The organism is Bartonella sp. CE47NXGY, from assembly GCF_042195415.1.
GTDB lineage: Bacteria > Pseudomonadota > Alphaproteobacteria > Rhizobiales > Rhizobiaceae > Bartonella.
On the sequence record NZ_JBHIOI010000002.1, the window covers coordinates 1 to 57,671 of the forward strand.

The 57,671-nt window shown below is 37.4% G+C and carries 51 protein-coding genes and 1 pseudogene (1 of these 52 running past the window's edge); 22 read left to right on the forward strand and 30 right to left on the reverse strand.

Features of this window, described 5'->3' with window-relative positions:
• From ACFIL3_RS01175 to thiD, 4 genes and pseudogenes are all read right to left on the reverse strand, one after another.
• Positions 1-596: pseudogene (locus ACFIL3_RS01175) on the reverse strand (late control protein); the annotation flags it as partial.
• Positions 596-850, reverse strand: coding sequence for a tail protein X (locus ACFIL3_RS01180; protein WP_375681775.1), 255 nt, complete (start codon positions 848-850; stop codon positions 596-598). The gene ACFIL3_RS01180 and the pseudogene ACFIL3_RS01175, both read right to left, overlap by 1 nt.
• Positions 847-1,308 carry a phage tail protein gene (locus ACFIL3_RS01185; protein WP_375681776.1) on the reverse strand — a complete coding sequence of 154 codons (462 nt, stop codon included), beginning with the start codon at positions 1,306-1,308 and terminating at the stop codon, positions 847-849. Before ACFIL3_RS01185 ends, ACFIL3_RS01180 begins: the two co-directional genes overlap by 4 nt.
• A gap of 559 nt (positions 1,309-1,867) precedes the next feature.
• Positions 1,868-2,722, reverse strand: a complete 855-nt coding sequence (gene thiD / locus ACFIL3_RS01190) for a bifunctional hydroxymethylpyrimidine kinase/phosphomethylpyrimidine kinase (protein WP_375612742.1) — start codon at positions 2,720-2,722, stop codon at positions 1,868-1,870.
• Positions 2,723-2,851: 129 nt separating this feature from the next.
• Here thiD and ACFIL3_RS01195 point away from each other — a divergent pair, with 129 nt between their 5' ends.
• From ACFIL3_RS01195 to ACFIL3_RS01205, 3 genes are all read left to right on the forward strand, one after another.
• Entirely contained in the window at positions 2,852-3,658 is an 807-nt protein-coding gene (locus tag ACFIL3_RS01195) for a lysophospholipid acyltransferase family protein (RefSeq protein ID WP_375628565.1), read from the forward strand.
• A gap of 692 nt (positions 3,659-4,350) precedes the next feature.
• Positions 4,351-5,448, forward strand: a complete 1,098-nt coding sequence (locus ACFIL3_RS01200) for a D-alanyl-D-alanine carboxypeptidase family protein (protein ID WP_375611309.1) — start codon at positions 4,351-4,353, stop codon at positions 5,446-5,448.
• 392 nt (positions 5,449-5,840) lie between these two features.
• Positions 5,841-6,902 carry a CobW family GTP-binding protein gene (locus ACFIL3_RS01205; protein WP_375611310.1) on the forward strand — a complete coding sequence of 354 codons (1,062 nt, stop codon included), beginning with the start codon at positions 5,841-5,843 and terminating at the stop codon, positions 6,900-6,902.
• A gap of 890 nt (positions 6,903-7,792) precedes the next feature.
• Here ACFIL3_RS01205 and ACFIL3_RS01210 read toward each other — a convergent pair.
• From ACFIL3_RS01210 to ACFIL3_RS01220, 3 genes are all read right to left on the reverse strand, one after another.
• Positions 7,793-8,542 carry a L,D-transpeptidase family protein gene (locus tag ACFIL3_RS01210; RefSeq protein WP_375628563.1) on the reverse strand — a complete coding sequence of 250 codons (750 nt, stop codon included), beginning with the start codon at positions 8,540-8,542 and terminating at the stop codon, positions 7,793-7,795.
• A 40-nt stretch (positions 8,543-8,582) separates the two neighbouring features.
• Positions 8,583-9,539 (reverse strand): acetyl-CoA carboxylase carboxyltransferase subunit alpha, encoded by a 957-nt coding sequence (locus ACFIL3_RS01215; protein ID WP_375611312.1) that lies wholly within the window; start codon positions 9,537-9,539, stop codon positions 8,583-8,585.
• A gap of 78 nt (positions 9,540-9,617) precedes the next feature.
• Positions 9,618-10,556: a site-specific tyrosine recombinase XerD gene (locus tag ACFIL3_RS01220; RefSeq protein WP_375611313.1), complete on the reverse strand. Its 939-nt coding sequence runs from the start codon at positions 10,554-10,556 to the stop codon at positions 9,618-9,620.
• Positions 10,557-10,816: 260 nt separating this feature from the next.
• Here ACFIL3_RS01220 and ACFIL3_RS01225 point away from each other — a divergent pair, with 260 nt between their 5' ends.
• From ACFIL3_RS01225 to ACFIL3_RS01240, 4 genes are all read left to right on the forward strand, one after another.
• A complete protein-coding gene (locus tag ACFIL3_RS01225) occupies positions 10,817-11,449 on the forward strand; it encodes a shikimate kinase (protein WP_375606223.1) in 633 nt (210 codons plus the stop codon).
• Entirely contained in the window at positions 11,424-12,557 is a 1,134-nt protein-coding gene (aroB, locus tag ACFIL3_RS01230; RefSeq protein WP_375638134.1) for a 3-dehydroquinate synthase, read from the forward strand. Before ACFIL3_RS01225 ends, aroB begins: the two co-directional genes overlap by 26 nt.
• Positions 12,558-12,973: 416 nt before the next feature.
• Complete coding sequence (locus ACFIL3_RS01235; protein ID WP_375617422.1) at positions 12,974-13,369, forward strand: MliC family protein; 396 nt, start codon at positions 12,974-12,976, stop codon at positions 13,367-13,369.
• A gap of 17 nt (positions 13,370-13,386) precedes the next feature.
• Positions 13,387-13,779, forward strand: a complete 393-nt coding sequence (locus tag ACFIL3_RS01240; RefSeq protein ID WP_375681198.1) for an MliC family protein — start codon at positions 13,387-13,389, stop codon at positions 13,777-13,779.
• Between the two features lie 16 nt (positions 13,780-13,795).
• Here ACFIL3_RS01240 and mnhG read toward each other — a convergent pair whose 3' ends face one another.
• The 7 genes from mnhG to ACFIL3_RS01275 all read right to left on the reverse strand — a co-directional run bounded on the left by mnhG (position 13,796) and on the right by ACFIL3_RS01275 (position 20,574).
• Positions 13,796-14,206: a monovalent cation/H(+) antiporter subunit G gene (gene mnhG, locus ACFIL3_RS01245; RefSeq protein ID WP_375681777.1), complete on the reverse strand. Its 411-nt coding sequence runs from the start codon at positions 14,204-14,206 to the stop codon at positions 13,796-13,798.
• Positions 14,203-14,484 (reverse strand): K+/H+ antiporter subunit F, encoded by a 282-nt coding sequence (locus ACFIL3_RS01250; RefSeq protein WP_375606068.1) that lies wholly within the window; start codon positions 14,482-14,484, stop codon positions 14,203-14,205. Before ACFIL3_RS01250 ends, mnhG begins: the two co-directional genes overlap by 4 nt.
• Positions 14,481-14,966, reverse strand: coding sequence for a Na+/H+ antiporter subunit E (locus ACFIL3_RS01255; RefSeq protein ID WP_375612748.1), 486 nt, complete (start codon positions 14,964-14,966; stop codon positions 14,481-14,483). Before ACFIL3_RS01255 ends, ACFIL3_RS01250 begins: the two co-directional genes overlap by 4 nt.
• On the reverse strand, positions 14,963-16,585 hold the full coding sequence (locus ACFIL3_RS01260; protein WP_375611319.1) for a monovalent cation/H+ antiporter subunit D: 1,623 nt from the start codon (positions 16,583-16,585) through the stop codon (positions 14,963-14,965). Before ACFIL3_RS01260 ends, ACFIL3_RS01255 begins: the two co-directional genes overlap by 4 nt.
• Positions 16,585-16,926: a Na+/H+ antiporter subunit C gene (locus ACFIL3_RS01265; protein ID WP_273790150.1), complete on the reverse strand. Its 342-nt coding sequence runs from the start codon at positions 16,924-16,926 to the stop codon at positions 16,585-16,587. The genes ACFIL3_RS01260 and ACFIL3_RS01265 overlap by 1 nt, the downstream gene beginning before the upstream one ends.
• Entirely contained in the window at positions 16,926-19,847 is a 2,922-nt protein-coding gene (locus ACFIL3_RS01270; RefSeq protein WP_375668174.1) for a monovalent cation/H+ antiporter subunit A, read from the reverse strand. The genes ACFIL3_RS01265 and ACFIL3_RS01270 overlap by 1 nt, the downstream gene beginning before the upstream one ends.
• 229 nt (positions 19,848-20,076) lie before the next feature.
• Positions 20,077-20,574 (reverse strand): BA14K family protein, encoded by a 498-nt coding sequence (locus ACFIL3_RS01275; protein WP_375632101.1) that lies wholly within the window; start codon positions 20,572-20,574, stop codon positions 20,077-20,079.
• Between the two features lie 167 nt (positions 20,575-20,741).
• Between ACFIL3_RS01275 and ACFIL3_RS01280 the strand changes: the two genes are divergently transcribed.
• Complete coding sequence (locus ACFIL3_RS01280; protein WP_375612883.1) at positions 20,742-21,839, forward strand: carboxynorspermidine decarboxylase; 1,098 nt, start codon at positions 20,742-20,744, stop codon at positions 21,837-21,839.
• A 55-nt stretch (positions 21,840-21,894) separates the two neighbouring features.
• Positions 21,895-23,133 (forward strand): saccharopine dehydrogenase NADP-binding domain-containing protein, encoded by a 1,239-nt coding sequence (locus ACFIL3_RS01285; RefSeq protein ID WP_375681778.1) that lies wholly within the window; start codon positions 21,895-21,897, stop codon positions 23,131-23,133.
• Between the two features lie 1,127 nt (positions 23,134-24,260).
• Here the strand turns inward: ACFIL3_RS01285 and lpdA are convergent.
• From lpdA to ACFIL3_RS01325, 8 genes are all read right to left on the reverse strand, one after another.
• Positions 24,261-25,667 (reverse strand): dihydrolipoyl dehydrogenase, encoded by a 1,407-nt coding sequence (gene lpdA, locus ACFIL3_RS01290; protein WP_375611323.1) that lies wholly within the window; start codon positions 25,665-25,667, stop codon positions 24,261-24,263.
• Between the two features lie 31 nt (positions 25,668-25,698).
• On the reverse strand, positions 25,699-26,910 hold the full coding sequence (gene odhB, locus ACFIL3_RS01295; protein WP_375628547.1) for a 2-oxoglutarate dehydrogenase complex dihydrolipoyllysine-residue succinyltransferase: 1,212 nt from the start codon (positions 26,908-26,910) through the stop codon (positions 25,699-25,701).
• Between the two features lie 32 nt (positions 26,911-26,942).
• Positions 26,943-29,942, reverse strand: a complete 3,000-nt coding sequence (locus ACFIL3_RS01300; RefSeq protein WP_375678874.1) for a 2-oxoglutarate dehydrogenase E1 component — start codon at positions 29,940-29,942, stop codon at positions 26,943-26,945.
• Positions 29,943-30,105: 163 nt separating this feature from the next.
• On the reverse strand, positions 30,106-31,008 hold the full coding sequence (sucD, locus tag ACFIL3_RS01305) for a succinate--CoA ligase subunit alpha (protein ID WP_375628543.1): 903 nt from the start codon (positions 31,006-31,008) through the stop codon (positions 30,106-30,108).
• A gap of 3 nt (positions 31,009-31,011) precedes the next feature.
• Positions 31,012-32,208 (reverse strand): ADP-forming succinate--CoA ligase subunit beta, encoded by a 1,197-nt coding sequence (gene sucC, locus ACFIL3_RS01310; RefSeq protein WP_375612755.1) that lies wholly within the window; start codon positions 32,206-32,208, stop codon positions 31,012-31,014.
• Positions 32,209-32,296: 88 nt separating this feature from the next.
• Entirely contained in the window at positions 32,297-33,259 is a 963-nt protein-coding gene (gene mdh / locus ACFIL3_RS01315) for a malate dehydrogenase (protein ID WP_375628541.1), read from the reverse strand.
• A gap of 289 nt (positions 33,260-33,548) precedes the next feature.
• The gene (gene zapE, locus ACFIL3_RS01320) at positions 33,549-34,748 is read right to left on the reverse strand and encodes a cell division protein ZapE (protein ID WP_375668172.1); all 1,200 of its coding nucleotides are present in this window, start codon (positions 34,746-34,748) and stop codon (positions 33,549-33,551) included.
• A 98-nt stretch (positions 34,749-34,846) separates the two neighbouring features.
• On the reverse strand, positions 34,847-35,392 hold the full coding sequence (locus tag ACFIL3_RS01325) for an AprI/Inh family metalloprotease inhibitor (protein ID WP_375681779.1): 546 nt from the start codon (positions 35,390-35,392) through the stop codon (positions 34,847-34,849).
• A 225-nt stretch (positions 35,393-35,617) separates the two neighbouring features.
• Here ACFIL3_RS01325 and dapF point away from each other — a divergent pair, with 225 nt between their 5' ends.
• The 7 genes from dapF to ACFIL3_RS01360 all read left to right on the forward strand — a co-directional run bounded on the left by dapF (position 35,618) and on the right by ACFIL3_RS01360 (position 41,692).
• Positions 35,618-36,469 (forward strand): diaminopimelate epimerase, encoded by an 852-nt coding sequence (dapF, locus tag ACFIL3_RS01330; protein WP_375671703.1) that lies wholly within the window; start codon positions 35,618-35,620, stop codon positions 36,467-36,469.
• Positions 36,469-37,752: a tRNA (N(6)-L-threonylcarbamoyladenosine(37)-C(2))-methylthiotransferase MtaB gene (mtaB, locus tag ACFIL3_RS01335; protein WP_375681780.1), complete on the forward strand. Its 1,284-nt coding sequence runs from the start codon at positions 36,469-36,471 to the stop codon at positions 37,750-37,752. Before dapF ends, mtaB begins: the two co-directional genes overlap by 1 nt.
• Positions 37,753-37,766: 14 nt before the next feature.
• A complete protein-coding gene (gene ftsY / locus ACFIL3_RS01340) occupies positions 37,767-39,020 on the forward strand; it encodes a signal recognition particle-docking protein FtsY (RefSeq protein ID WP_375671704.1) in 1,254 nt (417 codons plus the stop codon).
• The gene (locus ACFIL3_RS01345) at positions 39,017-39,703 is read left to right on the forward strand and encodes a septation protein A (protein ID WP_375620900.1); all 687 of its coding nucleotides are present in this window, start codon (positions 39,017-39,019) and stop codon (positions 39,701-39,703) included. The genes ftsY and ACFIL3_RS01345 overlap by 4 nt, the downstream gene beginning before the upstream one ends.
• Before the next feature lie 63 nt (positions 39,704-39,766).
• Positions 39,767-40,528 carry a hydroxyacylglutathione hydrolase gene (gene gloB / locus ACFIL3_RS01350; protein WP_375628534.1) on the forward strand — a complete coding sequence of 254 codons (762 nt, stop codon included), beginning with the start codon at positions 39,767-39,769 and terminating at the stop codon, positions 40,526-40,528.
• A 2-nt stretch (positions 40,529-40,530) separates the two neighbouring features.
• Positions 40,531-41,028 carry a hypothetical protein gene (locus tag ACFIL3_RS01355; RefSeq protein WP_375638140.1) on the forward strand — a complete coding sequence of 166 codons (498 nt, stop codon included), beginning with the start codon at positions 40,531-40,533 and terminating at the stop codon, positions 41,026-41,028.
• 196 nt (positions 41,029-41,224) lie between these two features.
• Complete coding sequence (locus ACFIL3_RS01360; RefSeq protein ID WP_375611337.1) at positions 41,225-41,692, forward strand: hypothetical protein; 468 nt, start codon at positions 41,225-41,227, stop codon at positions 41,690-41,692.
• A gap of 23 nt (positions 41,693-41,715) precedes the next feature.
• On the opposite strand, the gene ACFIL3_RS01365 is transcribed toward ACFIL3_RS01360, so the two are convergent.
• The 6 genes from ACFIL3_RS01365 to rho all read right to left on the reverse strand — a co-directional run bounded on the left by ACFIL3_RS01365 (position 41,716) and on the right by rho (position 48,684).
• On the reverse strand, positions 41,716-42,612 hold the full coding sequence (locus ACFIL3_RS01365; RefSeq protein ID WP_375612765.1) for a ParB/RepB/Spo0J family partition protein: 897 nt from the start codon (positions 42,610-42,612) through the stop codon (positions 41,716-41,718).
• Between the two features lie 41 nt (positions 42,613-42,653).
• Positions 42,654-43,451 (reverse strand): ParA family protein, encoded by a 798-nt coding sequence (locus ACFIL3_RS01370; protein ID WP_273790170.1) that lies wholly within the window; start codon positions 43,449-43,451, stop codon positions 42,654-42,656.
• Positions 43,452-43,457: 6 nt separating this feature from the next.
• The gene (gene rsmG / locus ACFIL3_RS01375) at positions 43,458-44,105 is read right to left on the reverse strand and encodes a 16S rRNA (guanine(527)-N(7))-methyltransferase RsmG (RefSeq protein WP_375611339.1); all 648 of its coding nucleotides are present in this window, start codon (positions 44,103-44,105) and stop codon (positions 43,458-43,460) included.
• A complete protein-coding gene (gene mnmG / locus ACFIL3_RS01380) occupies positions 44,105-45,973 on the reverse strand; it encodes a tRNA uridine-5-carboxymethylaminomethyl(34) synthesis enzyme MnmG (protein ID WP_375639846.1) in 1,869 nt (622 codons plus the stop codon). Before mnmG ends, rsmG begins: the two co-directional genes overlap by 1 nt.
• A gap of 106 nt (positions 45,974-46,079) precedes the next feature.
• Positions 46,080-47,387 (reverse strand): tRNA uridine-5-carboxymethylaminomethyl(34) synthesis GTPase MnmE, encoded by a 1,308-nt coding sequence (gene mnmE, locus ACFIL3_RS01385; RefSeq protein WP_375638143.1) that lies wholly within the window; start codon positions 47,385-47,387, stop codon positions 46,080-46,082.
• A gap of 31 nt (positions 47,388-47,418) precedes the next feature.
• The gene (gene rho, locus ACFIL3_RS01390; protein ID WP_015857121.1) at positions 47,419-48,684 is read right to left on the reverse strand and encodes a transcription termination factor Rho; all 1,266 of its coding nucleotides are present in this window, start codon (positions 48,682-48,684) and stop codon (positions 47,419-47,421) included.
• A 552-nt stretch (positions 48,685-49,236) separates the two neighbouring features.
• On the opposite strand from rho, the gene ACFIL3_RS01395 reads away from it, so the two are divergent.
• From ACFIL3_RS01395 to polA, 6 genes are all read left to right on the forward strand, one after another.
• Positions 49,237-50,076, forward strand: a complete 840-nt coding sequence (locus ACFIL3_RS01395; protein ID WP_375612767.1) for a pyruvate, water dikinase regulatory protein — start codon at positions 49,237-49,239, stop codon at positions 50,074-50,076.
• Positions 50,073-50,669: a Maf family nucleotide pyrophosphatase gene (locus tag ACFIL3_RS01400; protein ID WP_375681781.1), complete on the forward strand. Its 597-nt coding sequence runs from the start codon at positions 50,073-50,075 to the stop codon at positions 50,667-50,669. The genes ACFIL3_RS01395 and ACFIL3_RS01400 overlap by 4 nt, the downstream gene beginning before the upstream one ends.
• Complete coding sequence (locus tag ACFIL3_RS01405) at positions 50,662-51,534, forward strand: shikimate dehydrogenase (RefSeq protein WP_375629126.1); 873 nt, start codon at positions 50,662-50,664, stop codon at positions 51,532-51,534. The genes ACFIL3_RS01400 and ACFIL3_RS01405 overlap by 8 nt, the downstream gene beginning before the upstream one ends.
• Entirely contained in the window at positions 51,531-52,118 is a 588-nt protein-coding gene (gene coaE / locus ACFIL3_RS01410) for a dephospho-CoA kinase (protein WP_375612770.1), read from the forward strand. The genes ACFIL3_RS01405 and coaE overlap by 4 nt, the downstream gene beginning before the upstream one ends.
• 4 nt (positions 52,119-52,122) lie before the next feature.
• Positions 52,123-52,830 (forward strand): DNA polymerase III subunit epsilon, encoded by a 708-nt coding sequence (dnaQ, locus tag ACFIL3_RS01415; RefSeq protein ID WP_375629128.1) that lies wholly within the window; start codon positions 52,123-52,125, stop codon positions 52,828-52,830.
• A gap of 300 nt (positions 52,831-53,130) precedes the next feature.
• Positions 53,131-56,058 carry a DNA polymerase I gene (polA, locus tag ACFIL3_RS01420; protein WP_375638144.1) on the forward strand — a complete coding sequence of 976 codons (2,928 nt, stop codon included), beginning with the start codon at positions 53,131-53,133 and terminating at the stop codon, positions 56,056-56,058.
• A gap of 5 nt (positions 56,059-56,063) precedes the next feature.
• On the opposite strand, the gene ACFIL3_RS01425 is transcribed toward polA, so the two are convergent.
• Together ACFIL3_RS01425 and ACFIL3_RS01430 are read right to left on the reverse strand one after the other, a co-directional pair.
• Entirely contained in the window at positions 56,064-56,927 is an 864-nt protein-coding gene (locus ACFIL3_RS01425; RefSeq protein ID WP_375681782.1) for an endonuclease/exonuclease/phosphatase family protein, read from the reverse strand.
• 112 nt (positions 56,928-57,039) lie between these two features.
• Positions 57,040-57,671: the 3' portion of a Bax inhibitor-1/YccA family protein gene (locus ACFIL3_RS01430; protein ID WP_375611347.1), read on the reverse strand. 142 nt of this gene lie beyond the right edge of the window; 632 of the gene's 774 nt are visible here — the last part of the coding sequence; the start codon falls outside the window, past its right edge — the gene reads right to left on this strand; the stop codon is at positions 57,040-57,042.

Consider the following 57,671-nt stretch of genomic DNA (forward strand, 5'->3'; position numbering starts at 1 on the left):
TCCCAGTTGGAACAGTCATTTTTATAAAGTTCGAGTGCTGGTAAATTGTCCCCGCTTAAAAACAAAAACTTATTGTCTTTGATTAAAAAACGTGCCCGCATGCGATCGGCAAGGCGGGTTAAAAAATCAACCGCCGATTGATCTGTACGAATCACATAAGGCAAAGTTTGTTGAGTGAACTGGGGACTGACCTTTGCTTGATAGCCATGGCGTTTGGCGAGTGTCTCAACAATCTCACCAACAGTTTTGTGATCAAAATGCTCACTCACCTGTTCTTTGAGCTCTTTACGCATCGAGGCACTTTTGCCACAAAGGCGCAAGATCTCTCCATCACTGCCACCACAACTTACAACCGATTCGACAACAAAACACCCCATAAATGCACTGATGCTGTTCTCATAACCAAAGATCACCTGTAGCGCACTGTTGCTTGAGGGAACCTCTAAATCATTGCCACTATCGTCAAACTCTGCTTCAAATGTATCGGCTTCATTCCCGGCATGGTCCGTAATCGTTGCGGTTAAAAGACGCTGGTAAAAAACCTCATGAACAGGTTTGTCTCCCACCTTGACCACAATAAAAGGGTGTGTACGCATTAATCCCATAACCGCTTCACCATGCTTTGGGGATTAGACAACACAAATTCAGGCAGAATGACCTTTAAGCCCCGCGGTAAAAACACACCATATTTGGCAATCTCTGGATTGGCTTCCAGTGTGGCTTCTAAATAACCGTTTAGTGCCCCAACTTGGATGCGGTCTCTGAACACTGCCATGGCATGATGAAAGCAGATAAGATCAAGAATCATATCCTCTAGCTCTACAACAACATGTTTTTCTGGTATCTTCATAAAGTTTGTCCCACTTGGATTTGTCTCTCTTGGTATTGTCCTTGTGGTTTTCCGCCATTAAAAAAGGGCAAGAGCGTAATGGAATAGCGGATGCGCTGGGATTGACCAGAGCGACTGATATAGTCATGGTCTTTATTGATCGTGGTGATTACTACGGATCCATGGAGAAGGACACTATAGGTCGTATCATTAATCCAACGAAGCATCTGGACCGGCTTTGCTCTTCGAATAGTTGTAGTGATGGCATCTATCGCTACCCGGTCACCAAATTCTTCTGGAAACCAAACTCCATGAATGGTTTTGGGATCATTGCCATAGCCAGTAAATTGCAAACTGGGTGTCTTGCCAAAACGCTCCATACAAACCCATGAGGCAGAAAACTCTTCTTCAAAGGATTGGAAATTTAGCCAGTCCACATAAAATTGATGCGGTCCTAACATCATCAAAGGATCTCTCATAGGCTCCCTCCCCTCATTCTGTCCCGCCATGCAGCGCATTAGCGCGTGCCCGTTGCAAAGCATGGGCAACCGCACGACCAGTGGCCATGGGTTCACGCACCCCATTAACATGCACTGTGACATTTTGATTGTGTGTGATGGGGGAACGGTCTTTGTCTCTTTGCTCTCTCGCAGATGAATTTACAGGAGAAGCCCCCGCAAATTGTGCAATCGGTTGAATGGCTGTTTTGCCACCAATATAAGAAACAGCGAATATAGTGGATCCGCTAGCTTTAATATCGCCTTGTAAAAGGTCTTTCCCTCTACTCTTTTTGCTATCAAATCCTGATTTTACAATTCCTTGCTCTCTTTTTTATACTCAAAATTGCCTCTAAAACAGGATAGATTAATCGTAAAAAATATATAAAAGAAGCAAATTATAACATTTTTTCTTATCCTTCTTAATACAAAATAACTGTTAAGCTACAATACGCTAACATTTATCAGTCATAAGTCCAAAACATCATATAATGACGAAACAAATTCATAGAGTGAAGATTTTTCACTATCAACCGTTGTATTAATCTTTCCATAATGCATAAAAATGATGAAGCGGCCCTCGCCCTTTCCCTACTTTTAAAGCATCTGAGGCAGTTAAAGCGCCATGCAAATAATCTTTTGCTTGTTTAACAGCGCAATCCAAAGGTTGGGTAGGTAACAGAGCTGCAATGGCAGCAGAAATGGTACACCCTGTCCCATGATCATGAGTAGTTGAAAGACGAGAGGCTTCAAGTATAACAAGGTTTTCACAATCACAATAAAGATCTGGACTAGAACAATCGTAATTTTCTGTACTATTTTTGGTCAGCGTATTCAAATGTCCCCCTTTTAACAAAACTGCATGACACCCTAGCGCCAAGAGTCGTGGAGCATATTGATACATAGTCTCTAAAGACCATTGCACTTCACGCCCCAATAACAGTGCAGCTTCAGGCAAATTTGGCGTGATCAAAGTTGACATCGGCACAAGAACATCACGCATAATTTCAATTGCATCAGACTTTAAAAGAACATCACCACTTTTTGCAACCATAACCGGATCAAAAACAATGAAACGCGCTTTATGATAAGCAAGACGTTCTGCAATAACCTGTGCAATCTGAGCATTTGCAACCATACCAATTTTAACGGCATCAACATGGATATCCTCAAAAACAGAATCAATTTGATCTGCAACAAAAGAAGCATCTAATGCCTGAAAAGAACGCACACCCTGAGTATTTTGTGCAACAACAGCTGTAACCACACTCATACCATAAGTTTTCATAGCTGAAAAAACCTTCAAATCCGCCTGCATTCCAGCGCCACCAGAAGGATCTGTTCCCGCAATAGATAAAATCCGTGGAATAAAAAGTTTATCTTTTTGTAATTCCATTAACCTCTTTCCTTCTATTTTTAAATATCGGAAAATGAGTTACCGAAAAAATAGATGCTTGAAAAAACATAAAGAAGATGTTTTCTCATGTGAATTATATTATATATGAAGTCTTCTTATAGATATAAAATGGAAAATGTAGTGCTTATCCTTCGTTCTATTCTTTTTACGTTCGCTTTTTATACAACAACTTTCATACAAATGATTCTTTACGCTCCCGTTTATTTTTTAATGCCCCGCAAAAAGGCATGGATTGTCCCTAAAACATGGGCGCGCGTTACACTCTTTTTGCAAAAATACATCGCAGGCACAAGTTATGAGATTGAAGGTTTAGAAAATCTTCCCAAAGGACCCTATATCATTGCTCCAAAGCATCAATCGGCTTGGGAAACTTTCAGTCTTGTTCCTTATTTTGATGATCCCACTCTCATTTTAAAACGTGAATTGATGTGGATTCCATTGTTTGGCTGGTATATGGCAAAAACGCAAATTATCCCCATTAACCGCACAACACCCATCAAAGCCTTAAAAATGATTATACAAAAAGCAAAAGAGAAAGTAAAACAAGGGCGCCAAATCTTGATTTTTCCCGAAGGAACACGCCGACAACCCGGTCAAGAACCAGATTATAAGTCAGGAATTGTCGCGCTCTATAATGAATTAGGACTTCAAGTTGTTCCTATTGCACATAATGCGGGTTTATATTGGCCACGCAATAATTTTCGCCGCTATCCCGGAACAATTCGTGTCCGTATTCTTCCCCCGATAGAGGCTGGTTTAAGCAAACGTGATTTTCTAGATCAACTTGTCCAAAAAACTGAAAAAGCGTGTGATGAACTGCTTCTCTTAGCAGCTCAAGACCCTACCCCTCCTCCTATGCCACCATACGCTGTTCAGAAACTTCAAAAACTAAATCAACATGAAACAATGCACTGATTGATAAGAATAATGCATAACTTTGTATATTGAGCGGAGTATAGGGAACAAAAATATAAGAAAGATACTTCAAACTTTCTAATTTAAAATTGTAAAACACTTGTACATGATAAGAAATGATCAATGTGTAAATTTTTTTGAAAAAGAATTCTTCCTCTCTTTAAAATCATTTAAATAACATACATCTCATTGATTTATAACGATGTTTTAGCGTTATTCAACTTGAATGAGAACCCTGAACACCGTAAGATTTTCTCATTTCAAATCTATTCTAGGTTGAATCAATTAGAATCATTTTCTTACACATTACAAGCGGGGATATCTGTGTGAATAAAACGATACAAGAAAAGATTAAAATGCTTTTTACGAACCGTCTCAAGTGCCAAGGGCTATCCTAACAGGAGAGCAAGAAAAATGCATGATTATGCAGATTCATTCCTTTCTGAGAAATTCAATCCCTCCAAGAACCTGAAATCTTGTACAATCTTCATTATTTAAAAAGTATTTCTTGAGATACTTAAGTCATCAAACCAAATTCAAGGGGAAAATAAAAATGAGAATTGGTTTTTATCCCACAGACACAACGGATACAGCAATTAACCATCTTTCCTTCCTATCCTAGACTTAAATGCTTTGTGTGCTACATTAAAACAATTCTAAATAACGAATAAGAGGGAACTAGATTTAAATTAATGCGACGTCTCTTCTATAATTTATTTTTTTCTGTGATTTTGAGTTTATCCAGCGCTGTTGCTCTAGCGCAGCCTTTTATTTCTGTTGATGTTACAACGAGGCGTATCTTAAAACATAATCAAGCTTTTGAGCGTTGGTATCCTGCTTCCTTGACAAAATTAATGACCGCTTATGTTATTTTTCGTGCCATGAGCCGAGGGGAAGTTTCACCAAACAAACATATCACCATCAGCGAATACGCCGCAAAAGCTCCCTCATATCGTTCAGGCTATAAAGCTGGTTCTGTACTCACACTTGATACAGCCTTAAGTATCACCATGGTTAAATCTACCAATGATTTAGCCATTGCCATGAGTGAAGCTGTTGCGGGTTCACAGAAAGATTTTGTACGTAAAATGAATAGCGAAGCTAAACGTTTAGGCATGTTTGGCACCCATTTTGCGAACGCAAGTGGTTTACCAGATCCTCAAAACTACTCCACGGCACGCGATATTGCTCTTTTAGCCGTTCAAATACGTCGAGAATTTCCACAATATGCTCATTATTTTTCTATTCCAGCCATTGATTTTGGTAATAATCGAAAAATCCAACATAACTCAAACAACCTCATTGGCCGTTTTTATGGGATAGACGGTATGAAAACAGGCTTTATTTGTGCCTCTGGTTTTAATCTTGTTGCCTCAGCCACCCGCAATAAACGTACAATTATTGCTGTCATTCTAGGTGCTAACAACATAAGTGAAAGAGAAGAAAAAGCTGCACAACTTCTTGAAATAGGATTTTTGCACCAAGGAAGCCCCCAATTAACACTAGCAACATTAAAACCTTATGGGAGCAACATAACACAAGCCAACAATATGAGACAACAAACATGCACACCTGAAGCCATAAAAATGCATGCAAATTCATATGATGATCAAGGAAATATTATTCTCACCTCACCTTTTATCACTGCTCCACCTTCTTTTTCTCATCCTTTATCAGTACACCTCATTCGTACGCCACAAACACCTAAAATGACAGTAAAACCACTAAGAAAACCCTATATTCCGTATAAAAGGCACGCAAACCATTCTATAAAAAGCCATAAATCATAATCTACAATTAATTATAATACTTTGATTTATAATCATAATTAATTATTTTGTACCTTATGTCAAAACCACAAGTATTGTAAGATTCTCTCATTTCAAATCTGTATTTGTTGAATCAATAAAACCAGTCTCTTGCGCGCCACAAGGTGGATGAACATGTAGATAAAATAATTAAAACAAGGAATAAAAGTCCTTTCAAGAACCAAGAATTATCATAACATTGACGCTAAAAGTGTATAATATACCCACGTGCACCTACCTTTATAAGCGTAAAGATAGTGGTACAATGGATTTCATGGGGGATTAACCATTATATCCCTCACGGACATCATTATAAATTGCTTAGACATACTGAGATATATTTTTTAAAAACAAAACTATGATTGATGATTAACATGAAAATAAAGCGCATCCCTCTCACGCTTATTACGGGTTTTTTAGGCTCTGGCAAAACAACTTTGCTCAACCGTATGCTACAAGACCCTCTTCTAACAGAATGTGCTGTTATCATCAATGAATTCGGCGAAATCAGTATTGACCACCTTCTGGTTGAAAAAACGACAGAAGGAATTATTGAGCTTGCCAATGGTTGCTTATGCTGTAATTTACGCAGTGATCTCATCGACACATTAATTGATTTAATAAATCGCGTTCAGACAGGACAGATCAAACAACTCCATCATATTATCATTGAAACCACAGGGATGGCTGATCCCGCCCCTATTTTACAAATACTTTTAAGCCACCCATTGTTTATTCAAACATTGTCCATAAATGCTGTTCTTGCAACATTTGATACATTAAGTCCACTTTCCATATGTAAGCGCTATCCTGAAATATATAAACAATTAATATTTGCTGATAAAATCATTCTCACCAAAACAGATCTTAGAGACCCACAAACGCTTTCAGATGCACTCCTTAGCACACTTAAAACAATGAATCCTACAGCACAAATCATTGACGCCCATTCTAAAGATTTCTGTTCAAATCTATTAATAAATAACACATTATGGGATGAAAAAGTAGAAAATACAAAACTTAAACAAAATCTTACGACTACCCCACATGATCATACCCCCCATAAAACCATTCGTACCTTTTCACTAAACTGTGAGGGTCCTGTTGATTACGCCACAATTGAAGCTTTTTTAGATCTCCTACAAGAGCGTTATGGTACAAAATTATTACGTATTAAAGCAATTATCGCATTGCGTGATGACCCTTATCGCCCACTTGTATTACATGGCGTACAAACATTTTTTCATCCTCCCATAAGATTGCCGGCATGGCCAAAAGGAATAAAACAAACACGTTTTGTCATCATTGCCGATGGTGTTGAAAAAGACGCAATACAAAAGCTCCTCAATGCTTTTTTTAATAAACCAGCAATAGATACTGCAGACAAAACAGCTCTCTTAGAAAATCCTCTGGTCATTCCAGGAATAAAATTTTAATTTTTTCTCCCCTTCAATGATATAATATTAAATTCATTGGCACCACCATCTTTATGCTTTTAAAGAAGCAAACCGGCACCATTACACACTTTGCTAATTCCCAATGTTGAAACAAGCCCTTGGTACTTGAGACGGTTTGTAAAAAGCATTTTAGTCTTTCTTGCACAGTTTCACCCACGCGGTTATCCCCGCTTGTAACGTGCAAGAAAATGGTTTTAATTTATTCAACATGGAACGGCTTTGAAATGAGAGAATCTTATGGTATTCAGGGTTCTAATTTAACTTGAATAACACTAAATTATCATTATAAATCAAATTGTTATGATAAAAAATTTAATACCCATCAATCTGCAAACAGATTGTTTTCTCTCTAAATGCGCTTCATCTGCAAACCACTTCATATGATTCATTTCACAGACCGATTGGCCAAATTCTTGGTTCTAAAATATTCTGCTCAACTCTATGTTTACTCAAGCTAATTGAAATCAAAATCCCTGTTAAGAAAAAAACCAAAATCAGACAGAGGCAATATCGCATTTTAAAATATGTGAATGTATCTTATATAACAGCACGACAAGACAATATTTTACAGCATAAAAGAATAAAACTCTTTGAAAGAAATAAAAAGAGAGGTACATTTCATGTTAACTTACTCTTCACTAAAAACGAAGATTGATACCAGTAACGATGTGCAAACAATCCAACTTCTTTGAGAAAATTCCTCTTGGCTTCCCACTTCATATGATTTACTTACATAAAGCTCTATGAAAAAACTCTGCGCTTTAAAATATTGACTACTCACTTAAACACCTTATGTGCAAAGTTTTTGCATATCCTGTATCACCATTATTAAGTGATAGTGTTTACGGTGCTGTAGGATACAATAACACTCACTGCATTAGAGAAACTGAATTTTTATCAATATCGCGATTAAAAACGTAACGTTTTCCATAAACCTCAACAGTTGGAGGTTGACGATTTTTTTCAAAAAAATCATAACCTTTCTTAAGCATAACCCAGAATTGATAATGAGGATTCTTGCTATGACGTGACATATTATCCTTGGTCATGCGGAAAGGAAAAGCCTGCAACTGAAACTCTCTTTGTCCTCCTTTAAAAGCATCCCGTGCAAACGCATAAATCTGAGCCATGTTCTTATCACTCATAGAATAACAACCTGCGGAAAAGCAAGAACCATGCACCATAAGATTGCTTCCTGTGCGACCATTTTCCTGATCATAAAGGTTAGGAAATCCTATATTAAAAGAGAGATAATATTTTGAATAAGGATTCATTTGGTTTGCGCTAATAGTATAAAAACCCTCTGGTGTCTGAAGATCCCCTTCTTTATATTTAGGTCCAAGCTTACCAGACCATTTGCAAATGCCATAGCGAGCAACCAAGATAAAAGGTCCTGAACGAGATTGCTTCCAAACTTCAGCAAGATTTTCTTCCTTAAAAAACCGCATCATAATCGGTGCATAGGGATCTATATCATACAGAACCATTCTATTTTTGATTTCTTGCGGCAACGGCTGCTCAACTTTAGCGCGAATAGAGGCTGGTAATCTTCCTTCACATGCTGTCAATAGTCCCATTACAAACAACACACACACAGCAAGGAATCTGCTAAATGTCATCGAATAAAACTCCAATCCAACACCCCTCACAAAAAATAACCTATGTTAGAGATCGACCAATTTGAAGGTATTTTTCCCTTCGCTCTTGTTTAAGCACTTGACCATCTTTTCCAGCCATAGCTTTTAAAGCTTCTGAAATAACATCACCCGTTGCATCAATGACAATCTCTTTGCCACGATGCGCTCCCCCTAAAGGTTCCGAAATAATGCCATCAATAATCTTTAAGCGATACAAATCTTGAGCGGTAATACGCATATTCATTGCAGCATCTTTTGCACGAGCTGGATCACGCCATAAGATAGAAGCTGCTCCTTCTGGTGAAATAACAGAGTAAATTGCGTGCTCCAACATATAAACTTTGTTGGCAGCCGCGATTGCTATCGCCCCTCCAGAACCGCCTTCTCCAATAACAACGGAAACCACAGGAACTTTCAAACGCAAAGTTGTAGCTGTTGATTGAGCAATTGCTTCCGCTTGCCCACGTTCTTCAGCGCTTACCCCAGGATAAGCACCTGCTGTATCAATAAAAGTGAGGAGTGGCAAACCAAAGCGGTCAGCCATTTCCATAATACGTACAGCTTTACGATAGCCTTCTGGACGCGCAGAACCAAAATTATAGCGCAAACGTGTTTGCGTATCGTGACCTTTCTCTTGACCGATATAAGCAACGGCCTCACCTTTAAAGCGTGCAAACCCCGCTTGAATAGCCTCATCTTCAGCAAACTTGCGATCTCCGGCCAAAGGCGTAACGTCACTCAATAGGCGTTTAGAATAGTCCATAAAATGGGGACGATCCGGATGACGAGCGACTTGTGTTTTTTGCCACGGCGATAATTTTTTATAAATATCGCGCAACGCTGTTTGGGAACGCGTTTCAAGACGAGCAATCTCGTCACTCATATCAAGACTGCCTTTTTCCTGAGAAATTTTTTTTAATTCAAGAATTTTCCCATCAAGATCAGCAACTGGTTTTTCAAAATCAAGATAATTATACATTTGTGTCAACTCATTCAGTGTCACTTATACACTTATAATTTGCTTTATAAAGTCTTTTTCAAAAACATCACCTTTTCTTTAACGAGCCTTTTGCTCATCGGCAAGTGGATGATGCTCATTGACTAAACGATAAAGTCCCTCTTCCAACACATGGGTATAAATCTGAGTGGTAGCAATATCAGAATGACCTAACAAATGTTGAACGGCACGCAAATCAGCACCATTTTGCAAAAGATGACTAGCAAAAGCATGACGCAACACATGGGGAGAAAAGCTATCACTTCCTATCCCTGCTCTTCTAGCGAGATTTTTCAACTCTCGTGCAACGACTTGACGAGCAATATATCCTGTCTCGGAATGCGCAGGAAAAAGATAAGAACTCGTAGCGTCCTTTCCCTGATCACGCAAATTTAACCACTGTGAAAGAACTTGGCATGCTTTTTTTGATAACAGCACCATTCGTTCTTTTTTGCCCTTACCACGAACCAAAACGCTGTATTCATTCCTTCGAACAGACTGAACCGGCAGACTCACCAACTCACTAATACGTAACCCTGTTGCATAAAGCATTTCAATCAATAGCTGAAGACGCAGTGCACGGAAATAACCTTTGGACCCATAGTCTGCTTGGTTGACTTCTAACTCCGCAAAATCAAGCAATTTTATCACTGCATCTTCACTCATGATTTTGGGCAAAGGACGCCTCTGACGAGGTGCATCAATATCATGAGAGGGATCATCTGCTCTCAACCCTTCAGCATAAAGGAATTGATAAAACTGACGCAAAGTTGATAAACGGCGCGCTTGCGACGATGCCGCAAAACCAAAAGTATGCATAAGTGACAAAAGAGTAATTAAATCTTCTTTTTGTGCTGAAAAAAGCGAAACAGAGTGTGAAGACAATTCGTCTTGTGCCCACTGCAAATCATGCTGATAAGCCGCAAGCGTATGAGACGAAGCCCCTCTCTCCGCACTCATCATCTCAAGAAAATGATCTATCACAGCACCACTTTTCATTTCATTGATTCGCTTCCGTAGAAAGATTCCATGAATTCAAGGGAACATCAATGTACATATCCACAGTTACTGGTTCAACCCAAACCACAAGAGCACCCATTATAATGAAAAGAACAGAAAGCAAAATGAAAAGAATCATCAAAAATCTAGTCAATGTTGGCATAAGACAATAACCTACCCAAAAATATTCTATCTCGTATTATGCCTCACAAAGATTAACAGGAATTGACTTTAAGATGGATAAATGCCGAAATAAAGTTATGAAAAGCAATCGACAAAAACGCGTCCCCATAACACAAATAAAGAATCAGCTCTTATCGTCCCTTGATAAAAGAGCACTTGTCCTTGTTGGTCTTATGGGGGCAGGCAAATCAGTGATCGGAAAACGCGTCGCCACCATGCTTCGTTTACCTTTTTATGATTCTGACCAAGAAATTGAAAAAGCTGCACAAATGACAATCACGGAACTCTTTGAAATTTATGGTGAATCCGAATTTCGTGCTCTTGAACAGCGTGTTATTCTAAACCTCATGAAAAAAAGTCCCCTTGTTTTAGCAACAGGTGGTGGTGCCTACATAAATGAAAATATCCGAAAAGCCATTCACCAAAATGGTATATCCATATGGCTAAAAGTCGATCTTGATATCCTCATGCAACGTGTCTCAAAGCACCCAACACGTCCCCTGCTTCAAACAGCCAATCCTAAAGAAACCATGCAAAAACTCATGGAACAGCGTTATCCTATCTATGCAAAGGCAAACTTAACAATTAACAGTCATAAAGAAAGCCGTCATACCGTAGCACAAAATGTTATACGATCCGTACAGCACTACCTATACACAGAAATTAACAATAGGGATAACCAGCATGCAAACCAAAACCGTCACTGTTAAACTGGACAAACACTGTTACGATATCATCATTGGTCCGGGTCTGATTACACAAGCTGCTTCACAAATTAAACATGCTCTTAATAAAAAAGATCCTCATCAAACGCGCTTGGCACTTGTTACAGATACAAATGTTGCTTCCCTTCATTTGGAGATATTGCAAGCAGAATTAACAAAAAATAAAATTCATACTGTCCCTATTATTGTAGAAGCGGGAGAACAATCAAAATCATTTTCAACCCTGCAAGTTGTTATCGATCAAATTCTTGCTGCACGCTTAGAAAGAGGCGACTGTGTTATTGCTTTTGGCGGTGGTGTCATTGGTGATCTAGCAGGATTTGCGGCAAGTATAATCCGCCGTGGCATGAACTTCATTCAAATGCCCACAACGCTTCTTGCACAAATTGATTCTTCTGTTGGTGGAAAAACGGGAATCAATAGCCAATATGGCAAAAATCTTATTGGTGCCTTTTATCAACCACAATGCGTTATTGCTGACACGTGTCTTCTTGATACCCTGCCACCGCGTGAATTTCGCGCTGGCTACGCAGAAATAGTAAAATACGGTCTCATTAACCAACCTGACTTTTTTGAGTGGCTTGAAAAAAATGGGCAGAAAATTTTCTCTAACGGCCCTATGCGAACAGAGGCCATTGTTCGCTCATGCCAATTTAAAGCTGCCATTGTAGCACGTGATGAGTACGAAACGGGAGAGCGCGCACTCTTAAATCTCGGCCATACATTTGGACACATGCTTGAAACAGCAACCGCTTATGACTCCAACCGTTTAATCCATGGCGAAAGTGTAGCAATTGGGATAATTCTAGCTCATCAATTCTCTGCTCAATTAAATTTAATAAGCCCCACGCTTACACAACGCATTGAAGCGCACTTCAAATCTATAGGATTGCCTACACAATTAAAGGATATCCCAGGGTCTCTACCAGATGCTGAAACTTTAATGACTCTCATTGCCCAAGATAAAAAAGTTTCGCAAAACAATTTGACTTTCATATTAACACGCGGACTTGGCCAATCATTTATTGCAAAAAATGTTTCACCAGATGCAGTTTTATCCTTTTTGGAACAAAAATTAACAGAAATTCGTTAATTCATATTGAATATAATTGATTCGTTTTTATACTTCTATTAAAGATTAAATATGATGATGTCTGCGTAGCTCAGTAGGATAGAGCACAGGATTCCTAAAGAAATTGGGCACTTTGAGGAGAAATCCTCAAAGTGAATCTGCTCAAATTCGGGGAAAGCTTCATGGGCGACTATATGCCAATCCCGAGCCAAGTCTCTTTTCAAATGAGAGAAAGGTGTAGAGACTGAACGGGCAGCACCTAAAGAGCAAAAGCTTCAAGGTGAAGAGACAGTCCAGACCACAAACAGCCGATAAGGCTGGCGGTGAAAATCGAAGTGGTATGAATCCTGGGGTCGCAGGTTCGAATCCTGCCGTAGACACCATCGTATCAGTCAAATTATTCTTTGTGCACAATATTAGGAATATAGGGAAGCATCATGAAAAAAACTTTGCACATTTTAGGATTTTTCACCGCTTTAAGTTTATCACTCTTCAGCTCAAACAATAGCTTAGCTGGTTCTTTAATCATTGAAGTACCAGACAATCCAGAGCCCAAAACAGAGACCATTACCTATCAGTGTGATACTGAAACAGGTAAAGAGCGCGTAGAGGCAGTCTATCTTAATGCTGACAATATTTCGTTGGTTGATTTCAAATGGAACGGTGATCGTGTCATTGCTGCTAATGTCATCGCGGCAACAGGAGCAAAATTTGCAGGAGCTCAGTACATCTGGTGGGAGAAGAACAAAGAAGTCACGCTTTATGACCTTGCTCAGGATCCAGAAGAAAAAAAACCTATCCTCTGTAAAGATGAGTCAACATTATTATTTTAAATAACACGGGAAATATTATGAAAAAAATTTCTTTTACTAAACAATTTTTCATTACTTTAAGTGTGCTCCTCCTCGGTTCAATTAATGCATTAGCAAGTTCTTTAGTCATTGAAGTACCAGATAATCCAGAACCAACAACAGAGACCATCTCCTATCAATGCGATATGGGAACAAGCAAAGAGTATGTTGAAGCAACTTATTATAATGCTGGTAATATTGCGCTTGTTGATTTAAAATGGAACGGTAAGCGCATCGTTGGTTCTAATGTAATTGCCGCTTCTGGAGGAAAATATGTGGGTGGACAATACATTTGGTGGATAACTAAAAATGAAGCCATATTTTACGATCTTATTAATGATCCAAAAGAAGAAAAGCCCATCCACTGTGTAGAAGAAAAAAGCACAGAATAAGGAAGATTCTTACATTTCAAGAACCGTGCTGGCTCTCATCTCTTGATGTTCCTTCTGACGTGGGTAACTTTTCCTCCGTCTTGTATAATAAAAGAGCCAGCGGTTTTTCTGACTGTTCTTCTGAATGATGTCGATAAGCTGCTGTATGTGAGAGCAACATAGAAGCTACCGGTGCTGTTAAAAACAAAAAAAACATCAGCAACACTTCATGAAAAACAAAATAATGGTCCACAAATATTGAATAAAGAAATGAAGAAATAAGAATACTACCAACGCCCCAACTCGTACATACTGAAAGCATATGCAAACGCTTATAAAAATTGGAAAAACGCACCAAACCTATCGTTGCGATCAATGTCAATCCAGACCCTAATATTAAGAAAACTGTGATAGCAATAGCAACCACAAGCGATATATCATCTTTCATTCAATAATCTCCCCCCGCATAAGAAATTTCGCCAAAGCGATGCTTGAGACAGATCCCAACAATCCAATAATGAGAGCTGCGACAAAATAAGTGGTTGTTCCTGAACGAATATCGAATGTAAGAAACAAAAGAATAGTGGTTATATAAAGGGCATCCAAACCAACAATTCTATCCTGCGCCCGTGGACCACGAATCAACCGAAACAGCGCGAAAATCACCGCTAAACTTAAAAAAAACTGTGAAAAGAAAAGCCCCCAATAAAGAATCACCATACTCATAAAAAAATCTCCAAAAGCAATTGCTCATACCGTTGTTTGATCAACTGTTTGTAATCATATCCATTTTTTAAATTTAAGACATGAAGCAAAAGTTCACCCTTTTTACTATTATAGGCAACCCAAGCAGTTCCAGGGGTTGCCGAAAGGATGCATGCTAAAATAGCCAAAGCAGTGCGATTATGAAGCAGAAGAGGTACTACAATAAAACCAGATTTCTGCTCTCGAGACCTTTTTGTTAAAACAAACCAAGCCACCGAAACATTTGAGAATATAGAATCTATAAATACTCGAAAAACGAGACGAAAAACCGCACTCCAGCTTTTAATAACAACCTTCTCCGGCTCCAGAAGCCGTATCATCCAACCACAAAACAAAGCGGTTAAAATCCCTAAAAGCAATTGCCCTAAACTAAAACCATTTAAAATAAGCCACATAAGGACAATGACACCACTGAAAAAAGGGGAAGGACAAAAACGATTCATTTACTTATCTCCCTATTTTCGAGAGAAAAATCCGTTAAAACGCTCCCAATATAGTTTTGAGGTTCATACAAAGTCTTAGCAGTTTCAGACATATAATGACTAACAGGACTGGCTACAATTGTTATAAGAAAACACAAAGCAAGGAGAACGGCAATAGGCGCAAATTCTATCACTTGCACACGAGGAATACGCCCTTCAAGAGAAACCCAAAAAGTTCGGATACCCGTTCGTGTCAATGCAATCAAAGCCGCAAAACCAGAGAGAGTGACAAAAACTACAAAAAGCCAATCTTGGTAAACCGGAAGAGAAGCAGAAAAATCCTCTCTACTGTGGTTTAAAATTGCCATGAACATCATAAATTTAGCAACAAAACCAGAAAAAGGCGGCAATCCAATAATCAAAATGGCACAGATACCAAAACAAGCTCCAAGAATTGCCAAGGTTACTGGAAAATAGATGCCAACTTCATCTTCTTCCTCCTCTTCATCGTCACCATACACCTCCATTGTGACAGCAAGAACATTAGCAGCCACATCTTGACAGCGTTCTACCAACTCTACCAAAAGAAAAAAAGCTCCCAGTGCTAAAGTTGAAGAAACAATATAAAAAAGTGCGCCTGCTGTCAGTGCTGCATTGCCTATCCCGATCGCAGCCAACAATGTGCCAGAAGAGACAAGAACGCTATAAGCTGCCAAACGCACCAAAACTTGGCTCGCCAATACTCCAATAAAACCAATAATCATAGTGGCAAGCCCACCATAAAACAAAACTGTATGACCAAAATGGTTAAAATATTCACTTTCAGGACCAAACCATAGCAACGTTAAACGTAAAATAATATAAATACCAACCTTGCTCAAAAGTGCAAAAGAAGCTCCAACAGGCGCTGCTGCTGCACTGTAAGTTGGCACCAACCAAAAATTAAGCGGCCACATACCCGCTTTAAGCAAAAAAGCAATACCTAAAAGTGCAACACCTATTTCGAACAAAACAATATCTGTAGAAGATATATATTTTATTTTAACAGCCAAATCGGCCATATTAAGAGTACCAACGACTCCATAAATGAGCGCTATACCAACTAAAAAAAATAATGAAGCAACAAGATTAACCACAACATAATGCAACCCTGCACGCACGCGCGTCTGACCAGAACCATGCAAAGCAAGCCCATAGGAAGCCGTTAACATAACTTCAAAAAACACAAATAAATTAAATAAATCGCCAGTCAAAAAAGCACCATTTATCCCCACCATAAAAAATTGCATTAGTGACTGAAAATGAGAACCAGCTTTGTACCAATGAGCCCGCGCAAAAACCAACACGCTAGTCACCAACAAGCTGGAAAGTAAAAGCATCATAGCGCTTAAGCGATCAAGGACTAAAACAATTCCAAAAGAAGACGGCCAATTACCAAGTCGATAAACATCGCAAGCCGGTGCTATTTCAAGAGTACGTATAATCAATAAAATGGCAGTAACGACCAACAGTCCCGCAGAAGAAAGACTGATGAATGATTTAAGTCTTGCACGACGTTCATCATAAAAAAGAAGAAGTGCTCCAGTGATTAACGGCAAAAGAATAGGCAAAATAAGGAGATGATGCACTCCTATTTCCATTATTGCACCTCACGTCCATCAACGTGATCAGAACCCGTTAAACCACGTGAAACCAACAAGATAACTAAAAATAAAGCTGTTGTTGCAAAACCAATCACAATCGCAGTTAAAACCAAGGCTTGTGGAAGAGGATCGACATAATTAGCTGGATTAATAACAGTGGTAGGATCAACAATTGGAGCAGCATTACTACGCGGTCTACTCATTGAAAATATAAAAAGATTAACACCATAGGAGATCAAGGACAAACCAAGAATGACTTGAAAAGTACGTGGACGCAAAACAAGCCAAATACCTGATCCGACAAAAACACCGATACCCAAAGAAAGAACAATTTCCATTAATTTTCCTTCTCTTTTAAAATAGGTTTCTTACCGATTCGGTAACTCCTAATTGACTGGTGTGCAAGTGCAATTAAAATGAGAACAGTTGCTCCTAACACAAGAGAAAGCACACCAAAATCAAACAAAAAAGCAGATGCCATGGGAACTTTCCCAATTAACGGAAGATGAATATATCGAAAAAAGGATGTTAAAAAAGGATATCCAAAAAACCAAGAGCCCATCCCCGTTACGACTGACAATAATAAACCAAAGCCTATCCAACGCAAAGGTAAAACTCTCAAATGCGTTTCCACCCACCGAATATCGCGTGCAAGATATTGTAAAATAAATCCTATAGCCAAAGTAATACCACCGACAAATCCACCTCCTGGCAGATCATGCCCTCGCATGAATAAATAAATAGCAAAAGCGATAATAATTGGAAAGAGCCAACCCATAATAACAGCAGGAACAGCTAAATAATTCAATACTGTATCTCCCACATTTCGATTAGGCTGTGCTATATCAAAGGCTTTCTGGATACGTTGTTGAAAAGGCGCATCAATACTCTCAGGCGCAGGACGAAAACGTCGTAAGAGTGCAAAAACAGTAAGGGAAACAACACCCAAAACCACAATTTCTCCCATGGTATCAAAACCACGGAAATCAACCAATAACACATTCACAACATTGCGACCACCAGCATCTGAGTAAGCATGCGTTAGAAAAAAATCAGAAATCGTTGTACCTTGGGGACGTGTCATCACTGCAAAAGAAAGCCATGCTACACCAGCACCTCCTACAAGGGATATGATGAAATCACGGAAACGACGCAAACGAACCCAAAAATGAACAGCAGCTGGCCCAGGGTCATGCAAACGTTTAGGCAACCACCGTAAACCAAGCAATAATAAAACGACTGTAACAACCTCAACAACCAATTGTGTTATTGCTAAATCAGGAGCAGAAAGCCATAAAAAGGTTGCACAAGTCATCAAACCAGCTCCCCCTAAAAGCATAAGTGAAGCAAGACGATGAAACTTTGCTCGCCAAGCAACTAAAAGCGCACATAATCCGCCAACCAGCCAAAGAGCGAGAAAAGGAATATCAAGTGGAAAAAGCGGTAATGTCCCCACTGGAATGAAACCATCGCACCAAAGTAAAAGACCAACAAAGGCAAAACAGACCCAAAAAATCCAATGCAATTGGATCTGCAAACGGCGTGTTGACAAAGCAGACTCCACCGCACGGGCCCATTTCCAAGAAATAATTACGAGAATGCGTTCAAAAATACGCGGTCCTTTTAAGTGACGGAAAAAAGGAGCCCCATCATCACAGGATAAAAAATAACGATGCCCAACAGCATAGAGCAATCCGCCCCCTAATAATGCAACAAAGCTCATCACTAATGGAGTGTTAAACCCATGCCAAACAGCCAAACTATAAGGAATTGTCATTGGTCCTAAAACAGACACGACCGCATTATCTAAAATAGGTCCTATTGTTAAATTAGGAAAAATACCAACCGCTAAACAAATAAACACCAAAAGCTCCATTGGTAAACGCATGAAATGCGGTGGTTCATGGGGAGTCTTGGGTAAATTGTCAGGCTTTGGTCCTAAAAAAACGCCATGAATAAAGCGTATAGAATAGGTCACACTAAACAGACTAGCTAGCGTTGCCACATAAGGCGCAATCCAATCGAGCCATGATTCCATATGCGTTTCAACAGCTTCAGCAAAAAACATCTCTTTCGATAAAAAACCATTCAACAAAGGAACCCCAGCCATCGCTGCACTCGCAACTAAAGCAAGAGTTGCTGTGATAGGCATAGAACGATAAAGCCCTGACAGTTTACGCATATCACGTGTTCCCGTCTCGTGATCAATAATGCCAGCAGCCATAAATAAAGAAGCTTTAAAAGTAGCATGATTGGCCATATGAAAGATCGCCGCAACACATGCAAGTGGACTACCAAGACTTAAAAGTGTTGTAATTAATCCAAGATGACTAATAGTCGAGTAAGCAAGCAGTCCTTTCAAGTCTTGCTGAAACATGGAAAAATAGGCACCTAGAAGAAGAGTTGAGAGTCCTGAAAAGCCAACCAGCCAAAACCAAGATTCTGTTCCAGAGAGCACAGGCCATAAACGAACAAGCAAAAACAATCCCGCTTTTACCATTGTTGCCGAATGCAAATAAGCCGATACGGGAGTTGGAGCAGCCATCGCGTTAGGTAGCCAAAAATGAAAGGGAAATTGCGCGCTTTTTGTTAACCCTCCCAATAAAATACAAATAAGGATAGGACTATAAAGAGAACTTGACCGGATCATATCTCCAGACTGTAGCACCTTATCCAAATCAAAACTGCCAACAGTATACCCAATCAATAAAACTCCAATAAAAAGAGCAAAGCCGCCAAAACCTGTGATCGTTAGAGCCATACGCGCACCCTCACGCGCACTTGCATTATGGTACCAATAGCCGATCAGCAAAAAAGAAAAAATACTGGTAAGTTCCCAGAAAACAACCAAAAAGACGAGATTACCTGATAAAACTATTCCTATCATTGATCCCATAAAGGCCAAAAAAAAGGAAAAAAAACGCGGTACAGAATCCGCTGGATCTATGTAATAACGTGAATAAATGACAACAAGCAGCCCAATCCCTGTAATAAGCAAGCAAAAAAGCCAGGACAAACCATCTATGCGGAGAATCAAATCGCTTTCCCATTCTGGAAGCCAAGAAATATCTAAACGCACTATGTGGTTTCCGCGAACTTCCGGATAAAGCATTATTGTAAAAATAAGACAGAAAAGTGCGACGACCCCAGCAAACCACGCTTCATTATTTTTTGCTGTCGAACGAAAAAAGCCAATGACAGCACTTCCACCAAAAGGAAGCAAAACGAGCAATACCAACATTGCTTCCCGTGTTGTCATTCTTTAAACTCCATTTTACCTTAATATTTTGTCATCGACAAAACAAAAACTTATATTCTCACCCCCCCATTCCACACTTAATGATAATAAGATTTAATAAAACTTAAAAGCATTTAAATTTTAAAAAAAACAATGCTTGCATGAAAATACTGCGCACCACACAAGTCTTCTCTTTATTGTAAGAACAATAACGCCCACGACAAGAAGCAATTAAAATTTTATTTAATTTCTATCCTTTAAAAAAGCGTGATAAACACTGCCTACGCCCCCCATGAAAAGGCTGAAAACTATTATCATTTTTATTATAAGAGCGATAACGCGCACGGCAAGATTCAATATGTTGTTTAAGCATCCATGGCTCTTTTTTTTCTAATTTTTCCGAAGAAGACGTTAAAAACACTTTTTTAGCATCTGGTACAACTTTTAATGATGCGCCTTTTGTGCTTAAGTGCGGTGATGTAACAAATGCCACTTCAGGATACCACCAATTATCACTGTATTTACGATAACCACGCCGATAATGACGATAACCTTTGAAACCATTAAGTTCTCTACGCCCCGTAAAAATCAGAGGCACCGAACTATCTTGGACAGAAGTATGAGTAACCAGTTTGGCTTTAGCGTCACTTCTATTTTGCCCCCAATTAACAAGAGTGGTTGTTATAATGAAAAAAATGCTAACAAATACAAAAGCTAAAGCATAATATAATTTTTTTTTCATACTCATAACAAAAAACTCAACATAATAAACAACAGTAATTACAGAAAGCCTTTCTCTTGCTAGACAGAAACAGATTCTTTTCTTAAGATTCTTTTTTCTTGAGACATTCTGTTACTCTTTGTACTAAACGTTGATCTTGGCAATAAGATCCTTCAAAAAAGAATGAATAAATGATGATAAAAACCCCCTATTATCTTATAGACAAATCGAAACTCATCAAAAACATGCAAACAATTTCTCATTTACGGGAAATGTCCGGAGCTAAAATTTTACTTGCTTTAAAATGTTTTGCCACATGGAGTGTTTTTGATTTAATGTCTGAGTTCATGGATGGAACCACATCATCATCCCTTTATGAACTACGTTTAGGAAGAGAAAAATTTGGCAAAGAAACCCATGCTTATTCAGTGGCTTGGGCAGATGATGAAATTGATGAAGCCTGTGGTTATGCAGATAAAATCATCTTTAATTCCATCCAACAGCTTCAACGCTTTTCTGATGCAACAAAAACCATTCAAAGAGGTTTAAGGTTAAACCCAGGAATGAGCGCATCAAATTTTGATCTTGCCAACCCCTCACGCCCTTTTAGCCGCTTAGGAGAAACAAACCAAAGCGCTATCAAAGAAATTCTGCCACTTATCAACGGATTGATGATCCATAACAATTGTGAAAATGCTGACTTTAATCTTTTTAACCAAATGCTTGGGTATATGGAAGAAAAATTTGCAGAACTTTTTTCTGCTGTTGACTGGATAAGCCTTGGCGGTGGAATCCATTTTACGGCTGAAAATTATCCTCTAGAAGCTTTCGCAAAACGCTTAAAACAATTTTCTAAAACTCATGGTGTCACTCTTTTTCTAGAACCAGGAGAAGCTGCTATTACCAAAAGCACCACATTAGAAGTCAGTGTTCTTGACACATTGTATAATGAAAAGAATCTAGCCATCGTTGATAGCTCAATTGAAGCACATATGCTTGATCTTCTCATTTATCGTGAAAATGCTAAATTAGAACCTAATCAAGGACCACACGAAATTATGATTTGTGGAAAATCTTGTCTTGCCGGCGATATTTTTGGAACATTTCAATTTCAAAAACCTCTTAAAATAGGCGATAGACTGTCTTTTCAGGATGCAGCAGGTTATACAATGGTCAAGAAAAACTGGTTTAATGGCGTTACAATGCCTGCTATTGTTCTCAAAGAGTGCGATGGTACATTAACACTTCAACGCCAATTCAGCTATAGCGACTATCAGGAAAGCCTTTCATAAAGATAAACCATAAAAAACGTCATACAACAGTATTAAAAAGGGAGATGGACCTACAATGAAAAAAAATGTTCTCATTATTGGTGCTGGAGGTGTTGCACAAGTTGTTGCACACAAATGTGCTCAAAACAATGATATTCTTGGTGAAATTCATATTGCGTCACGAACACTCAAAAAATGTGAAGCCATCATTGCTTCTATTAAAGAAAAAAACACAATGAAAGAGCAAGGTGTTCTCAAAAGCCATTCGCTCAATGCCATGAATGTAGAAGAAACTATAAAGCTCATCCAAAAGACCAAATGCGAAATTGTCATTAATGTTGGTTCTGCCTTTCTTAATATGTCTGTTCTTTCAGCTTGTATTGAAACCAAATGCGCTTATATCGATACCGCAATTCATGAAGACCCATTGAAAATTTGTGAAACACCTCCTTGGTATGGCAATTATGAATGGCCTCGGCGTCCAGAATGTGAAAAAGCTGGTATAACCGCTATTTTAGGAGCAGGTTTTGACCCAGGTGTAGTGAATGCTTATGCAGCATTAGCGCGCGATGATTATTTTGATAAAATCACAGATATTGATATTATTGATATTAATGCCGGAAATCATGGACGTTGGTTTGCTACAAATTTTGATCCAGAAATTAACTTCCGTGAATTTACAGGACAAGTATGGTCATGGCAAAATAAAAAATGGACTTCCAATAAAATGTTTGAAATCAGCCATGAATGGGATCTTCCCGTTGTGGGAAAACAAAAAGCCTATATGACAGGACATGATGAAATTCATTCACTTTCCAAAAATCTTGATGTAGAGAATGTCCGTTTCTGGATGGGATTTGGTGATCGTTATATCACTGTTTTTACGGTTCTAAAAAATCTTGGTCTCTTATCTGAACAGCCCATTAAGACAGCAGAAGGACAAGAAGTCGTGCCCTTGAAAGTCGTAAAGGCCGTCTTACCCGACCCTTCCTCTCTCGCCCCAGACTACACAGGAAAAACCTGTATCGGAGATCTTATTAAAGGCGAAAAAGATGGAAACTCGAGAGAAATTTTTATCTATAATATAGCCGATCACAAACAAGCTTTTCATGAAACTGGGGCACAAGGCATTTCCTATACAGCTGGCGTACCAGCAGCGGCAACAGCTCTTCTTATTGCCACAGGTGAATGGGATGTTAAAACTATGGTCAATGTGGAAGAATTACCACCCCACCCTTTCCTTAAATATCTTGATCATATGGGGCTTCCCACTTTTATAAGAGAACAACAAGAGGATAAAAAATTACAATTTTAATACCTATAGAAAGCATATGCTTGATTTTTTAAGTTATCACAAAACTGCCCAATGAAAACAAACTTAATATTCTCGTGTAATTATGGTTTTCAAAAAAATTTTAGCTATTCGTTATATTTTGGCAACATTGCGATTTCTTAACAACCCTAAAGAAGAGACATAGCATCTTTTTAAGACATAGCGAGCAATGATCAAGAAAAACAGAGAAGAAAAAACTAATTTAATCACACTGTATAACTTGTCATTATCATCAAAAAGATAGTGTCATAAACAAAAGATATAAAAATACCGCTCTTTTAAAGAAGAGCGGTATTTTGTAGAATATTCAATTCCTCGCCTCTTCATCTTAAATGACAAAGATCCTTAACCTACACCAATCATTAAACAATTCAATTTCTTTGAGTGAATTCCTTTTGACTTCCCTCTTCATATATAACGATTTGATTTATAACAATAAATCATCATTTTCAACTTGATTCATAACGCTGAATACTGTAAAATTCTCTTAATCACAAACTCTCTCACATTGAAGTAATTAAAATCTTTTGTCTGCACATCACAAACAAAACGAGCGTGTGAGGTAAAATGATAAAAGAACAGAATGAAAATTCTCAAATAATAAAGAGCTTTAGCAATATTAAGAACTGAAAAAGTGTATTATAATGCCAGCGTGTACTTTTACTAAACATAAAGATGATGGTGCACAATAGGTCTTATAACAGTTTGAATGAATTTCATATATTTCAAGAGGAACTTTTACAGCTATACCATTCACGAACACCCTCGCGAAGTAGATTTGAGCATTTTGAGAGATGTCTTCTTAACACAAAGCACCCAGATAGGCTCAGAATCCTATCTTAAATATTTTATAACAGTATAAAAACTACCCCATATATAAAACTTTACATAGACTAAACACCACCGCTCTAAACGATAGTGCACAACAGAATAATCAATCAAAACTGCACAACAGATATCTAAAACAGTAATTATCGAAAAGCATACAACAAATGGAACATTTCAATACAATTGGTTATATTCTTTTTTAAAGTTTTAAAATGTTGTTGCATGCTTCACAAATATTTTCTGCCTCATGTGCCTTTTAAAATTTACTTTTTAAAAGCTTTTTAAATATGAAGTGGTTTAGCAAATGTTGCCAAAGCTGCCTCACGCACGGCTTCTGATAAGGTAGGATGTGCATGGCAACAACGTCCCAGATCTTCTGATGAACCACCAAATTCCATTAAAACTGCAATTTCATGGATCATTTCACCAGCACCAAATCCAAGAATATGCCCCCCTAATACCCGATCTGTTTTTTTATCAGAAAGGATTTTAACGAACCCATCACTCTTTTGCATTGCACGTGCACGACCATTGGCCATAAAAGGAAATTTGCCAACATTATATTCAATACCAGCAGTTTTTAGCTCTTCTTCTGTCCTTCCTACACTCGCAATTTCCGGCTGTGTATAAACAACACTAGGAATAACATCAAAATTAACATGCCCTTTTTGACCTGCCAAAATTTCTGCCACAGCAACGCCTTCTTCCTCTGCTTTATGTGCTAGCATTGGTCCTTTTACGACATCACCAATCGCATAAATTCCTGGAACATTCGTCTGCCAATGAGCATCAATTGCAATAAATCCGCGTTCATCTAACTGAACACCAGCCTCTTGTAATCCAAGCCCCTCTGTATAAGGAGAACGTCCAGTAGCAATAAGCACAACATCAGCCTCTAAAGTTTCAGATTCACCACCTTTGACAGATTCAAAGCTCACCTGAGCAGTTGAGCCAGATTGTGTAACAGCTGTTACCTTTGCACCCGTTTTATATTCAATCCCCTGTTTTTCCATTAATTTCTGAAATTGCCGTGAAACTTCACCATCCATTGAGCCCAAAACTTTATTAAGATACTCAATAATGGTCACCTTAGCACCTAAACGGCTCCAAACTGATCCAAGTTCTGAACCAATGACACCAGCACCTACTACAATCATATGCGTTGGTACTTTTTCAAGTGAAAGAGCTCCCGTAGAAGAAACAATAGTCTTTTCATCAATTTCAACATTCACCCCTGGAATGCCTGAACTCTCTGAACCGGTAGCAATAATAATATTTTTTGTCTCAATTGTTTGTTTATTACCATCTCTGGCAACAACTTCCACATGACCCGCACTCAAAATTTTGGCTGTCCCAAAAAAAGTATCAACTTTATTTTTTTTCATCAAAAAAGAAACACCACTCGTATTGGCTGTCACCACAGCTTTCTTATGAACCATCATTTGTTCAAGATTAAGCTTAGATTTACCAATAGAAATACCAAGCGTTTCAAAACCATGCTGGGTTTCAGAAAACACTTCTGAAGCATGCAGCAACGCTTTAGAAGGAATACAACCAACGTTGAGACATGTTCCTCCTAATGTTGTACGCTTTTCAATAATTGCTACTTTAAGTCCCAGTTGCGCCGCTTTTATTGCTGCTACATAACCACCTGGACCCGCTCCGATCACAGCCACATCATAAGACATCCGTTTCTCCTTTCATCCTGAAAACTGTATTTTACAAATCAAGAACAAGGCGTTCCGGATCTTCTAAGCTTTCCTTAACACGCACAAGGAAAGTCACAGCTTCTTGCCCATCCACAATACGGTGATCATAAGAAAGCGCTAAATACATCATGGGGCGGATCACAACTTGACCCTCAACAACCATTGCTCGCTCTTTAATCGCATGCATTCCCAAAATACCAGATTGTGGTGCATTCAAAATCGGTGTTGACATCAACGATCCATACACACCACCATTGGTAATGGTAAAAGTTCCGCCCTGCATATCAGAAACGGCTAATTTTCCATCACGCGCAAGACGCCCCAAACGACCAATCTCTTTTTCAATCTCTGCCAATGACATTTGATCTGCATCTCGCACCACTGGAACAACAAGCCCTTTATCCGTTCCAACAGCAATTCCAACATTGACATAGTTTTTGTAAACAATATCTGTCCCATCAATCTCTGCATTAACAGCAGGAAGTTCTTTTAATGCATGACAAACAGCCTTGGTAAAAAAACCCATAAAACCAAGCTTAACACCATGTTTCTTTTCAAAAAGATCCTTATAACGCTTGCGCAAATCCATCACCGCTGACATATCAACCTCATTAAATGTGGTTAACATTGCTGCTACATTTTGTGCATCTTTAAGACGGCGAGCAATTGTTTGACGCAATTTCGTCATACGAACCCGCTCTTCACGTGTTTCTTGGACAGGAGGTGCCGAAGAACTCGTCGCAGAAGAAGAGGGTGTAGGAGCATTTGTACTTTGTTTTAATCCACCAAGAACATCTTCTTTAAGAATTTGTCCACGTTTTCCAGAACCTGAAATATCGCTTTTTGCAACATTATTTTCAGCCATCAATTTTGCTGCTGAAGGAGAAGGAGGCATTGCACTGCTCAAAGCAGGCTTCTTCGATTCAGATGAAGCCGCTGGAACAAGTGTAGCAGAAGGTGAAAGTGATTGGGAGATACCAGCTTCTCCAGCTTTCACCACTCCTAAAAGAGCATTTACTTCAACCGTATCGCCTTCTTTTGCAATGATTTCAGATAATTTCCCAGCAACAGGAGAAGGAACTTCAACGGTTACCTTATCAGTTTCTAATTCAACCAAAGGCTCATCCATAGCGACAGCTTCGCCAAGTTTTTTAAACCATTTGCCAACCGTTGCTTCGGTAACCGATTCGCCCAAAGTAGGAACACGAATTTCAGTAGTCATAATATTTTTCCATACATCAGAGTAGTAATAAATTAAGAACCTAACGCGTCTTTAAGAAACGCAGCCAGTTGTTCAAGGTGTTTCACCATTAACCCAGAGGCCGGTGACGCACTCGCAGGACGTCCTGCATAACGAGCACGTGAATATTGCGCATTAATATGCGTCAAAACCCATTCCAAATAAGGCTCAATAAATGACCAAGCCCCCATGTTTTTTGGTTCCTCTTGGCACCAAAAAACTTCCGCCTGCAAAAAGCGCGATAATACATTCACCAAAACTTTTGCAGGGAAAGGATAAAGCTGTTCAACACGAAGGAGGTAAACATCATCAATACCCCTTTTTTCACGTTCTTCATAAAGGTCGTAATAAACCTTACCAGTACAAAGAACGACACGGCGAATCTTATTATCTTTTTGCAACTTAATGACAGAATCTTTGAGACATTCTGCATCATCAAGCAACACACGACAAAAACTTGTTTCTGGCCCCATTTCATTGAGAAAAGAAACAGCTCGCTTATGACGTAAAAGTGATTTCGGTGTCATCAAAATCAATGGCTTCCGGAAATCACGCTTAATTTGTCGACGCAAAATATGAAAATAATTTGCAGGGGTTGTACAATTAGCAACCTGCATATTATCTTCCGCACAAAGTTGAAGAAACCGTTCTAAACGTGCAGAAGAATGCTCCGGCCCTTGCCCTTCAAAACCATGAGGCAATAAACACACAAGACCAGACATACGAAGCCACTTACGCTCTGCAGATGAAATAAATTGATCAAAAATGACCTGTGCACCATTAGAGAAATCACCAAATTGTGCTTCCCAAAGTGTTAATCCTCGTGGTTCAGCAAGAGAATATCCATATTCAAAACCAAGAACAGCTTCTTCAGAAAGCATAGAATTAACAACGTCATAAAGCGCTTGCCCCTTTTGTAAATGATTCAAAGGAATATAACGCGCCTCATTTTCTTGGTCATAAAGAACTGAATGACGTTGTGAAAAAGTTCCCCGTTCAACATCTTCACCGGAAAGACGAACCGGTGCTCCTTCCAAACAAAGTGAACCAAAAGCTAAAGCTTCAGCAGTTGCCCAGTCAACACCCTCACCGGTTTCAAAAATTTTAGCACGATTATTTAAAAAACGTTGAATGGTTTTGTGAACGTGAAAATCTGCCGGAATTTCAACAATTTTCTGACCAATTTCCTTTAAAGTTTTTAATTCAACACCAGTTGTTCTAGAATGCTGCTCATCAGAACTACTAAAAGCTTTGAGTCCCGTCCAGCTTCCATCAAGCCAATCAGCCTTATTAGGTTTATAAGAAGCACTTGCTTCAAGTTCACCTTCAAGCTTATCGCGCCATAATTTTTTTTGTTGCTCAATTTCTTCTGAAGTAACCATTCCTTCTGCTACTAATTGGTCACTATAAAGTTGAAGTGTTGTTTTATGATTACGTATTGCTTTATACATAAGCGGCTGCGTAAAGGAAGGTTCATCACCTTCATTATGCCCATAACGGCGATAACAAAACATATCAATAACCACTGGTTTATGGAAAATTTGGCGAAACTCTGTTGCTATTTTGGCAACAAAAACAACTGCCTCAGGATCATCACCATTCACATGGAAAATTGGTGCGTCAATCATTTTTGCGACATCTGATGGATAAGGCGAAGAACGTGAAAAACGTGGAGATGTTGTAAAACCAATCTGGTTATTGATAATAACATGAAGTGAGCCTGCAACACGATAACCTTTAAGACCTGAAAGACCAAAAGTTTCTTGGATAACGCCTTGTCCTGCAAAAGCGGCATCACCATGAATAAGCAATGGCATCACTTTTGAACGCTCACTTAATGGGAGTAAATCAGTATGCGCAGGTCCCATAAGTTGATCTTGTTTAGCACGTGCTTTTCCCATAACAACCGGATCAACAATCTCAAGATGAGATGGATTGGCCAACAGTGATAAATGAACTTTTTTACCATCAAAGTCCAGATCAGCGGTAGTTCCCAAATGATATTTAACATCACCGGATCCCTCCACATCATCAGGCTTGTAAGATCCCCCTTTGAATTCATGAAAAATAGCCCTATGCGGTTTGGCAAGAACTTGTGAAAGAACATTTAAACGACCACGATGTGCCATTCCTAAAATAACTTCCCTAACCCCCAAAGCACTACCACATTTGATAATCTGTTCAAGAGCGGGAATCAGCGCCTCACCACCATCGAGTCCAAAACGCTTTGTACCTTTATATTTAGTGTCTAAAAACTGTTCGAATCCCTCTGCCTGAATAAGCTTATTCAGAATAGCTTTCTTGTCTTGTTGTGTGAAAGAATTTTTTTTATCTCGCCCTTCAATGCGTTCTTGAAGCCATACTTTCTGAACCGGATCAGAAACATGCATATATTCCACACCGATTGTTGAACAATAGGTACGATTGAGAATCTCAAGCATTTGCGGAATAGTTGCATATTCCAACCCTAAAACATTATCAATAAAAATGGGACGCTCGTAATCAGCTGGAGTAAAACCATAAGCTTCTGGAGAAAGTTCCTTATAATCTTCTTGTTTTTCGGCCAATTGAAGAGGGTCAAGTTGCGCATGAAGATGTCCCCGTTCTCGAAACGCACGAATCATCATAATTGCATGAACGGAATCACGTGTTGCACGAATAATATCTTGTTCACTGGAAGTTTTTCCCTTTTGTGCAGCACCTGTTATTGCTTTTTCCTTTAATTTATCGCCAAAATATTTTTCAAGAGAAGACCAATCACCATCAAGAGCAGAAATCAATTCACCCTCTGCTTTTAATGGCCAATGATCACGCTGCCATGTTGCTCCTTCAGCATTTTTAAGAACATCTTCTTTATTATCATGAAGTCCTTCAAAAAAAGCACGCCACTGTGAATCAACACTGGTAGGATCTTTTTCATATTGAGCATAGAGTTGATCTATATAATCCGCATTCCCACCATAAAGAAATGATGTCTGTGCAAAAAGGCTATTTATTTCGTCCTGCCTTGCCATATACTTCTCCGGAACATTTATTCCGTCTCCTTATATCTCTTTTTGACCTTTAAATGCTTACAAACAAGCAGTGATTCGAACATTCAAAAAAGTTTTACCTTTTTATACTCAAGCTTTTTCACCTGAATCTAAGAACCTTTTCTTATTCAGGTGAAACTTTCTTTTAGCCTTTCAAAACTGACATCAAAGTCTTACCTATCTGTGATGGCGAAGAAGATACACGAATCCCTGCTGATTCCATTGCCGCAATTTTATCTTCTGCTCCACCTTTACCACCAGAAATAACAGCACCAGCATGTCCCATTGTCCGTCCTGGAGGAGCCGTACGGCCAGCAATAAAGCCAACAACTGGCTTTTTACGACCTTTTCTTGCTTCATCTTGCAAAAACTGTGCTGCTTCTTCTTCAGCAGAACCACCAATCTCACCAATCATAACAATAGACTCGGTTTCATCATCCGCTAAAAACATTTCCAACACATCAATAAATTCAGTGCCCTTAACAGGATCGCCACCAATCCCTATAGCAGTTGTTTGTCCGAGACCTTCCTGACTCGTTTGAAAAACGGCTTCATAAGTTAAAGTTCCCGACCTCGAGACAACCCCAACAGAACCTTTTCTAAAAATAGAACCAGGCATAATACCAATTTTACATTCATTTGGTGTAAGAATACCGGGACAATTAGGACCAATAAGACGAGACTTTGAGTTTTCTAATCGCGCCTTCACTTTAACCATATCCATAACGGGAATACCTTCCGTAATACAGATAATTAAACGAACTTCAGCTTCTATAGCCTCTATAATAGCTGCAGCAGCCCCTGCAGGAGGAACATAAATAACGGAAGCATCTGCACCTGTTTTTTCTTTTGCTTCTGCAACATTAGCGAAAATAGGAAGAGTTTCGCCTTCTGAACCTTCCCATGTTTCTCCACCCTTTTTAGGATTAACGCCACCAACCATTTGCGTACCATGATAAGCAAGCGCCTGTTCTGTATGAAACGTTCCTGTTTTTCCTGTAAGCCCTTGAACTAGAACTTTTGTCTCTTTATTCACAAGAATTGACATAGCTTAAGCTCCCTTCACGGCTGCAACAATTTTTTGGGCAGCATCATCTAAATCATCAGCAGGAATAACATTCAAACCACTCTCATTGATAATTGCTTTACCTTGCTCAACATTAGTACCTTCAAGACGAACAACCAAGGGAACCTTTAAACCAACCTCACGAACAGCAGCAACCACACCTTCAGCAATGACATCACAACGCATAATACCACCAAAAATGTTAACCAAAATGCCCTTAACATTTGGATCGGCCGTAATAATTTTAAAAGCAGCTGTCACCTTTTCTTTTGATGCTCCACCACCAACATCCAAAAAATTCGCTGGCTCTGCTCCATAAAGCTTAATGATATCCATTGTTGCCATAGCAAGCCCAGCACCATTAACCATGCAACCAATCGTACCCTCAAGAGCAACATAAGCAAGATCATGCTTTGATGCTTCTATTTCCTTTGGATCTTCTTCTGAAAGATCGCGCAATTCTAAAATATCTGGATGACGAAACAGAGCATTATTATCAAAAGAAACTTTCGCATCAAGAACACGCAAGTGACCATCTTTCATCACAATAAGCGGATTGATTTCTAAAAGGCTCATATCTTTTTCACAAAATGCCTTATAGAGAATCGGAAAAAGCTTTTCACCATCTTCTCGCGCACTACTTTGTAGTTTCAACGCATCACAAAGTCTTGCACAATCAGCAGAAGTAACACCCTCTACAGCATCAATGGGAAGCGTGAATATTTTTTCTGGTGTCTCTTCAGCAACCGTTTCAATATCCATTCCACCTTCTGTTGAAACAACAAAAGCAATTCGACCAACGCTACGATCAACCAAAAGTGAAAGATAAAGCTCCCGTTCAATATCGGCACCATCTTCAATATAAAGGCGGTTGACCTGCTTACCCTCTGGACCAGTTTGTTTGGTTACCAAAGTTTTTCCAAGCATTTCTTGAACATTTGCAACAACTTCTTCAACAGATTGTGCAAGCCGAACACCACCCTTTGCATCAGGACCAAGTTCTTTAAACTTACCCTTACCACGACCACCAGCGTGTATCTGACTTTTAACCACATAGAGAGGTCCGGGCAATTTTTCCGCCCATTTTTCAGCTTGCTCTACAGAATAAACAGCGACACCATTTGCAATTGGTGCTCCATATTCATGAAGCAGACGTTTGGCCTGATACTCATGGATATTCATGCATTTGTCCTTTTCTTTTATGGATCTTATTAATCCTAAAGTTTTAACATTCTAAATACTTATTTTAATGAATTAAATCTTGTTCAATTTACTTGAGACTAGGTACAAGAGCAATACAAGCTTCACAAAGCTTTTTAACCGCATTTACTGAATGATCAAAAGCACCTCTTTCTTCTTTATCAAGATCAATTTCAATGACTCGTTCAACACCACCTGCACCAAGTACAACAGGTACCCCAACATAGGTATCATTAACCCCATATTCTCCTGAAAGATAAGCTGCAACAGGCACAACACGCTTAGTATCCTTTAGGTAGGCCTCAGCCATAGAAACAGCAGAAGCTGCTGGTGCATAATAAGCAGAACCTGTTTTTAACAAACCAACAATTTCTGCACCGCCATCACGGGTACGCTGGATAATTTGATCAATTCTTCCCTGTGTTGTCCAGCCCATCTTTATAAGATCAGGCAAAGAAATACCACCAACCGTTGAATAACGCACGAGAGGAACCATTGTATCACCGTGGCCCCCTAAAACAAACGCTGTCACATCTTTAATAGAGACCTTAAATTCCTCAGATAAGAAATGACGAAAACGCGCTGAATCAAGAACACCAGCCATACCAACCACTTTATGTGTAGGGAGACCTGAAAATTTCTGCAATGCCCACACCATCGCATCAAGGGGATTGGTAATACAAATAACAAACGCTGAAGAAGCGTATTTTTTAATTCCAGCTCCAACTTGTTCCATAACCTTTAAATTAATGCCCAAAAGTTCATCACGACTCATACCAGGTTTTCGCGCAACGCCTGCTGTTACAATAACAACATCAGCACCTTCAATTGCTTCATAAGCATTAGCACCTTTTAGACTGATATCAAAACCATCAACAGGAGAAGATTCGGCTATATCTAGAGCCTTACCTTGTGGCACACCTTCTGTAATATCAAATAAGACCACATCAGCAAGCTCTTTAAGCCCAATAATATGTGCTAAAGTACCACCAATCATACCTGAACCAATGAGAGCTATTTTTTTCCGTGCCATTTTATTTTTTCCTAACTTTTAGATAATTCAGCGCACACCCAATCAACGTCCGTATACTGAATATTTTTGACTTCAACCATATTCAAACAATATCATAAAAAGGAGTAAAGAAATGAAATTTACAAATTTCTCTCCTTACAGAAACAACAACCCTCCGCTGAAACAACTATTAGAAAATTATCACGATGTATCGATAAAGTGAATTTAAAAAAAATACAACAGAATTATTATATTTCTTTAATTTCAAAAAGTTATTGTTTTGACAGTTTACGTAAAGGTAAAAGTATAATCAATGCTTCTTCTTCAAAAGAAAATGTTCTTCCCAAAGTTTTAAATAATCGTAGCTTTGCATTTCGAAAAGACGTGATTGTGTTCTTTGAAATTCAAATGTTTCCGTAATCTGCGCATGCCCTTTATACAAATCCCCTATCCCTGCGGCTGCCGACATAAACAACCGTATGTGGCGCTCATAAAGAATATCAATAAGCAAAATAAACCGTTTTGTTTCATTACGACATGTATCATCCATGACCGGTACATTATCAATAAAAATCGTATGATAATGCTTTCCTAATAACAAATATTCAGCCGCGGCCAAAGGCTTTGCACATAAATCCCCATAATCAAAACGAGCACATCCTGCACCAAAGCGCGGAATAGGAATAAAGCGCCCTTTTATAGAAAGCTCATCAGACATCTCCTTATGTCCTTGCAATACAAGTGTCCATGCTTGATCCATATATTCATTTGCTTGAACCCCCAACGGCGATACATACATCTGTTGTAGATTTGATTTTTCAAGGCGATAATCTGTTTTTGCATCAAGATTAACAACACGAACATATGCTTTCAAAACTTGAATAAAAGGCAAAAAGAGCTCACGATTTAAACCGTTACAATAAAGGTTATCTGGCGCCACATTTGAAGTCGCAATAAAGAAAATTCCTTTATCAAACAGAGCAGAAATAAGCCGCCCCAATACCATAGCATCAGCAATATCCGTTACACTAAACTCATCAAAACAAAGTACTTTTGCTTCTCGTGCAAGATCCTCAGCAACAGCTAAAATAGGATTATCTTGTTTAAATTTTGCACACCCAGATGCTTGACGATAAAAATTAATACGCTCATGCACATCAGCCATAAAATCATTAAAATGGGCACGCTTTTTATGACCTTTAGGCAAACAAGAAAAGAACAAATCCATCAGCATGGTTTTGCCCCGTCCTACTTCACCATAAATATACAGTCCCTGAAAAAAACCTGTTTCATCTCCTTGTTTTACAACACAAGAAATATTTTGTTTTTTCCTTTTAAATATTCTGTTAAAGAAAGAGCAAAATATCCAAGGCAAAGGATGAGAGATATTTTGTTCCGCAATTTTTTTTAATAAATGATCAAAATATTCTGTTATAGCTAATTGAGCGGGATCAAAACAAACCTCTCCTTTAGCAACAAGCTCCTTATAACATGTTGAAACGAGAATCATCCAAAAAACCTTTTTCAAACCGATCTCAATGAAAAATACAAATACTTTTCAAGAATCTGTCCGTCTAGTTTAGTTTGTCATAAACGATCAAAAATGATTTAACGACTTAAAATAACGGGATGATCATCAAGTGTACGTCCCTCAAAACGATCAACATTTGAAGAATAAAGAACGAGGATAACACGTCCAGAGTTATTATAAAAATATAATCTTTTTCCTTTAACAGCCCACGATCTCACTTGGGAAGCAATTCCTGGACAGTGTAAAGGACCAGCACGGTACCCTTGTCCAAACTTTGTTTGTGGAGTTGCAATCCGGCAAACTTTTCCTCCCATAGAAAGATTCCACACCCCAGCAACACTTGCAGGAAATAAATCAGTAGCATTACTTGGCAATTCGAGACTAGCCATTCGTCCATCGCTCTGAGAATCTCCTTTTTCATACATCGGAGCGTTTGCATCTTCAGATATCGACGAAGAAGTAGACGACAGATCAGACGCTTCTAATATTGTCATTTGTTGAGATGGATAAAAAACTTCTAATGCGTTACCATCGTCATTACCATCAAACCGTGTTGTTGAACATCCCCCTAAAAACATTACAGTTGATAGTGCAACGAAAAACGAAACTCTTGAAAACGCCATGTCTGTACTCTCTCCCACGACAATAAATAAGTTCACAAAAAAATTAAGCGAATATTTGTTATAGTTACAAAGATAAATTAACAAATTAAAAAAAACAGGTTAAAATCACTTATTTTAAAAGAAATAATTTATGTGCCCAATTTTATATTTATTAAACACTAGAAATTTATAATATTTTCAGTCATATATCTTTTTATAAGTAATCATTAGAAATAGAGAAGTTTCATGAAAACGCCATTTAGCAAAATGGACGGTCTTGGAAATCAAATTATTGTTGTTGATATGCGTGAAAGCACATACGCTCTTACACCACAAGCAATCCTTGCTTTGTCGGCAGATCCTGAAATGCATTTTGATCAAATCATGGCTATCCACACACCAACCCAGAAAAAAACCGACTTCCGCATAGAAATATGGAATGCCGACGGATCAATGGCTAAAGCTTGTGGCAATGGTACCCGCTGTGTCATAGCATGGCTTAAAGATCACAATTTTGGTGAAAAATTTCATTTAGAAACTCCCGCTGGAATTATTGAAGGAAAATACCAAACCGATAATCTCATTTCTGTTGATATGGGATGCCCAAATTTCAATGCAAAAGAGATGCCTGTTTCACGTGAAATAGTTGATACCAATCACGTAGAAATTATGGCTGGTCCCCTAAAAGACGCTTGTCTCATATCCATTGGCAATCTCCATGCTATCTTTTTTGTTGAAAATGATATTCAACATATTCCATTAGAAAAATATGGGCCAAAACTTGAACATGATCCCCTGTTTCCCGAACGGTGCAATATTTCCATTGCTTGCATAACGTCAAAGAAAAGTCTAAATTTACGTACATGGGAGCGAGGGGCAGGATTAACACAAGCATGTGGGAGTGCTGCTTGTGCAAGTGCAGTGGCTGCTTATCGTCGTGGACTTACAGAGCGCCATGTTGATGTAAATTTACCAAAGGGAACACTTAATATTTTTTACCGAGAAGACGATCATATTATCATGACAGGACCAATTAAATATCACTTTAGTGGTTTTTTAAGCCCTTTAACAGGGTGTTACAAAAAGGATCACTCCTGATGGCAATAGAAATTGTAACTTTTGGTTGTCGACTTAATAGCTACGAATCGGAAATCATTCGCAAAGAAAGTACTTCTTCAGGGCTAGATCAACTTAAAGATGGTGCTATTATCTTTAATACCTGTGCTGTCACTGCCGAAGCCGTACGACAAGCAAAACAAGCTATCCGCAAAGCAAGACGTGAAAATCCTCATGCGCGTATCATTGTAACAGGGTGTGCAGCCCAAACAGAAGCACAAAATTTTGCCTCAATGACAGAAGTAGATCTTGTTTTAGGAAACGAAGATAAACTTCACGCTTATTCTTATCGTCAACTTCCTGATTTTGGTATTAATCATTCTGAAAAGGTGCATATCAATGACATTATGGAAGTACAAAAAATTGCTCCACATATGGTCAGTGCAATGCAAGAGCGCACCCGCGCTTTTGTACAGGTACAAAACGGATGCGATCACCGCTGTACATTTTGCATTATTCCTTATGGACGAGGACCATCTCGTTCAGTTCCCATGGGTGCTGTCATAGAACAAATTAAAAAGCTGATAGGTGGGGGTATCCAAGAAGTGGTCCTTACAGGTGTTGACCTTACAAGTTATGGCCACGATCTTCCTGGAAAAGCTACTCTAGGAAAATTAACTTCAGCTATTTTGCATCATGTCCCTGACTTAGCCCGATTACGCCTCTCATCTATTGACTCTATTGAAGCAGACGAAGAACTCATAAATCTTTTAGCTTATGAAACAAGAATCATGCCCCATTTGCATTTATCTTTGCAAGCAGGTGATAATATGATTTTAAAACGGATGAAACGGCGTCATCTGCGCGAACATGCCATTCAATTTTGCCAAGAATTGCGTGCCAAACGTTCTACAATGGTTTATGGTGCCGACTTAATTGCTGGTTTTCCTACAGAAACAGAAGAGATGTTTCAAAATAGTCTTGCCTTAATCAAAGACTGTAATTTAACCCATCTCCATGTCTTCCCCTTTAGTCCAAGAGAAGGAACACCTGCCGCACGTATGCCACAAATCAACCGTAAAATAGTTAAGCTGCGTGCTGAAAAATTGCGTAAAGCAGGTGATATGGCTTACCAAAAGCATCTTGCTCATTTACAAAACAGTCTACAAACAATTCTCGTTGAAAAAGATGAAATCGGACGAACAGAAGATTATACTCTTGTACAAGTTAAAGGTGCAAAAGCAGGAACAATTGTTCAAGCCCTTATCGTTGATCATGATGGCGATAAATTGATTGCTGTCCCTCCAAAATTAAACGCTGCTTGAGCAGGAGAATTCTTATGACTAAATCTTTTATAAAAAAAATATTCTCTTTTAACAAATCTCAAGAGCAAGAAATTGAACAACAGATTTCTATTCCTGATAAAAGCGATATAATAGAAGAAAATAAAGACAAAAATGAAAAGACAAAAAATAATCAAATCTCTATAAACACAGAAAAAGAAGAACAAACAAAAAATCCAGAGTCAATACTTACAAAATATGATGAAAAATCTCCATTTCTAGAATCCCATTCTGATAAAATTCCCTTTTCTGGTAAAATTATTGTCACAGACAACATCCGTGAAAAAAAGAATGAAGAAATTTTATCTGAACCTTCTGTTGAACAAAAAAAGACAGCGTGGTTTGGGCGCCTTAAAAAAGGCCTATCCCTTTCTTCACAACGCCTAAGCGGATCAATTGGCGATCTCTTTGTTAAAAGAAAACTTGATGAAGATACACTGCAAGAGCTCGAAGATATTCTTATCCAAGCTGACATAGGTGTAGAGACGGCAACACGCATCACAAATACTTTAGCTTCCAGTCGTTACGGAAAAAACCTCTCCCCAAATGATATTCATACTATTGTAGCTGATGAGGTCAAAAAAGTTCTGGAACCTGTTGCAATACCATTAGAACTTGATCTCAGCCATAAACCTCATGTTATTTTGCTGGTAGGTGTAAATGGCACTGGAAAAACGACAACTATTGGAAAACTTTCAGCCAAATTAACAGAAGGGGGATTAAAAGTTATGCTGGCAGCAGGTGATACTTTCCGAGCCGCTGCTATTGAGCAACTACACATTTGGGGTGAACGTACCAATTCTCCTGTTATTTCGACAAAATTGGGTGCAGATGCCGCCAGCTTAGCATTTGATGCTTATGAAAAAGCAAAAAAAACAAACAGTGATGTATTAATTATTGATACAGCAGGGCGTTTACAAAATAAATCTGAATTAATGGATGAGTTGGCAAAAATTATTCGTGTTTTAAAAAAACACACCCCCCAAGCACCCCACACAATCCTTCAAACTCTTGATGCAACAACCGGACAAAATGCACTCAACCAAGTGGACATTTTCAGTGATATTGCTGGTGTTAATGGTTTAGTTATGACAAAGCTAGATGGGACTGCACGAGGAGGAATTCTTGTCGCTATCGCAGCAAAATATAAATTACCCGTTTATTTTATCGGTATAGGAGAAGATATTGAAGACCTTCAACCCTTTTCTGCTTCTGACTTTGCCGAAACTATTGCAGGAAAACACGCATGAAACAGCCTTTATCTAATCTTAATTTACACAATAATTCTGAAAAAAAGATGAATAACAATAAAAAAATTTCTCTCTCACCAACACTTAAGTTTCTTTTGGAAATGGGTCCATTGGTTGCCTTCTTTTTTGCCAATTATAAGGGAGAATGGCTGATAAAAAACATTGGATTTTTTCAAAATTTTAGTAAGCCTATTTTCCCTGCAACAGCTATTTTTATGGTGGCTATTATTATTTCCCTAAGCTTATCATGGATCCTTGCAAGACAAATTCCTATTATGCCTCTTATTTCAGGAATATTTGTTTTAGTTTTTGGCTTTCTAACTCTCTGGCTTCATAATGAAACTTTCATAAAAATGAAACCAACAATCATTAATAGCTTATTTGCTTTTATACTTTTTGGAGGGATGTTTTTTAAAAAACCACTTTTACGTTATGCTCTTGATTCTACCTTAAAACTTGATGATTTAGGTTGGCAAAAACTTACCTATCGTTGGGCGTTTTTTTTCATTTTTCTTGCCATTTTGAATGAAATAATTTGGCGTAATTTTAGCGATAATTTCTGGACAAGTTTCAAAGTATTTGGCGTCATGCCTATAACAGTCCTTTTCATGCTTACCCAAATGCCTATAATTATAAAACATTCAAAAGGACTTTTTACAGAAGAGGACAAATCTGATTCTTAAAAAAATCATCACTACCGATTATTTTATAGATTCATCGCCAAACACTGTTCGGGAGAAAAAAATATGTTGATTGAACAGTTTATTTGTCGAGAAGACAATTTCGGTGTACTCCTTCATGATGAAAAAAGTGGTATGACAGCTGCAATAGATGCTCCTGAAGGCAAAGCGATTCACAATGCCTTAAAGCGCCACAATTGGACACTTAACACTATTTTTGTAACTCATCATCATCACGACCATGTAGAAGCCCTATCAGAATTAAAACAAGTTTACAACGCTACGGTTATCGGACCAGAAGCAGAAAAAGAAAAGATCAATCATCTTGATAAAACACTTCAACCTGATGAAAGTTTTTCTTTTGGCTCACTCCTTCTTTTAGCTCTTTCAACACCTGGTCATACTCTAGGCGCATTATCTTACTATTTTCCTGAAAAGAATTTACTCTTTGCTGGAGATACACTTTTTTCATTGGGCTGTGGACGTCTTTTCGAAGGAAAACCAGCACAAATGCTGAATTCTTTAAAAAAACTTCGTAAACTTCCTGATGAAACACTTCTCTATTGTGGACACGAATATACAAAAAATAACGCTCTTTTCGCACTAACAATTGACCCACATAATAAAAAACTCCACCAAAGAATAGAGGAAGTTTTTTTGCTACGTGCAAAAAACGCTATGACTTTACCAGTAACCTTAGGGCAAGAAAAAGCCACCAATCCCTTTCTCCGCTGGGATGATAGTGTATTGCGAAAGAACCTTGTAATGGAAGAAAAAACAGATGAAGAAGTTTTTGCTGAAGTTCGAAGAAGAAAGGACAATTTTTAACCATGCGTAAGTTCGTATTACGTTTGTTCCTGCTTTTTCTTTTCGTGATACATATTCAACAAACAATGGCAGAGGAAAAGGAAACAGATAATTCTTCTCTTATAGCACCTCTCATTGCAAATTATCCCTTAACAGAAGATTTTCTTTTAAAGCTGGAAAAAATTGAAAAAGAATGTAAAAACTTACTTCCAGAAACAAAAAATAATCTTATAACTTATGATTCTAGTATCCACTCTAGTATTGAAAACTACACTACCTATATTTCTAGTAAACCAAAACTTGTGAATATTTTAAAAGAAAATAATATAACACCGAAAGATTTTGCTGCGGGAACCTCAGCACTTAAAGAAATATCAGCGCTTCTCATATTTGTACCTGAAAAGGAATATTCTACTGAGAAAAATACTATATTTCTAAACAATCTTGAATTTGTTAAAAAACATTTTTACAAAGCAACAATTCTTTTAAATAGCTGTGAAAAACTCATTTTGAGCAACTAATCAGCTATGAGACATTAAAAAATATTATCCCATTAATCTAATAAAAAAGTACGTGCATTAAAAAAACACCGTGTTTTTACCATTCCTAATAATTGTTTTTATTTCGATTATATTTACAAATGTTTTTCTAAAAATAAAGAATAACAGACGGAAAAATATTTATTGAAATTCAAAAAAGAAAGGATAATTTTTCGTCATGTTTAAACTTCTATTGTGTTTTTTCTTCATTTTTCCTTTTGTATCATACGCTCAAGAAAAAAAACAAGAAATAGATGATCCTTCTTTTATACCGCCTTTCATTGCAAATTATCCCTTAACAGAAGATATTCTTTTAAAGCTGGAAAAAATCAAAGCAGAATGTAGAAATTTATCTTCAGAACCAGAACAAACAAATACAAAAAGTGATCTCAGTACTTATGATGATAATATTGAAAAATACGCTTCCTATATTTTTAATAATCCAAAACTTGTAAATATTTTAAAAGAAAATAATATAACACCGAAAGATTTTGTTGTTGCTCACCTAGCACTTCAAGCGACATTGTATGTACTTACTGATGAAGAAAATTCTACTTATGAAAAAAACTCTTTACCTGCAAGAAATATAGAATTTGCTAAAGAGCATATGTATAGAATAATAAAAATTTTAAAAGATAACTGTTAAAAAAATCTTTTTAGAACAATTGATTAACTTTGTAAACGCCGACAAATTTCATCTAATTGTTCTAATGAAGAGTAATGTATTTTTAAATCTCCACCTTTTTTACCATGTCGAATAATAACTTTCATTCCTATCACATCTGCAAGTAATTTTTCTAAAGATTTTGTTTCAGCATCTTTCTCCGTATTGGTACGCTTTTTAGTTTTAGGATTAGCTTGCTCATATGCAAGTATTTCTGTTTGACGTACTGAAAGCCCTTCACGAATAATTTTCTCAGCTAAATTTTGTGGATCATCAACGGTTATAAGACAACGTGCATGACCTGCAGAAAGTTGTCCATCAGTTAAGAATTGTTGTACTTTTTCTGGAAGTTTTAACAAACGAAGCGTATTTGCAACATGACTACGACTTTTTCCTATAACTTGCGCTAAATCTACTTGCGTATAATCATGTTCATTTAGAAGCATCTCATATCCCTTTGCTTCTTCGATAGGATTAAGATCTGCACGTTGAACATTTTCAATAATTGCCAATTCCAAAGCCGTTTTATCGTCCACATCACGAATAATAACGGGTAATTGACTTAAATTTGCACGTTGTGCTGCACGCCAGCGCCGTTCACCCGCAATCAATTCAAACCGATGAGGATGATCTCTTAAAGGCCTCACAATAACCGGTTGAACCACACCGTGTTGACGAATTGATTGTGTCAAATTATCAAGCTCTGTTTCAGTAAAATGACGCCGAGGATTGTGAGGATTACATGAAATAGATTCAATAGAAATAAATCGCTCAGAAAGACTACCGGATTCATTTAATTTATCAAAGCTTGATGAACGTGCAATATTGTTGTTTAAATTGATATCTCCAATCAATGCCGCTAATCCACGTCCTAGTCTTTTTTTTGATAGATCATCGTTCATAATTTTGCTCTTTGAGTTTTCTTACAAAAAATTTTACATTTTTAAGCAGCAGCACGTGCTTGTTTTTCACGTTGAATCATTTCTGATGCTAGACGCAAATAAGCTTGGCTCCCAGCACATTTAAGATCATAAAGCAATACAGGTTTGCCAAAAGAAGGCGCTTCTGATACTCTTACATTTCGTGGAATAACAGTACGATAAACTTTATCTCCCATAAAAGAACGTACATCTTCAACAACTTGATTTGAAAGGTTATTACGTCCATCATACATTGTTAGAACAATACCTTGGATCTCTAAAGATGGATTAAGTACGGATCGCACTTGTTTTACTGTTTCAAGTAATTGACTTAAACCTTCAAGTGCTAAAAATTCACACTGCATAGGCACTAAAACAGAATCCGCAGCCCCCATAGCATTAAGTGTTAAAAGATTAAGGGAGGGAGGACAATCAATTAAAATATAATTGAATTTTTTTTCCATTTCCGGATCATCATAGAGAGCTTTACGTAAGCGTTGTATGCGATCTTTTGATGAAGAAATTTCCATTTCCACACCTAAGAGATCAAGTGTAGAGGGAACTATATAAAGATTGGGTACGGCTGTTTTTAAAGCCGCCTGTGTAATTGAAACGCCCGAAACCAAAACATCATAAGAAGATAAAGGACGGCTATTACGATCAATCCCTAAACCTGTACTAGCATTACCTTGTGGATCAACATCCATAATAAGGACATTTTCACCAATAGCCGCTAAAGCTGTAGCAAGATTAATTGCTGTGGTTGTTTTTCCGACTCCACCCTTTTGGTTTGCAATAGCGATAATTCGTGTTTCGCTCATTTTGCTCTACCCTCTATATGATCGAATATGAGAAATTTCCAAAATAACAGAATTTTCATCAACTTTACTTTTATGTTTTAACAGATCAAAGTGCCAATTGGCAGAGGCATTTTTTATTTCTGTAGCGTAATCCCGACCTTTTTGCAAAAGAGCTATTGTTTTTTCTGTTAATAAAGGAAAAATGAGTTGTAAAAGAGTATCAAGCGGCGCTAATCCCCGTGCTGTTATAATATCAGATATGGGAATTTTTTGATATATATCTTCAATTCTAGCGTGATAAACCGTTGCTGGAAGATTAAGTTGAGCAATAACTGTTCGCAAAAAAGCAACTTTTTTCCCATTACTTTCAACAAGATTAATATGTCCTGCTTTTTTTTCTTTCAAAAAGATAGCAATCACAATTGCAGGAAAACCTCCTCCTGATCCTAAATCACACCAATGTAAAGAATGAGCATACAAAGGAAAAATTTGTGCTGAATCTAGAATATGTCGTGTCCATAGATCTGGTATAGTTGTAGCAGATATCAAATTAATATGTGCATTCCACTGAAGTATTAAAGACTCAAACTGAATTAAATTTTCCATCGTTTCACGTGAAACAGAAGGAACAATATTTAATAATTGTTGATATTTTTTTTCTGTAGAAAAATTCATTAAGCTGTTTTAGCCTTTTCACGTCGTTGACGTTGAATATGTGTAATAATAAGCGATAACGCGGCGGGTGTCATGCCATCAATTTTTTGTGCATCAGCAATTGAACGCGGCGACACTTCTTGAATTTTTGATTTAAGTTCATTTGAAAGACCTGAAATTGCCTGAACATCGAGAGAAGAAGGAATTTCTAAACGCTCATCTCTCTGAAGAGAGGCAATATCTTGTGCTTGTTTATCTAAATAAACCGCATATTGTGCTTCAATTTCTAAAGATTCTGCTGTTTTAGAATCAATTGTTTTTAATTGTGGCCAAAAATCTGAAAGACGCTCTAAGGTCATATGAGGATAAGCAAGAAAATCATAAGCCGAACGCCGAATTCCATCATGATTAACATGTAATCCATGAGCAGAAGCTTCATTGGGTGTTAAAAAAAGATTTTGACATATTGATCGTGCTTGATCAAGCCGTTGTTGTTTTTTCTGATAACATTCCCAACGTATTTTACTCACAATACCCCATTTTTGTGCCAAAGGTGTTAAACGCGTATCAGCATTATCAGATCGTAAAGATAAACGAAATTCAGCACGTGATGTAAACATCCTATAAGGTTCACAAACACCACGTGAAACCAAATCATCAATCATAACACCAATATAAGCAGTAGAACGACTTATAAGTATTTCATCTAATTTACCTACTTTACGTGCAGCATTTAATCCAGCTAAAAGTCCTTGTGCTGCTGCTTCTTCATATCCTGTTGTACCATTAATTTGGCCTGCTAAGAACAAACCCGGTAAAGAACGTAATTCTAAGTTTCTCGTTAATTGTTGTGGATTAACAAAATCATATTCAATAGCATAACCAGGTTGCAAAACTATAGCATTTTCCAATCCTTCAATGGTTTTCAATAGAGAAATTTGTACATCTTCAGGAAGAGAAGTAGAAAGACCATTTGGATAAACAGTATCATCATTTAATCCTTCTGGTTCCAAAAAGATCTGATGTCCATCACGTTCTCCAAATTTAACAATTTTATCTTCAACAGAAGGACAATAACGTGGTCCTAACCCTTCAATATTTCCAGAATATAAAGCAGAGCGATAAATATTCTCGCGAATAATTTGATGTGTTTTCTCATTTGTACGTGTTATTGCACATTCAATTTGTGGTTGTTCAATTTTCTCTGTTAAAAGAGAAAAGGGTATGGGATTTTCATCTGCTTGTTGTTTTTGGAGAGCTTCCCAAGCAATTGTTTTTTTACTCAAACGAGCAGGGGTTCCTGTTTTTAATCGTCCAAGTTTTATATGATATTTTTTCAAATGTTCAGCAAGTTTTACACTTGACTGATCTCCCATACGACCAGCAGCCCATGTTTTATTACCAATATGAATAAAGCCATTTAAAAACGTACCTGTTGTTAAAACAACAGCACCAGAAAAAATTGTTCCTTGTTTTTTTAAAATAACACCTGATACACAATTATCTTTAACAACCAGATCAATAACTTCATCCTCAATAAGAGTAAGATTTTCTTGTTCTTTTAATAATTTTTGAATTGCTTTTTTATAAAGTTGTCTATCTGCCTGTGTTCGTGGTCCTCTTACTGCCGGTCCTTTACGTCTATTAAGTAGTCTAAACTGAATTCCAGCAGCATCTGCTGCTCTTCCCATAAGACCATCTAACGCATCTATTTCACGAACTAGATGCCCTTTTCCAAGTCCACCAATAGCAGGATTACACGACATTGTTCCCAGTGCTGATATTTTATGTGTAACAAGCGCTGTTTTGGCTCCTACACGTGCTGAAGCTGAAGCCGCTTCACAGCCAGCATGACCACCACCAACAATAACAACATCATATGATTGCATTTAATTCATTCCGTAGAAAATATTCTAAGGTTTCACGTGAAACAGGATATAAATTACATAATCTTTATAATCTGTCTATGAAATAATCAATGTTTCACGTGAATCATTATTTACCAACACAAAATTCTGAAAAAATAATATCAAGCAAATCTTCAACATCAATATCTCCTGTAATTTTCCCAAGAAAATCACTTGCACAACGGAGATGTTCTGCACGTAAACTGAGATCAAGAGAATGATAATTAAGAGAAAATTCAATCTCTTTAACAGCCTGCTTTAATAATTGAAGTTGCCTTTTACGTGCTGGAACAATATTTCCAATTTTAGAAGCACGATAATGACAAAATGATTCAAGTTCTTTTATAAAATAATCAAAATTTAAACCAGTTAATGCGGAAAATTGTATAGACCAACGCTGATCATTTTTTTCATAAAGATCAAGCTTATTGCCAACACACCATATTTCAGCCGATGTTTCTGGTAAATCAACTTGCTTAGGATTTCTTATATCATAAACCAAAATAACCAAATCAGCTTCCCTAACATGCTGTTTAGCAATTTCTATTCCCATCTGTTCTATTTTATTTTCTGTTTTTCTAAAACCAGCAGTATCGGTTAAAAAAACAGGTAAACCACCAAGAATAATTCTCATTTCTAAAGCATCACGGGTTGTTCCTGCTTCTTCCGTTACAATAGCAACAGATCTTCCTGAAAGACGATTCATAATGCTTGATTTTCCAGAATTTGGAGCACCAGCAATAACAATTTTTAATCCATCACGTAAAATACTCGCACGTTCTCCTTCAGTAATATATTCCCGAATAGAAGTACAAAGATCCTGAACATCTTTCCAAACTTTATCAGATATTGCGTTGGGAATATCTGCTTCATCAACAAAATCAAGTTCTGCCTCAATAAAAGCACGCGCCTTCATAAGCTTATGACGCCAATCACGATAAAGCGTCGTTAAATGTCCACTTGTACCCATAACAGCTAAACGCCGTTGGCTTTCCGTTTCTGCTTCTATTAAATCAGCAAGACCTTCTGCTTGAACAAGATCTAATTTTCCTTCCATAAAAGCACGACGTGAAAATTCACCTGCTTCTGCAATACGGCATCCAGAAAATGTCGACAATTCATCGAGAAAACGATTAACGACTGCTTTTCCTCCATGTAAATGGAATTCTGCACAATCTTCCCCCGTAAAACTATGAGGAGCAGGAAAAAAAACAGTTAAACCAGAATCTAAAAAACTACCATCACGAGCAGTAAGATTTCCATAATGCATAAAACGTGCTTTAGGTAAACGACCACAAAGCGTTTTAACTATATCCACAACATGAGGACCAGAAAGCCGAATGACTGCAACCCCTGAAGGTAACAATCCACTCGAAACAGCAAAGATTGTATCCACAGGTTTTATCCTAATAAAAACTTTAATGACTCTACGTATTCATTGAATCAAAAAATTCACTATTGTTTTTTGTTTGCTTTAATTTATCAATCAAAAATTCAATTGCATCTGTTACATTCATAGATGCTAAAATACGACGAAGAACAAAAATTTTGTGTAAATCTTGTCGTTCTACCAGAAGTTCTTCCTTACGCGTTCCTGACTTTAAAATATCCATAGCAGGGAAAATACGTTTATCAGCAACTTTTCGATCAAGAACAATTTCCGAATTACCTGTTCCTTTAAATTCTTCAAAAATAACCTCATCCATACGACTTCCTGTATCAATCAAAGCCGTTGCAATAATGGTTAAAGATCCGCCTTCTTCAATATTACGTGCTGCACCAAAAAAACGCTTTGGACGCTGGAGGGCATTTGCATCCACACCACCTGTTAAAACTTTACCTGAAGAAGGAACAACTGTATTATATGCACGCCCAAGACGTGTAATAGAATCGAGAAGAATAACAACATCACGCCCATATTCAACAAGACGTTTGGCTTTTTCAATAACCATTTCTGCCACTTGTACGTGACGTATTGCAGGTTCATCAAAAGTAGAAGAAACCACTTCTCCTTTTACTGAACGCTGCATATCAGTAACTTCTTCTGGTCGTTCATCAATTAAAAGAACAATGAGATAACATTCAGGATGATTAGTGGTAATAGAATGAGCAATATTTTGAAGTAAAACTGTTTTTCCCGTCCGAGGAGGAGCTACAATTAACCCTCTTTGTCCTTTTCCCAATGGAGATATCAAATCAATCACGCGTGATGACATATCTTTCTCTGTAGGATCTTGTATTTCCATTTGGAAACGTTCATTTGAATAAAGAGGAGTAAGATTATCAAAGTGGATTTTATAACGAATCTTTTCAGGTTTTTCGAAATTAATTGTATTAATTTTAAGGAGAGCAAAATAACGTTCTCCCTCTTTTGGACTGCGTATGGGACCTTCAATTGTATCGCCTGTTTTTAAAGAAAACGACTGTATTTGTGCAGGTGAAAGATAAATATCATCAGGACCAGGAAGATAATTAGCATCAGCAGATCTCAAAAATCCAAATCCGTCTTGTAAAACTTCAACAACACCTTCTCCTATAATTTCAACGTCTTGTAGAGCAAGTTTTTTCAAGATAGCAAACATTAATTCTTGTTTGCGCATAAGGGAGGCATTTTCAACTTCTAATGTTTCAGCAAAAGAAACAAGCTCAACGGGATTTTTGCTTTTAAGTTCTTGTAGTTTCATTTTTTGCATGAAATATGCTCTTTGTAATTAAGGAGAAGATTGTTCTAAATAATTTATGGAAATTTATGAGTGAAATATTATTAAGAAAAAATATCCTACACTCAATTTTTTTAATCTGCAAGTACCATTTATATGAAATTTGTTCCTGTAATATTAAGTAATTATATGAAAAACTTGAAAAAATATAAAATCCAAATAGTATTTAATTATTTTAATAACAAAAATGTGAGTTAGGATTATAGCATTAATGAAATGCTATTCAAAAGTATTTTTTACAGAAATTTATATTAATAAATTTATATTAAAGAAAGGATTATTCTTATTTATAACTGTGTTTAGTGTGGATTATTATTTATCCTCAATTTTATCCACAAAAGGAACTGAAAAAAGAATAAAAATATCACTATCTTAAAGATATTATCCCCTCTTTTTTTATAAGAGGGATTAAATTATCACAAGCATTTAATTTGTGCATAAAAAAGGAGAATTTTTCATAAATTTTAGTTTTATAAAAAACGGTGAGGATATATACACATGTCTTAACAAGGAGTTAAAATTTTTGTGACAAAAGAAAAAAAATTCTTTCATTTACACATGCTTTCTGATGCAACAGGAGAAACATTAATTTCTGTTGGAAGAGCTGTAGCATCGCAATATGCAATGATTCAGGCAACAGAGCATATCTATCCTATGATTCGTAATAGAATACAGTTACAGAAAGCTCTTGATGAAATACAACAAGAGCCAGGTATTGTTCTTTACACAATGATTGATGAAGAACTTAAACTACTCCTTCAAAAAAAATGCAAAAAAATAGAAGTTCCCTGTATTGATATATTGCATCCTGTTTTAAATGCTTTTCAGTCTTACCTTGGAATGCCAACACATTTACGTGCGAGCGCACAACATGATCTTAATGCAGATTATTTTCGCCGTATTGAGGCACTGGATTTTACAATAGAGCATGATGATGGACAGTCTTCCAGTAGCTTATCCGAAGCAGATGTGATCCTTGTGGGAATTTCAAGAACCTCTAAAACACCAACAAGCATCTATTTAGCAAATCGCGGAATCAAAACGGCTAATGTTCCTCTTATTCCAGGAATTGATTTGCCAGAATCTCTTTTAGAGGTAAAAAATTCTTTAATTATTGGTTTAATTGCTTCAGCTGAAAGAATCTCACATATTCGTCAAAATAGAGATTTAGGAGAAGGTTTTGCTCTTGATAATTATACTAATCGTATCAACATAGCTGAAGAATTAATCCATGCAAAACGCATTTGCGAACGTTTTGGTTGGCCTATTATTGATGTCACAAGACGTTCTATTGAAGAAACTGCTGCTGCAATATTTGAACTGTTATCACGATTTCGTGAAGGAAATGAGAGAAAATTCTCATGAACGCAGATACTTTAATATTAGCATCTCTTAGTTTTTATCGTGCAAAATTATTAAAAAAAGCAGGCTTAAATTTTTCCATTGAAGGAGCTTCTTTTGATGAAAGAGAAGTAGAAAAAAAAGCAAAAGAAAAAACACCTAAAGAACTCAGCTGTTTTCTTGCGAGCGCAAAAGCAAAAAATGTTTCAGACCGTTTTCCTGATGCTTTCGTTATTGGTTGTGATCAAGTTCTTGATTTTGAAGGTCAAGTTTTTCACAAAGCAACAAATATTAAAGAAGCACATCAACATTTATGTGAATTATCAGGAAAAACCCATTCTCTTCATAGTGCGGTAGCTTTATTTAAAAATGGTCAAAAAATTTGGGTTGAAGCTTTTAGTGCACATATGTCCGTCCGTTTACTCTCATCAGAATTTATTGAACGTTATTTAGCACGCGTAGGAAAAGATGTTTTAAACAGCGTGGGAGTATATCAAATTGAAGGAGAAGGAATTCATCTCTTTGAAAAAATTGAAGGAGATTTTTTTACCATTGTTGGTTTACCTTTGCTGCCTCTACTCATAAAACTGCGCCACTTAGGAATTATTGATGGTTGACTTAACAATAAAAAAAACAAATTATCCGCGTGCTTTTGTTGTTGGTTCTCCAATTCATCATTCAAAATCGCCAAGAATTCACAATTTTTGGCTTAAACAATATGGTTTACAAGGAGAATATCTTGCACAAGAAGTAACATCTGAAGAGTTCAGTCATTTTATTGCGTCTTTACAAAAAATAGGCTTTTGTGGAGGAAATGTTACTTTGCCTTATAAACAGGAAGCTTTTCGTTTAGCAGATTATAAAGATGAGAGAGCAACAATGATTGGTGCTGTTAATACACTTTGGTATGAAGGAGATAAGCTTTGTGCCACGAATAGTGATGCCTATGGTTTTAGCGCTAATCTTGATGATTTTGTATCTGATTGGGGAGGGGAAACAGCTCTTGTTTTTGGAGCAGGTGGTGCCGCACGCGCTATCATATATGCCTTAAAAAGACGCGGATTTGAACAGATTTATTTAATTAACCGTACAAAACAACGTGCTGATAATTTAGCTCAGCATTTTGGAAAAATCATTAAAGTTTACGATTGGCATAAAATCCATGAAATACTTCATCAAGCTGATTTGATTGTTAATACAACCTCTATTGGCATAAAAAGTCCAGAAGAAAAAAGTGATTCTTTTTTTTGCGATTTTCATAAAGCAAAAAAAACGGCATTAGTAACAGATATTATTTATACACCATTGATAACTCCTTTTTTACAACAGGCAAAGGCTTGTGATCTCAAGACGGTTGATGGACTTGGGATGCTTCTACATCAGGCTGTTATAGGGTTTGAACAGTGGTTCGGAATAAGACCACAGGTAACAAAAGCGTTACGGACAGCTATTTTAGAGGATATGAGTGAAAAAAGAGAATGAAGATCATAGGATTAACGGGATCAATTGCTATGGGAAAATCAACAGTTGCTGATTTTTTCAAGCAAGCGGGTATTTCTGTTTTTAGTGCTGATGAAGCAGTACAACAGCTTTATAAAAGTGAGCCAGCTTTGTCATTCATAGAGCGTATTTTTCCTGGTGTGGTTGAAAACGGAGAAGTTAACCGTTTGAAACTTTCTGAAATTTTGATTGATGATAAAGAAAAATTACAAACATTAGAAAAAATAATTCATCCTTTGGTGCAAGAAAAAGAAAGGGAATTTATTGATATAGCGCGTGAACAAGGGAAAAAATTAGTTATTCTTGATATTCCACTTCTGTTTGAAAAAAATGGTGAAAGTCGTGTGGATAGCGTTATTGTTGTTTCTGCTCCACCAGAAATACAAAAAGAACGTGTAATGATTCGCCAAGGTATGAATGAGAAAAAATTTGCCTTTATCAACGCTCAACAAATGCCAGATGAAAAAAAACGAGAACGCGCTGATTTTATTATTGATACAGGGAAAGATTTAGAGAATACACGTCAACAGGTTTTTGATGTGATAAAAAAATTGCTAAAGAATTAAAATTATGCGTGAAATTATTTTTGATACAGAAACAACAGGTTTAGATAAAGAGAAAGATCGCATAATCGAAATTGGTTGTGTAGAAATGGTTGATCGTTATCTCACAGGACGCCAATTTCATGTTTATTTAAACCCTGAAGGCGTTATTATTCCTGATGAAGTTGTAGCAATTCACGGATTAACCAATGAACGCTTGAAAAACGAGAAAAGTTTTAGTGATATTGTTGATGAATTTTTGGAATTTATCAAAGACGCGACAATGATTGCGCATAATGCGAGTTTTGATATTGGTTTTATTAATGCAGAATTAAAACGCGTCAACAAACCGCTTATCAGTGTTGATAATATTCTTGATACATTGGCTATGGCGCGGCGTAAATTTCCTATGGGTCCTAATTCTCTTGATATTTTATGCAAACGTTTTGGAATTGATAACAGCCATCGTGTTCTTCATGGTGCTTTGCTTGATGCAGAGATTCTAGCCGATGTTTATATTGAGCTCATCGGTGGAAAGCAAGGTGTATTGGGTTTTGATAACAGAAGGGGTATTGATGAACATATCCAGAACGATAAAGATACATCTTATGCCGTTAAAATTCGCCCGCAGGCTTTACCTTCAAGATTGAGTATGCAAGAAAAAAAGTTACACGCTGATTTTATCTACAAAATGGGTGAAAAAGCTCTGTGGAATAACTTCAAAATTCATGAATAACATCATCTTTTATCTAAAAGAGTCACGATTGAAATTAAAGAATATCGATGTCAAAAAAAAACGGTCGTTGTGGGGAGGGGAACACCACAACGACCCTGTCGCTACATCGTACCTCAGCTATCATAGGAGGAGCAAAATGAAAGCTATTAATCCTGTAACAGCAAAGAAAAGCTCTAGGTACTTAATATAAAGTGCAACGACTTCACGTCTTATGAAGAGAAAAAATGGCTTTTTAGAGGCAAAGTGAAAAAATATATAAGGTTAATTTGCTTTTTTAGCTGAAATGGAGAAAAAATTGTCATGAAAGCAACAGATCATCTTTTTTTGGTTGACGGATCAGGCTATATTTTTCGTGCTTATTATGCTTTGCCGCCTTTAAAACGTAAAAAGGATGGACTTCCTGTAGGAGCAGTAGCTGGTTTTTGCAATATGTTATGGAAATTACTTTGTGATGCTCGTAATACAGCTACGGGTGTTGTTCCAACACATTTTGCTGTTATTTTTGATTATTCATCTGATACTTTTCGGAAACAAATTTATCCTGAATATAAAGCGAATCGCGTTGAACCTCCTGAAGATCTAATTCCTCAATTCGCGCTAATACGCCAAGCAACGAAGGCTTTTAATTTGCCTTGTATTGAAAAGGAAGGCTTTGAAGCGGATGATTTAATTGCTACCTATGCAAAGTTGGCAACAAAGGTTGGGGCAAAAACAACCATTATTTCTTCCGATAAGGATCTTATGCAACTCGTAAATACGCATGTATCTTTGTATGATGGAATGAAAGATAAGCATATAGGTATCTCAGAAGTTATAGAAAAATGGGGTGTTGCGCCTGAAAAAATGATTGATTTACAAGCATTAATTGGAGATTCAACGGATAATGTACCGGGTATTCCAGGCATTGGTCCAAAAACTGCAGCTCAGTTGTTAAATGAATTTGGTTCTCTTGATCTTCTATTGCAAAACGTAACAGAAATTAAACAAACAAAACGACGTGAAAACATTCAAGCTTATAGAGAACAAGTTAAAATATCTCGTGAACTTGTCAGGCTTAAAACAGATGTTCCTATAGATAATGATTTAGATGATTTTATTTTGGAGCCACAAGATGGTCCACGTTTAATTGCTTTTTTGAAAGCGATGGAGTTTTCAACATTAACGCGTCGCGTGGCAGAGGCAACAACATGCGATGCAGCTGTTATTGACGCACTTGATATAAATGTTGAATGGGAAAAACTAAGCCCCAGGAATGATTCTGATATCAGGCATGATTCTGATATCAAGAATACTGAGCGCGCATCCCTTCATAATTTTTCTGAAAATTCTCCACAAGTTTTTGCACAAGAACGTAAAGATCAAGCGCTGACTCAAAAAATTACAAGAGATGCTTATACAACAATTCTTGATGAGGAAATTTTAAAAGACTGGTTATCACAAGCACAAGAGCAGGGTTTTTTCGCTTTTGATACTAAAACAACATCTCTTGATCCGATGCAAGCAAAGCTTGTTGGTTTTTCACTCGCATTACAGCCGGAAAAAGCAGCTTATATACCTCTTGAACATTTTGATGAAGGAGAAGAGGACCTTTTGAGGGGCGGGCGCATTGCTTCACAGATTGGGGCTCGAAAAGCTTTAGCACTTTTAAAACCGATATTAGAAGATTCAGCGGTGTTAAAAATTGGTCATAATATAAAATATGATTGGTTGGTGATGAAGCAATACGACATTATGATAAGCTCTTTTGACGACACCATGCTTTTATCATATGCTTTTGATGCTGGAATGTTAACCCATAATATGGATGATTTGTCTGAACGTTGGCTTGAGCATAAACCAATTGCCTATAAAGATTTAACGCATAACGGGAAAAAAATTACTTCTTTTGCACAAGTAGATTTAAAACAAGCAACCCTTTATGCGGCGGAAGATGCTGATATAAAGCTACGTCTTTGGCAAGTATTGAAACCGCAACTTGTTGCTCGTGGAATGACAAAAATTTATGAGCGTCTTGATAGACCTCTTGTAGAAGTTCTTGCAAGAATGGAAGAACGGGGGATTCTTATTGATCGGCAGATTTTATTGCGTCTTTCAGGAGAGTTGGCACAAGCTGCTTTGATTCTAGAAGAGGAAATTTACAAACAAGCTGATGAAAAGTTTAATCTTGCTTCGCCAAAGCAATTAGGGGATATCCTTTTTGGCAAAATGGGATTGCCTGGAGGCGCTAAAACAAAGGGTGGACAATGGTCAACTTCTGCACAGACCTTAGAAGAGTTGGCTGCTGAAGGTCATATTTTACCGCGTAAAATTATTGAGTGGCGTCAACTTTCAAAGCTAAAATCTACCTATACAGATGCCTTGCCTTCTTATATTTTTTCAAAAACAGGGCGAGTTCACACGAATTATTCTTTGGCAATAACATCAACTGGTCGGTTATCATCATCAGAGCCAAATTTGCAAAATATTCCAGTGCGAACTGCTGAAGGACGTAAAATTCGAACAGCTTTTATTGCTCCCAAAGGACATGTGTTACTTTCTGCTGATTATAGTCAGATTGAGTTGCGCATTCTTGCACATATTGCGGATATAAAAGCATTAAAAGAAGCTTTTGCTAAAGGGCATGATATTCACGCTATAACGGCATCACAAATGTTTGGTGTTGCGATAGAAGGAATGCATTCAGATATACGACGGCGTGCAAAAGCGATTAATTTTGGTATTATTTATGGTATTTCAGCTTTTGGATTAGCCAATCAATTGGGAATTTCACGCCAAGAAGCGGGTCGTTATATTCAACTGTATTTTGAAAGATTTCCAGGAATTAAAGATTATATGGAGAAGACCAAAATCTTTGCACGTGAAAATGGTTATGTAGAAACAATTTTTGGACGTCGTATCCATTATCCAGAAATAAAAGCAAAGAATGTAAAAATTCGTTCTCTTAATGAGCGGGCAGCTATCAATGCTCCAATTCAAGGTTCTGCGGCCGATATTATTCGCCGCGCTATGATACATATGGAAGATGCTTTAAAAGCAGAAAAACTATCAGCAAAAATGTTGCTGCAAGTTCATGATGAACTGATTTTTGAAGTACCAGAAGAAGAAAGTAAAAAAACCATGACTGTTGTTAAAAATGTTATGGAAAATGCTACAATACCGGTTCTATCTTTATCTGTACCGCTTGAAGTAAAAGTTATGACGGCTCAAAATTGGGATGAGGCACATTAATTTTTTTATTTATTTTTAAGAATATTGATTGCGTTGGAAAGATTAAGATAGGCTTTGATAGGCAAATGATCTGAAGCAATGCGTGCAAGTGGTGAATAATGATTTTCAATACTTGTTACCAATTGGTGGGGAAAAGAAAAAACTCTATCAAGGGCTAACAAAGGAAAACGAGAGGGAAAGCTTGGTACAACTTCAAAAGTGCTATCAAAATAGGGAGAAAAATGATTTAAAGATGAGCCTTTTCCCATTCGCCATTCATTAAAATCTCCTATGAGGAGTGTAGGCATAAGGGGGCGTTTTTGGAAAATTTCAAGGAGCATTTTTGTTTGTTGTTTACGAGAGTAACGTAATAATCCAAAATGAGCCGCAATAATACGAATAGGTCCTGCTGCCATTTCCAACTCTACAATTACAGCCCCACGTGGTTCAATACTAGGAAGAGTGACTTGTAAAGTATTACGTACATATCCCTTTCGCAAAAAAAGAGCATTCCCATGCCAACCATGGCCATGAGGTGACATAGTATTAAGAGGTACAGGAATCAAACCGGTTTCAGCTTTTAATAGCTGAAGATTAATCAAACCGATGCGTTCCCCAAAACGTTTATCTGCTTCTTGAAGAGCAAGGATATCAACTTGTAATTCAGTAATAACACGGACAATTCTTGTAGGATTAAAAACTTTATCAACACCTACACATTTATGCACATTATAGGAAGCAACGGTCAGATCATAATTACTATTTTGATTGACGATGTTTGATTGATGATGAGAGCGGCTGTGAATTGTATTTAAAAAGGAGCTATGGAGTTTTTGTTGGATAAAACCGGTAAACCAAGGGAATTTTTGCTTATAAGGGATTTTTGTCATTTTGCGAAAAGAATAGTTTCTAAGAAGCAGAGGGTAAAGATTTACACTAAAAACAAAAGAACCTTGTTTCTTTTAGAAACAAGGTTCTTTAATTAAGTAATGATTTTTGCAATCAATCACGGTTTGAGCCAAGAAACTGTAGCAAGAAGACAAACATATTGATGAAATCAAGATAAAGATTCAGCGCGCCCATAATAACTTTACGTCCTCTGGTATCGCTTTCATCTCCTTCATAATACATCAACTTAATGCTCTGGGTATCGTAGGCTGTTAAACCAGCAAAGATAAAAACACCAATCACAGAGATAGCAAACTGCAAAGCGCTTGATCCAAGAAAAATGTTCACAATCATGGAAAGCAACAAGCCGATCAATCCAATGAATAAGAATGAACCGATTGCTGTGAGATCACGCTTTGTTGTGTATCCATAAAGTGAAAGAGCTCCAAAAGTTGCGGCGGAAATGACAAAGGTTTGCACAACACTTTCTGTCGTATAGCGCAAAACGATTGAAGACAGTGAAAGACCAACCAGAGCAGCATAACCAAAAAAGAGACTACGAGCAGCATTTGTGCTCAATGTATTAATTTTAAAACTGAGAAATAAGACTGCTATGAGTGGTGCAAACATAACAATATAAGAGAATGGCGATGTATAAAATGTTACTCCAAATGGTGTTAGATAAACACTGCTATTGATTTGAGCTGCTGCTTGGCTCATATCTGTTGTCGTTGCTAATGATACAA

Coding starts and splice junctions, on each gene's coding strand:
- ACFIL3_RS01370 (WP_273790170.1), bottom strand. CDS start 43,451: ATGAGCGAAACACGAATTATCGCTATTGCAAACCAAAAGGGTGGAGTC.
- ACFIL3_RS01180 (WP_375681775.1), bottom strand. CDS start 850: ATGAAGATACCAGAAAAACATGTTGTTGTAGAGCTAGAGGATATGATT.
- ACFIL3_RS01240 (WP_375681198.1), top strand. CDS start 13,387: ATGAAAAAAATTTCTTTTACTAAACAATTTTTCATTACTTTAAGTGTG.
- ACFIL3_RS01275 (WP_375632101.1), bottom strand. CDS start 20,574: ATGAGTATGAAAAAAAAATTATATTATGCTTTAGCTTTTGTATTTGTT.
- coaE (WP_375612770.1), top strand. CDS start 51,531: ATGAAGATCATAGGATTAACGGGATCAATTGCTATGGGAAAATCAACA.
- gloB (WP_375628534.1), top strand. CDS start 39,767: ATGTTGATTGAACAGTTTATTTGTCGAGAAGACAATTTCGGTGTACTC.
- ACFIL3_RS01260 (WP_375611319.1), bottom strand. CDS start 16,585: ATGGAAATAGGAGTGCATCATCTCCTTATTTTGCCTATTCTTTTGCCG.
- ACFIL3_RS01255 (WP_375612748.1), bottom strand. CDS start 14,966: ATGAATCGTTTTTGTCCTTCCCCTTTTTTCAGTGGTGTCATTGTCCTT.
- dnaQ (WP_375629128.1), top strand. CDS start 52,123: ATGCGTGAAATTATTTTTGATACAGAAACAACAGGTTTAGATAAAGAG.
- dapF (WP_375671703.1), top strand. CDS start 35,618: ATGAAAACGCCATTTAGCAAAATGGACGGTCTTGGAAATCAAATTATT.
- ACFIL3_RS01215 (WP_375611312.1), bottom strand. CDS start 9,539: ATGTATAATTATCTTGATTTTGAAAAACCAGTTGCTGATCTTGATGGG.
- ACFIL3_RS01300 (WP_375678874.1), bottom strand. CDS start 29,942: ATGGCAAGGCAGGACGAAATAAATAGCCTTTTTGCACAGACATCATTT.
- odhB (WP_375628547.1), bottom strand. CDS start 26,910: ATGACTACTGAAATTCGTGTTCCTACTTTGGGCGAATCGGTTACCGAA.
- sucD (WP_375628543.1), bottom strand. CDS start 31,008: ATGTCAATTCTTGTGAATAAAGAGACAAAAGTTCTAGTTCAAGGGCTT.
- rho (WP_015857121.1), bottom strand. CDS start 48,684: ATGCAAAAAATGAAACTACAAGAACTTAAAAGCAAAAATCCCGTTGAG.
- ACFIL3_RS01360 (WP_375611337.1), top strand. CDS start 41,225: ATGTTTAAACTTCTATTGTGTTTTTTCTTCATTTTTCCTTTTGTATCA.
- ACFIL3_RS01425 (WP_375681782.1), bottom strand. CDS start 56,927: ATGACAAAAATCCCTTATAAGCAAAAATTCCCTTGGTTTACCGGTTTT.
- ACFIL3_RS01210 (WP_375628563.1), bottom strand. CDS start 8,542: ATGACATTTAGCAGATTCCTTGCTGTGTGTGTGTTGTTTGTAATGGGA.
- ACFIL3_RS01220 (WP_375611313.1), bottom strand. CDS start 10,556: ATGAAAAGTGGTGCTGTGATAGATCATTTTCTTGAGATGATGAGTGCG.
- ACFIL3_RS01400 (WP_375681781.1), top strand. CDS start 50,073: ATGAACGCAGATACTTTAATATTAGCATCTCTTAGTTTTTATCGTGCA.
- ACFIL3_RS01200 (WP_375611309.1), top strand. CDS start 4,351: ATGCGACGTCTCTTCTATAATTTATTTTTTTCTGTGATTTTGAGTTTA.
- mnhG (WP_375681777.1), bottom strand. CDS start 14,206: ATGAAAGATGATATATCGCTTGTGGTTGCTATTGCTATCACAGTTTTC.
- ACFIL3_RS01405 (WP_375629126.1), top strand. CDS start 50,662: ATGGTTGACTTAACAATAAAAAAAACAAATTATCCGCGTGCTTTTGTT.
- ACFIL3_RS01365 (WP_375612765.1), bottom strand. CDS start 42,612: ATGAACGATGATCTATCAAAAAAAAGACTAGGACGTGGATTAGCGGCA.
- ACFIL3_RS01235 (WP_375617422.1), top strand. CDS start 12,974: ATGAAAAAAACTTTGCACATTTTAGGATTTTTCACCGCTTTAAGTTTA.
- ACFIL3_RS01345 (WP_375620900.1), top strand. CDS start 39,017: ATGAAACAGCCTTTATCTAATCTTAATTTACACAATAATTCTGAAAAA.
- ACFIL3_RS01280 (WP_375612883.1), top strand. CDS start 20,742: ATGATAAAAACCCCCTATTATCTTATAGACAAATCGAAACTCATCAAA.
- thiD (WP_375612742.1), bottom strand. CDS start 2,722: ATGGAATTACAAAAAGATAAACTTTTTATTCCACGGATTTTATCTATT.
- ACFIL3_RS01355 (WP_375638140.1), top strand. CDS start 40,531: ATGCGTAAGTTCGTATTACGTTTGTTCCTGCTTTTTCTTTTCGTGATA.
- lpdA (WP_375611323.1), bottom strand. CDS start 25,667: ATGTCTTATGATGTGGCTGTGATCGGAGCGGGTCCAGGTGGTTATGTA.
- ftsY (WP_375671704.1), top strand. CDS start 37,767: ATGACTAAATCTTTTATAAAAAAAATATTCTCTTTTAACAAATCTCAA.
- mdh (WP_375628541.1), bottom strand. CDS start 33,259: ATGGCACGGAAAAAAATAGCTCTCATTGGTTCAGGTATGATTGGTGGT.
- aroB (WP_375638134.1), top strand. CDS start 11,424: ATGCAAACCAAAACCGTCACTGTTAAACTGGACAAACACTGTTACGAT.
- zapE (WP_375668172.1), bottom strand. CDS start 34,748: ATGATTCTCGTTTCAACATGTTATAAGGAGCTTGTTGCTAAAGGAGAG.
- ACFIL3_RS01285 (WP_375681778.1), top strand. CDS start 21,895: ATGAAAAAAAATGTTCTCATTATTGGTGCTGGAGGTGTTGCACAAGTT.
- sucC (WP_375612755.1), bottom strand. CDS start 32,208: ATGAATATCCATGAGTATCAGGCCAAACGTCTGCTTCATGAATATGGA.
- ACFIL3_RS01270 (WP_375668174.1), bottom strand. CDS start 19,847: ATGACAACACGGGAAGCAATGTTGGTATTGCTCGTTTTGCTTCCTTTT.
- ACFIL3_RS01225 (WP_375606223.1), top strand. CDS start 10,817: ATGAAAAGCAATCGACAAAAACGCGTCCCCATAACACAAATAAAGAAT.
- ACFIL3_RS01205 (WP_375611310.1), top strand. CDS start 5,841: ATGAAAATAAAGCGCATCCCTCTCACGCTTATTACGGGTTTTTTAGGC.
- ACFIL3_RS01265 (WP_273790150.1), bottom strand. CDS start 16,926: ATGGAAATTGTTCTTTCTTTGGGTATCGGTGTTTTTGTCGGATCAGGT.
- rsmG (WP_375611339.1), bottom strand. CDS start 44,105: ATGAATTTTTCTACAGAAAAAAAATATCAACAATTATTAAATATTGTT.
- ACFIL3_RS01325 (WP_375681779.1), bottom strand. CDS start 35,392: ATGGCGTTTTCAAGAGTTTCGTTTTTCGTTGCACTATCAACTGTAATG.
- mtaB (WP_375681780.1), top strand. CDS start 36,469: ATGGCAATAGAAATTGTAACTTTTGGTTGTCGACTTAATAGCTACGAA.
- ACFIL3_RS01195 (WP_375628565.1), top strand. CDS start 2,852: ATGGAAAATGTAGTGCTTATCCTTCGTTCTATTCTTTTTACGTTCGCT.
- ACFIL3_RS01185 (WP_375681776.1), bottom strand. CDS start 1,308: ATGAGAGATCCTTTGATGATGTTAGGACCGCATCAATTTTATGTGGAC.
- polA (WP_375638144.1), top strand. CDS start 53,131: ATGAAAGCAACAGATCATCTTTTTTTGGTTGACGGATCAGGCTATATT.
- ACFIL3_RS01250 (WP_375606068.1), bottom strand. CDS start 14,484: ATGAGTATGGTGATTCTTTATTGGGGGCTTTTCTTTTCACAGTTTTTT.
- mnmG (WP_375639846.1), bottom strand. CDS start 45,973: ATGCAATCATATGATGTTGTTATTGTTGGTGGTGGTCATGCTGGCTGT.